This is a genomic window from Streptomyces sp. NPDC058877, assembly GCF_042742855.1.
Classification (GTDB): Bacteria; Actinomycetota; Actinomycetes; order Streptomycetales; family Streptomycetaceae; genus Streptomyces.
Genome location: NZ_JBHYMF010000043.1, coordinates 1 through 46824, shown reverse-complemented (window position 1 = coordinate 46824; position 46824 = coordinate 1). Strand labels below are relative to the sequence as shown.

The 46824-nt window shown below is 70.3% G+C and carries 49 protein-coding genes, 1 pseudogene and 1 riboswitch; of the genes and pseudogenes, 24 read left to right on the top strand and 26 right to left on the bottom strand.

From position 1 onward, the window contains the following. Nucleotides 1-49: 49 nt before the first annotated feature. Entirely contained in the window at nt 50-1261 is a 1212-nt protein-coding gene (locus tag ACFW2Y_RS13350) for an NADP-dependent malic enzyme (RefSeq protein WP_384877316.1), read from the bottom strand. A gap of 539 nt (nt 1262-1800) precedes the next feature. Between ACFW2Y_RS13350 and ACFW2Y_RS13345 the strand changes: the two genes are divergently transcribed. Genes ACFW2Y_RS13345 through ACFW2Y_RS13335 form a run of 3 tightly spaced genes read left to right on the top strand, consistent with a single transcriptional unit; the run spans nt 1801 to nt 4500 of the window. Continuing rightward, entirely contained in the window at nt 1801-2757 is a 957-nt protein-coding gene (locus tag ACFW2Y_RS13345) for an ABC transporter substrate-binding protein (protein WP_384877315.1), read from the top strand. A gap of 31 nt (nt 2758-2788) precedes the next feature. Further along, nucleotides 2789-3736 carry an amino acid ABC transporter permease gene (locus tag ACFW2Y_RS13340; RefSeq protein WP_384877313.1) on the top strand — a complete coding sequence of 316 codons (948 nt, stop codon included), beginning with the start codon at nt 2789-2791 and terminating at the stop codon, nt 3734-3736. After that, a complete protein-coding gene (locus ACFW2Y_RS13335; RefSeq protein ID WP_384877311.1) occupies nt 3733-4500 on the top strand; it encodes an amino acid ABC transporter ATP-binding protein in 768 nt (255 codons plus the stop codon). The genes ACFW2Y_RS13340 and ACFW2Y_RS13335 overlap by 4 nt, the downstream gene beginning before the upstream one ends. 62 nt (nt 4501-4562) lie before the next feature. Here ACFW2Y_RS13335 and ACFW2Y_RS13330 read toward each other — a convergent pair whose 3' ends face one another. Then, entirely contained in the window at nt 4563-5312 is a 750-nt protein-coding gene (locus ACFW2Y_RS13330) for a class I SAM-dependent methyltransferase (protein WP_384877310.1), read from the bottom strand. 94 nt (nt 5313-5406) lie between these two features. Between ACFW2Y_RS13330 and ACFW2Y_RS13325 the strand changes: the two genes are divergently transcribed. After that, entirely contained in the window at nt 5407-6036 is a 630-nt protein-coding gene (locus ACFW2Y_RS13325; protein WP_384877308.1) for a CGNR zinc finger domain-containing protein, read from the top strand. Here ACFW2Y_RS13325 and sodX read toward each other — a convergent pair. Next, a complete protein-coding gene (gene sodX / locus ACFW2Y_RS13320) occupies nt 5940-6374 on the bottom strand; it encodes a nickel-type superoxide dismutase maturation protease (protein WP_384877306.1) in 435 nt (144 codons plus the stop codon). The genes ACFW2Y_RS13325 and sodX overlap by 97 nt on opposite strands. 162 nt (nt 6375-6536) lie before the next feature. Here sodX and sodN point away from each other — a divergent pair, with 162 nt between their 5' ends. Then, on the top strand, nt 6537-6932 hold the full coding sequence (sodN, locus tag ACFW2Y_RS13315) for a superoxide dismutase, Ni (protein ID WP_041131199.1): 396 nt from the start codon (nt 6537-6539) through the stop codon (nt 6930-6932). Between the two features lie 161 nt (nt 6933-7093). Then, nucleotides 7094-7354, top strand: a pseudogene (locus tag ACFW2Y_RS13310) (DUF3631 domain-containing protein); the annotation flags it as partial. A 563-nt stretch (nt 7355-7917) separates the two neighbouring features. Here ACFW2Y_RS13310 and ACFW2Y_RS13305 read toward each other — a convergent pair. Then, nucleotides 7918-8457, bottom strand: a complete 540-nt coding sequence (locus ACFW2Y_RS13305) for a hypothetical protein (protein ID WP_384877304.1) — start codon at nt 8455-8457, stop codon at nt 7918-7920. A gap of 230 nt (nt 8458-8687) precedes the next feature. On the opposite strand from ACFW2Y_RS13305, the gene ACFW2Y_RS13300 reads away from it, so the two are divergent. Further along, the gene (locus tag ACFW2Y_RS13300; protein ID WP_384877302.1) at nt 8688-9347 is read left to right on the top strand and encodes an SMI1/KNR4 family protein; all 660 of its coding nucleotides are present in this window, start codon (nt 8688-8690) and stop codon (nt 9345-9347) included. Nucleotides 9348-9922: 575 nt separating this feature from the next. Here ACFW2Y_RS13300 and ACFW2Y_RS13295 read toward each other — a convergent pair. The 10 genes from ACFW2Y_RS13295 to ACFW2Y_RS13250 all read right to left on the bottom strand — a co-directional run bounded on the left by ACFW2Y_RS13295 (nt 9923) and on the right by ACFW2Y_RS13250 (nt 17523). Next, complete coding sequence (locus tag ACFW2Y_RS13295; protein WP_384877300.1) at nt 9923-10333, bottom strand: FxLYD domain-containing protein; 411 nt, start codon at nt 10331-10333, stop codon at nt 9923-9925. A 300-nt stretch (nt 10334-10633) separates the two neighbouring features. Further along, complete coding sequence (locus ACFW2Y_RS13290) at nt 10634-11266, bottom strand: hypothetical protein (RefSeq protein ID WP_384877298.1); 633 nt, start codon at nt 11264-11266, stop codon at nt 10634-10636. 406 nt (nt 11267-11672) lie between these two features. Continuing rightward, a complete protein-coding gene (locus tag ACFW2Y_RS13285; protein ID WP_384877296.1) occupies nt 11673-11963 on the bottom strand; it encodes an SHOCT domain-containing protein in 291 nt (96 codons plus the stop codon). A 33-nt stretch (nt 11964-11996) separates the two neighbouring features. Further along, a complete protein-coding gene (locus tag ACFW2Y_RS13280) occupies nt 11997-12449 on the bottom strand; it encodes a DUF6325 family protein (RefSeq protein ID WP_384877294.1) in 453 nt (150 codons plus the stop codon). Between the two features lie 120 nt (nt 12450-12569). Further along, nucleotides 12570-13571 carry a TIGR00341 family protein gene (locus ACFW2Y_RS13275; RefSeq protein WP_384877292.1) on the bottom strand — a complete coding sequence of 334 codons (1002 nt, stop codon included), beginning with the start codon at nt 13569-13571 and terminating at the stop codon, nt 12570-12572. 73 nt (nt 13572-13644) lie between these two features. Next, complete coding sequence (locus ACFW2Y_RS13270) at nt 13645-14052, bottom strand: SHOCT domain-containing protein (RefSeq protein ID WP_384877290.1); 408 nt, start codon at nt 14050-14052, stop codon at nt 13645-13647. 48 nt (nt 14053-14100) lie between these two features. After that, on the bottom strand, nt 14101-14418 hold the full coding sequence (locus ACFW2Y_RS13265; RefSeq protein ID WP_384877288.1) for a hypothetical protein: 318 nt from the start codon (nt 14416-14418) through the stop codon (nt 14101-14103). Between the two features lie 160 nt (nt 14419-14578). Then, nucleotides 14579-15811: a PP2C family protein-serine/threonine phosphatase gene (locus ACFW2Y_RS13260; RefSeq protein WP_384877286.1), complete on the bottom strand. Its 1233-nt coding sequence runs from the start codon at nt 15809-15811 to the stop codon at nt 14579-14581. 261 nt (nt 15812-16072) lie between these two features. Then, nucleotides 16073-16561, bottom strand: coding sequence for a GNAT family N-acetyltransferase (locus tag ACFW2Y_RS13255; RefSeq protein ID WP_384877284.1), 489 nt, complete (start codon nt 16559-16561; stop codon nt 16073-16075). Next, nucleotides 16558-17523 carry a LysR family transcriptional regulator gene (locus tag ACFW2Y_RS13250; RefSeq protein ID WP_384877282.1) on the bottom strand — a complete coding sequence of 322 codons (966 nt, stop codon included), beginning with the start codon at nt 17521-17523 and terminating at the stop codon, nt 16558-16560. The genes ACFW2Y_RS13255 and ACFW2Y_RS13250 overlap by 4 nt, the downstream gene beginning before the upstream one ends. A gap of 186 nt (nt 17524-17709) precedes the next feature. On the opposite strand from ACFW2Y_RS13250, the gene snpA reads away from it, so the two are divergent. After that, entirely contained in the window at nt 17710-18354 is a 645-nt protein-coding gene (gene snpA, locus ACFW2Y_RS13245) for a snapalysin (RefSeq protein WP_384877280.1), read from the top strand. A 155-nt stretch (nt 18355-18509) separates the two neighbouring features. On the opposite strand, the gene ACFW2Y_RS13240 is transcribed toward snpA, so the two are convergent. Genes ACFW2Y_RS13240 through ACFW2Y_RS13230 form a run of 3 tightly spaced genes read right to left on the bottom strand, consistent with a single transcriptional unit; the run spans nt 18510 to nt 19836 of the window. After that, nucleotides 18510-18929: a DUF6304 family protein gene (locus ACFW2Y_RS13240; RefSeq protein ID WP_384877278.1), complete on the bottom strand. Its 420-nt coding sequence runs from the start codon at nt 18927-18929 to the stop codon at nt 18510-18512. 42 nt (nt 18930-18971) lie between these two features. Beyond that, complete coding sequence (locus ACFW2Y_RS13235) at nt 18972-19211, bottom strand: hypothetical protein (protein WP_384877276.1); 240 nt, start codon at nt 19209-19211, stop codon at nt 18972-18974. Nucleotides 19212-19254: 43 nt separating this feature from the next. After that, a complete protein-coding gene (locus tag ACFW2Y_RS13230) occupies nt 19255-19836 on the bottom strand; it encodes a dihydrofolate reductase family protein (RefSeq protein WP_384877274.1) in 582 nt (193 codons plus the stop codon). Between the two features lie 151 nt (nt 19837-19987). Between ACFW2Y_RS13230 and ACFW2Y_RS13225 the strand changes: the two genes are divergently transcribed. Next, nucleotides 19988-20563, top strand: coding sequence for a TetR/AcrR family transcriptional regulator (locus ACFW2Y_RS13225; protein ID WP_384877273.1), 576 nt, complete (start codon nt 19988-19990; stop codon nt 20561-20563). A gap of 15 nt (nt 20564-20578) precedes the next feature. Here ACFW2Y_RS13225 and ACFW2Y_RS13220 read toward each other — a convergent pair whose 3' ends face one another. Both ACFW2Y_RS13220 and ACFW2Y_RS13215 read right to left on the bottom strand, forming a co-directional pair. Beyond that, entirely contained in the window at nt 20579-21634 is a 1056-nt protein-coding gene (locus tag ACFW2Y_RS13220) for a family 2 encapsulin nanocompartment cargo protein polyprenyl transferase (protein WP_384877271.1), read from the bottom strand. A 117-nt stretch (nt 21635-21751) separates the two neighbouring features. After that, nucleotides 21752-23167 carry a family 2B encapsulin nanocompartment shell protein gene (locus tag ACFW2Y_RS13215; RefSeq protein ID WP_384877269.1) on the bottom strand — a complete coding sequence of 472 codons (1416 nt, stop codon included), beginning with the start codon at nt 23165-23167 and terminating at the stop codon, nt 21752-21754. A 253-nt stretch (nt 23168-23420) separates the two neighbouring features. On the opposite strand from ACFW2Y_RS13215, the gene ACFW2Y_RS13210 reads away from it, so the two are divergent. Both ACFW2Y_RS13210 and ACFW2Y_RS13205 read left to right on the top strand, forming a co-directional pair. Continuing rightward, the gene (locus ACFW2Y_RS13210) at nt 23421-24011 is read left to right on the top strand and encodes an N-acetylmuramoyl-L-alanine amidase (RefSeq protein WP_384877267.1); all 591 of its coding nucleotides are present in this window, start codon (nt 23421-23423) and stop codon (nt 24009-24011) included. Between the two features lie 85 nt (nt 24012-24096). After that, the gene (locus tag ACFW2Y_RS13205) at nt 24097-24987 is read left to right on the top strand and encodes a 1-aminocyclopropane-1-carboxylate deaminase/D-cysteine desulfhydrase (RefSeq protein ID WP_384877266.1); all 891 of its coding nucleotides are present in this window, start codon (nt 24097-24099) and stop codon (nt 24985-24987) included. A gap of 52 nt (nt 24988-25039) precedes the next feature. Here ACFW2Y_RS13205 and ACFW2Y_RS13200 read toward each other — a convergent pair whose 3' ends face one another. Next, nucleotides 25040-26632 (bottom strand): Na+/H+ antiporter, encoded by a 1593-nt coding sequence (locus tag ACFW2Y_RS13200; RefSeq protein ID WP_384877264.1) that lies wholly within the window; start codon nt 26630-26632, stop codon nt 25040-25042. Between the two features lie 366 nt (nt 26633-26998). On the opposite strand from ACFW2Y_RS13200, the gene ACFW2Y_RS13195 reads away from it, so the two are divergent. The 3 genes from ACFW2Y_RS13195 (at nt 26999) to ACFW2Y_RS13185 (ending at nt 28878) form a co-directional block, all read left to right on the top strand. Then, entirely contained in the window at nt 26999-27259 is a 261-nt protein-coding gene (locus tag ACFW2Y_RS13195) for a UBP-type zinc finger domain-containing protein (protein ID WP_384877262.1), read from the top strand. Between the two features lie 201 nt (nt 27260-27460). Beyond that, nucleotides 27461-27874, top strand: coding sequence for an anti-sigma regulatory factor (locus tag ACFW2Y_RS13190; protein ID WP_384877261.1), 414 nt, complete (start codon nt 27461-27463; stop codon nt 27872-27874). Between the two features lie 77 nt (nt 27875-27951). Further along, nucleotides 27952-28878 (top strand): RNA polymerase sigma factor SigF, encoded by a 927-nt coding sequence (locus ACFW2Y_RS13185; protein WP_384877259.1) that lies wholly within the window; start codon nt 27952-27954, stop codon nt 28876-28878. A 6-nt stretch (nt 28879-28884) separates the two neighbouring features. Here the strand turns inward: ACFW2Y_RS13185 and ACFW2Y_RS13180 are convergent, their stop codons facing one another. Further along, nucleotides 28885-29301, bottom strand: coding sequence for a hypothetical protein (locus ACFW2Y_RS13180; protein WP_384877257.1), 417 nt, complete (start codon nt 29299-29301; stop codon nt 28885-28887). Between the two features lie 121 nt (nt 29302-29422). Here ACFW2Y_RS13180 and ACFW2Y_RS13175 point away from each other — a divergent pair, with 121 nt between their 5' ends. After that, nucleotides 29423-30391, top strand: a complete 969-nt coding sequence (locus ACFW2Y_RS13175; RefSeq protein ID WP_384877255.1) for a diacylglycerol/lipid kinase family protein — start codon at nt 29423-29425, stop codon at nt 30389-30391. Nucleotides 30392-30709: 318 nt separating this feature from the next. Then, complete coding sequence (locus ACFW2Y_RS13170) at nt 30710-30967, top strand: WhiB family transcriptional regulator (protein ID WP_003953983.1); 258 nt, start codon at nt 30710-30712, stop codon at nt 30965-30967. A 153-nt stretch (nt 30968-31120) separates the two neighbouring features. Here ACFW2Y_RS13170 and ACFW2Y_RS13165 read toward each other — a convergent pair whose 3' ends face one another. After that, a complete protein-coding gene (locus ACFW2Y_RS13165) occupies nt 31121-32587 on the bottom strand; it encodes a PAS domain-containing sensor histidine kinase (protein ID WP_384877322.1) in 1467 nt (488 codons plus the stop codon). Between the two features lie 593 nt (nt 32588-33180). On the opposite strand from ACFW2Y_RS13165, the gene nagB reads away from it, so the two are divergent. Continuing rightward, a complete protein-coding gene (gene nagB, locus ACFW2Y_RS13160) occupies nt 33181-33966 on the top strand; it encodes a glucosamine-6-phosphate deaminase (RefSeq protein WP_384877253.1) in 786 nt (261 codons plus the stop codon). 62 nt (nt 33967-34028) lie between these two features. On the opposite strand, the gene ACFW2Y_RS13155 is transcribed toward nagB, so the two are convergent. From ACFW2Y_RS13155 to ACFW2Y_RS13140, 4 genes are all read right to left on the bottom strand, one after another. Further along, a complete protein-coding gene (locus tag ACFW2Y_RS13155) occupies nt 34029-35552 on the bottom strand; it encodes a glycoside hydrolase family 3 protein (protein WP_384877251.1) in 1524 nt (507 codons plus the stop codon). Between the two features lie 9 nt (nt 35553-35561). Beyond that, nucleotides 35562-36398, bottom strand: a complete 837-nt coding sequence (locus ACFW2Y_RS13150; protein WP_384877320.1) for a carbohydrate ABC transporter permease — start codon at nt 36396-36398, stop codon at nt 35562-35564. Nucleotides 36399-36427: 29 nt separating this feature from the next. Further along, nucleotides 36428-37450 carry a carbohydrate ABC transporter permease gene (locus ACFW2Y_RS13145; RefSeq protein ID WP_384877249.1) on the bottom strand — a complete coding sequence of 341 codons (1023 nt, stop codon included), beginning with the start codon at nt 37448-37450 and terminating at the stop codon, nt 36428-36430. Nucleotides 37451-37587: 137 nt separating this feature from the next. Further along, entirely contained in the window at nt 37588-38883 is a 1296-nt protein-coding gene (locus ACFW2Y_RS13140; RefSeq protein ID WP_384877248.1) for an extracellular solute-binding protein, read from the bottom strand. 285 nt (nt 38884-39168) lie between these two features. On the opposite strand from ACFW2Y_RS13140, the gene ACFW2Y_RS13135 reads away from it, so the two are divergent. From ACFW2Y_RS13135 to ACFW2Y_RS13105, 7 genes are all read left to right on the top strand, one after another. Further along, complete coding sequence (locus ACFW2Y_RS13135; RefSeq protein ID WP_384877318.1) at nt 39169-39933, top strand: GntR family transcriptional regulator; 765 nt, start codon at nt 39169-39171, stop codon at nt 39931-39933. A gap of 204 nt (nt 39934-40137) precedes the next feature. Continuing rightward, nucleotides 40138-40488 carry a hypothetical protein gene (locus ACFW2Y_RS13130; protein ID WP_384877246.1) on the top strand — a complete coding sequence of 117 codons (351 nt, stop codon included), beginning with the start codon at nt 40138-40140 and terminating at the stop codon, nt 40486-40488. Nucleotides 40489-40582: 94 nt separating this feature from the next. After that, entirely contained in the window at nt 40583-40846 is a 264-nt protein-coding gene (locus tag ACFW2Y_RS13125; RefSeq protein ID WP_384877244.1) for a DUF3311 domain-containing protein, read from the top strand. Further along, nucleotides 40843-42450, top strand: a complete 1608-nt coding sequence (gene mctP, locus ACFW2Y_RS13120) for a monocarboxylate uptake permease MctP (protein ID WP_384877243.1) — start codon at nt 40843-40845, stop codon at nt 42448-42450. The genes ACFW2Y_RS13125 and mctP overlap by 4 nt, the downstream gene beginning before the upstream one ends. An 85-nt stretch (nt 42451-42535) precedes the next feature. Next, nucleotides 42536-43036, top strand: coding sequence for a GNAT family N-acetyltransferase (locus ACFW2Y_RS13115; protein WP_384877241.1), 501 nt, complete (start codon nt 42536-42538; stop codon nt 43034-43036). 78 nt (nt 43037-43114) lie between these two features. After that, nucleotides 43115-43194: riboswitch (cobalamin riboswitch) on the top strand. A gap of 151 nt (nt 43195-43345) precedes the next feature. Beyond that, nucleotides 43346-45739, top strand: a complete 2394-nt coding sequence (locus ACFW2Y_RS13110; protein ID WP_384877239.1) for a ribonucleoside-diphosphate reductase subunit alpha — start codon at nt 43346-43348, stop codon at nt 45737-45739. Then, nucleotides 45739-46749, top strand: a complete 1011-nt coding sequence (locus tag ACFW2Y_RS13105; RefSeq protein ID WP_384877238.1) for a ribonucleotide-diphosphate reductase subunit beta — start codon at nt 45739-45741, stop codon at nt 46747-46749. Before ACFW2Y_RS13110 ends, ACFW2Y_RS13105 begins: the two co-directional genes overlap by 1 nt. The last annotated feature ends 75 nt before the right edge of the window (nt 46750-46824 follow it).

The following is a 46824-nucleotide window of genomic DNA, read 5'->3' as shown; positions in this document are numbered from 1 at the left end:
GCCCCGGCCTGGTGGCCGGGGCCGGGGCCCTTCGGGTGCCGGAGGCGCGTCAGCGGCGGGCGACGCCCTCTGCGCGGGCGGCGGCGGCGACCGCGGTGGCCACGGCCGGGGCGACCCGCTCGTCGAAGGGCGACGGGATCACGCAGTCGGCGGCGAGCCGGTCGCCGACCACGTCCGCGATGGCGTTGGCAGCGGCGATCTTCATGCCCTCGGTGATCCGGGAGGCCCGGACCTGGAGCGCGCCGGCGAAGATGCCGGGGAACGCGAGGACGTTGTTGATCTGGTTGGGGTAGTCCGAACGGCCGGTCGCCACGACGGCCGCGTACTTGTGGGCGACGTCGGGGTGGACCTCGGGGTTCGGGTTGGCCATGGCGAACACGAAGGCGTTCGGCGCCATGGAGGCGACGGCCGCTTCGGGCACCGTACCGCCGGAGACGCCGATGAAGACGTCCGCGCCGGCCAGGGCGCTCTCCAGGGAGCCGCTCAGGCCGGCCTTGTTGGTGAGCTCGGCGATCTCACGCTTGACCTCGGTGAGGTCGTCGCGGTCGCGGCTGACGATCCCCTTGCGGTCGGCGACGGCGACGTCCCCGAGGCCGGCCTCCAGGAGGAACTTGGCGATGGCCACGCCGGCCGCGCCGGCGCCGGAGATGACTCCGCGCAGGTCGCCGAGGGTCCGACCGGTCAGCTTCGCCGCGTTGCGGAGGGCCGCGAGGGTGACGATCGCGGTGCCGTGCTGGTCGTCGTGGAAGACCGGGATGTCGAGGCGCTCCTGGAGCTTCTGCTCGATCTCGAAGCACCGCGGGGCCGAGATGTCCTCCAGGTTCACGCCGCCGAAGGACGGGGCGAGCCGGACCACGGTCTCGACGATCTCGTCGGTGTCGGTGGTGGCGAGGGCGATCGGAACCGCGTCCACGCCGCCGAACTGCTTGAAGAGGATGGCCTTCCCCTCCATGACCGGGAGGGATGCCTCCGGGCCGATGTCGCCGAGGCCGAGCACCGCGGTGCCGTCGGTGACGACGGCGACGACCTGGGACTTCCAGGTGTAGTCGTTGACCAGCTCGGGCTGCTCCGCGATGGCGGTGCACACCTTGGCGACGCCGGGCGTGTAAGCGAGGGACAGGTCGTCCTTGTCCCTCAGGGGAACGGTGGCCTGCACGGCCATCTTGCCGCCCCGGTGAAGGGCGAAGACAGGATCGAAGGGCTCCTCCGGAGCTCCTTCCGTAGCGCTGTCGTTGCGAGGATTGACGATCTCCGCTGCCATTGGGTTGACCCCTTAAGTCTTCATTCATTTGAGGGTGGGCCGCTCCTGGTGTGGAGCGGTGGGCGGGTCCCGCGGCCGCCCTGTCTGGCAGCCGCGCGGGCGCGCCGCACAACGCGCCCTGAGCCCCGGATGAGGGGTGTAAGGATCCTTCTTACCGGACAGACGGCACCGCAGACGAGTCCGTATCCCCTCGGTGACACGACTCATACCGACTGCACCCGGGCACAGACGGATGTCGACACGTCACTCGTTGTCCGGATAGATGGTTTCCACACCCGAATGGCGGCCTTCCGCTCGTCCAGATGGCGAGATGAACCGGAGATTTTTCGGTAACGGGGAAGGCATTCCGCAGAAGATCCGGCCCTGATGTACCGGCCTGTCGGGGTTCGGGGATCACCCGTTACCCGATTTTGACATCCGTGGCCGTCGGTTTGAGGCGGTCCGAATGGCAAGATGCCGTAATCACACGAGGTCGCGACACTCGAAGATGCGTACGCGACCACCTGGCAACTCCCCTCACACGCCGGAGGAACCCGACCATGACCGCACGCTCCACGCACGGTAAGACCGCCAAGACCCGCACCTCCCGTCTTGCCGCGGTCGCCGCCATCGCGGTCGCCGGCTCGATGCTGCTGACCGCCTGTGGTGACCAGACCGAGAGTGGCTCGACGCAGGAGAGCAGCGCCCCCGCCAACTCCGCCCCGCTCTTCTCGAAGCTCCCGTCCGACATCCAGAAGGCGGGCGTCATCAAGGTCGGCACGGACGCCTCGTACGCTCCGATGGAGTTCACCGAGGGCGGCAAGATCGTCGGCGTCGACCCCGACATCGCCGAGGCCCTGAGCAAGCAGCTCGGCGTCAAGCTCGAGTTCGTCTCTGGCACCTTCGACGGTCTGATCACCTCGATCTACACCGGCCGCCAGCAGCTGATCATGTCCTCGATGACGGACAACAAGAAGCGCCAGGAGGGCCTGGACGACAACGGGAAGAAGATCGGCAAGGGCATCGACTTCGTCGACTACTTCAGCTCCGGCGTCTCCCTGCTGGTCAAGAAGGGCAACCCCCAGAAGATCAACTCGCTCGACGACCTCTGCGGCAAGACCGTGGCCGTCCAGCGCGGCACGATCTACGAGGACACCTTCAAGGCGCAGGCCGCCAAGTGCGGTGACAAGAAGCTGACGATCCAGGCCTTCGACTCCGACGCCGAGGCCCAGACCCGCGTGAAGGCGGGCGGTGCCGTCGCCGACCTGAACGACTACCCGGTCGCCTCCTACATCGCGAAGACCTCCGGCAACGGCAACGACTTCGAGGTCGTCGGCAGCCAGAGCGACGTCGGCCTCTTCGGCATCGGCGTCTCCAAGGAGAACACCCAGCTGCGCGACGCCGTCAAGGAAGCGCTCGACGCGATCATCAAGGACGGTTCCTACGCCGAGGTCCTGAAGAAGTGGGACGTCGAGGGCAGCGCGGTCACGTCGGCCACGATCAACGCCGGCAAGTGACCCCTCCTCGTACCACTGAAGGGCAGTCGTCATGACTGACAAGATCAGCAAGGACCCGGCCCCCACGCCGGCCGGGTCCGCCCCCTCGGGCGTCCCGTACGAGGCGATCAAGGCGATCCCCGTGCGGCACTACGGCCGATGGGTCAGCGCGGTGGTGGTCGTCGCCCTCCTCGGGTGGCTCGTCGTCGCCTTCTCCCAGGGTGACGTCGTCTGGGACACCGTGTGGGACAAGGTGTTCGACTCGTCCGTGATCAGCGGACTGTGGAACACGATCATCATCAGCGTCGCCTCCATGGCGCTGGGCCTCGTCCTCGGCGTCGTCTTCGCCGTGATGCGGCTCTCCAAGAACCCGGTGACCGGTGCGGTCGCCTGGATCTACATCTGGTTCTTCCGCGGCACGCCGGTCTACGTCCAGCTGCTCGTCTGGTTCAACCTGTCGCTGATCTTCCAGTACATCGACCTCGGTCCGATCTACAAGAACGAGACCGTGGACGTCATGACGCCGTTCATGGTGGCCCTGCTCGGCCTCGGTCTGAACGAGGGCGCGTACATGGCGGAGATCGTCCGCGCCGGCATCCAGTCGGTCGACGAGGGCCAGACGGAAGCGGCGCACGCGCTGGGCATGTCCCAGACCAAGACGATGGGCCGCATCGTCCTCCCGCAGGCCATGCGGGTGATCGTGCCCCCGACGGGCAACGAGTTCATCAACATGCTGAAGACCTCGTCGCTGGTCTCGGCCGTGCAGTACACGGAACTGCTCCGGGCCTCGTCGAACATCGGCAACACGGCCGGCGCCGTGATGGAGATGCTCTTCGTCGCCTCCATCTGGTACCTGGCGCTGACCAGCGTCTTCAGCGTGGGCCAGTACTACCTTGAGCGGCGTTTCGCCCGCGGTTCGACGCGCAACCTGCCGCCCACCCCGTGGCAGCGCGTCAAGGCGAACCTGACCACCTTCAAGCGATCGGCGGTGTCCGGATGACCGGCCAGCCCATGGTCAAGGCCGAAGGCGTCCACAAGTCCTACGGCCCGGCCCACATCCTCCGGGGCATCGACCTGGAGGTGCAGAACGGCGAGGTCTTCTGCTTGGTCGGCCCGTCCGGCTCCGGCAAGTCGACCTTCCTGCGCTGCATCAACCACCTGGAGCGCATCGACGGCGGCCGGCTCTCCGTCGACGGCGAGCTCGTCGGCTACCGCCAGAAGGGCGACAAGCTGTACGAGCTGAAGGACAGCGAGGTCGCGGTCCAGCGCCGTGACATCGGCATGGTCTTCCAGCGCTTCAACCTCTTCCCCCACATGACGGCCCTGGGCAACGTCATGGAGGCGCCCGTCCAGGTGAAGGGCGAGTCCAAGGCGGTGGCGCGCGAGCGGGCCGAGCGCCTGCTCGACCGGGTCGGCCTGCGGGAGAAGATGGGGAACTACCCGTCCCAGCTCTCCGGCGGCCAGCAGCAGCGCGTCGCGATCGCCCGTGCGCTCGCGATGGAGCCGAAGCTGATGCTCTTCGACGAGCCGACCTCGGCGCTCGACCCGGAGCTGGTGGGCGACGTCCTCGACGTCATGCGGGACCTGGCCGAGTCGGGCATGACGATGGTCGTCGTCACGCACGAGATGGGCTTCGCCCGTGAGGTCGGCGACTCGCTGGTCTTCATGGACGGCGGCGTGGTGGTCGAGTCCGGCAACCCGCGGGACGTCCTGACGAACCCGCAGCACGACCGGACGAAGGCGTTCCTCTCGAAGGTCCTGTAGGACCCGCGACATCGGGAAGGGGTGGTACGGAGAACCCGTACCACCCCTTCCTGCGCATCCGGCTACTTCACGGCGAGGACGAGCGCGTCGGAGGGCGAGGACCAGACGGCCCTGGCCTCGCCGAAACCGACGGAACGGAGGGTGTCGGCATGCCAGTGGGCCGAGGGCGTGTCGCCGTCGGCGTGCTCGCCGTAGATCTGGAAGCGGCGGGCGGTGGGCTCGGCGAGGACCGGGTCCTCGGCCGCGAGCGCCCACCAGTCGGCCCAGTCGAGTACCCCGGCGGCCTTCTCCCGGTCCATCCGGGCGTGCCGGTGGGCGCGTTCGGCGGCGTTGATGCGGGGGGTGGTCCCGTCGATCATGCGGTCGGCGTTCATGAAGACGCCGCCCTCGCGCACCAGCCCGGCGAGCTGCCCGTAGAGCGCCGTCAGCGGCTCGCCGTGCAGCCAGTGCAGGGCTGTCGCGGTGAGTACGGCGTCATACGAGCCGTGGGGCAGGCGCGCGGTCCACGTGGGGTCCTTGAGGTCGGCCGCCACGAAGGTGACGCGCTGGTCGCCCGCGAAGGAGCCCTCGGCGATCGCGAGGAGGGCCGGGTCGAGGTCGACACCGGTGCTGGTCGCCTCCGGGAACCTCTTGAGGAGCCGATCCGTGATGCTTCCCGTACCGCACGCGAGGTCGAGGACGCGGGGCTTCGGCCCCACCAGCGCCTCGACCATGTCGAGCATCACGCGGAACCGCTCCTCGCGATCCGGCATGTACCACTCCTGCTGGCGGTCCCAGCTCTCCTGCCAGGCCGCCCAGTCGGTTCCGGTCACGGTCGTTCCTCCCCGCGTTCGTAATACCCTCGAAGAGGACACAGCCGTTACCCCTTCCGGCCGAGACACTAGCCCCACGAAGTAAGGACTACAAGTGGAACTGGCCCATTACTCGGATTTCGCCGTGCGTCTGGTCAACACCGAGGAGCCGGCCCGGAACAAGGACACCCTGGTCTCCGTCGAGGTGCTCCGGGACCTCTTCGGCCCCGCCACCCAGATGGCCCGCAGGGTCACCGAAGCGGACCTCCCGCGCTTCCGGGCCGTACGCGCCCGGCTGCGGGCGGTCTTCACCGCGGCGGACGAGGGGGACCAGGCGGGGGCGGTCGACCTCCTGAACTCGCTCCTCCTGGAGTTCCCGGTCAGCCCGCAGATCTCCGGACACGACTTCCTCGACGAGGAGGGCCGGCCCCGCTGGCACATGCACCTCGCCGACCACTCCTCGAACGCGACCGCGGGCTACGCCGCCATCTCGGCGATGGGCCTCGCCTTCCACCTGACCGAGTTCGGCGCGGACCGGCTCGGCCTCTGCCAGGCATCGCCCTGCCGCAACGCCTACCTGGACACCTCCACCAACCGCTCCCGCCGCTACTGCTCGGACCGCTGCGCGACCAGGGCCAACGTGGCCGCCTACCGGGCCCGCAAGCGCCTGGAAGCCGAGCGGTCAGACCGAACGGGGCGCACCGAGGACACCAACCAGGAGAGCCTCACGCCCAGCGAGCGCTGACGCCCCGGCGTCACCGGCCGGTACCGGGCCCGGACCCGCCCGAGGACCAACTCGGGCGGCACCGCCCCGAAGACCCGGCTGTCCCCCTCGGCATCCGGGTTGTCACCGAGCACCCACCAGCCGCCGTCGCGTCGCTCGATCAGCCGCTTCACGATGAGCAGGTCCTGCTGCAGCGGATGGCGCAGCACGGCCACGCAGCCGGCCCGGAGCCGCGCCCCGTACTGCACGAGCAGTTGGTCCCCGTGCAGCAGCGTGGGCACCATCGAGACGCCCGTCACCTCGGCGATCCCGAACGGAGCAGCGACCTCCGCTCCCCGATCCCGCCCCGACCCCGTCATCCGGCACCTCCCGGTCCGCTCCTGCCTCGACTCGTCCACTCGCACACGAGTCCCATGGTGACCCTGGACTTTTGACCTAAGCCCCAGGGGGCGCCCGCGAAAACGCCCTTCTCACCGAGTAATGTCCCACCTGAGAAGACGATCACGAGGAAGGACGGCTCAATGCTCTCCCGCCTGTTTGCCCCCAAGGTCAAGGTCAGCGCCCACTGCGACCTCCCCTGCGGCGTGTACGACCCTGCCCAGGCCCGCATCGAGGCCGAGTCCGTCAAGGCGGTCCAGGAGAAGTACCTGGCCAACGAGGACCCGCACTTCCGCGCCCGCGCCACGGTCATCAAGGAGCAGCGCGCGGAGCTCGCCAAGCACCACGTCTCGGTGCTCTGGAGCGACTACTTCAAGGCCCCGCACTTCGAGAAGTACCCCGAGCTCAACCAGCTGGTCAACGACACCCTGAAGGCCCTCTCGGCCGCCAAGGCGTCCACCGACCCGAAGACGGGCGAGAAGGCGCTGGAGCTCATCGCCGAGATCGACCGCATCTTCTGGGAGACGAAGAAGGCCTGATCTTCGATCAAGCCGCTTGACCTGCGATTTCTCCGATCGTCTGGTCGACCCGACCGCACCCGGTCCACAGGCCGCCAAGCCCGGCGCCCTTGATGGCCCTGGTGCGGTCTTCTTCATCTGGCGATGGGTGCGCGCAGATCCACAGCGTGATGACGGAGGACGCGTGGCCGGCCTCCGCCATAGCCGCGCTGGCAGGCATCGGCGACCTACCGGACGCGGTCATGGACCGGACCGTCGCGCTCCGCATGCAGAAGCGCAAGTCCGGAGAGGAGGTCGCTCCCTTCCGCTCCCGGCACTCCGTCCCGGAACTGAACGCTCTGCGGGACCGACCGGCCGCGTGGCTGACCCCGCTGCGCAGGGCAGCGCACCGGCTGGTGCCACTGATGCCGGTCAAAGACCGGGCTGCGGACACCTGGAGCCCCTGGTGATCGTCGCCGGCCCGCTGGGAGCGGATCGCCAGGCCGAGGTCGGCGAAGACCGGATCACCAGCGACGCTGTACGCCAGGCTGCCGGGACGTGTTGTGCGGTGGACCAGCCAGTCCTCCACGTGGGAAGGCGCGCAGCCGGTCAGCGGGGCTGCGTCCAGTCTCACCTGGGGGCCGGTGAGGGCGTCTGCGGCGGCGCACCCCAGGCGGCCGTCGTGGAAGAGGGCCCTGATCCCGCTCTCAGCGAAGTCGGCATAGTTGAGCTTCTGGTCTTCGCCGTGGTGGGAACAGGACGAGACGGCCGGTTCTTCGCCGAGGACGCGGGTGATCTGCTCCAAGGTCATCCCGAAGTGCAGGGGGCCGACTCCTACGTACGGCGTGAACGTCCACTCGGCGCGCTCCTCCTTCCGGGCGATCCGCCACGGGCCCCGGTATCCAGCCTCGCTCCCCAGGGCGTCCACGGGCGGCTCGGGCAGGGCGGCCGGCATGGGCGCGGCCCGGTCCTCACGCCGGCGGCCGAGCCGTTCCGGAGCCGCGGTGTCCTCGGGTTGCTCTTCCAGTCAGCGGATCGCCTGCTCCTGCCCCTCCCCGAACGGGTCCTCCGCCAGCCCGCCTGCCCGGTCCAGGGCCGCGCGGCGCTCCTTCTCCGCAGTGACGAGACCGGTGACGTCCTCCCCCCAGGAAGCCAGCCGTTCCCGGGCGATCCACCGGTAGTACGAGTCCGCGCTCACGGCCAGGACCTCGCGAACGGCGGGCGCGTACCGGGGTACGGACGAGGTGAGGGCGGGGTCGGCCAGGAGCAGGGCGGTGGCAGCGAGCGCGGCCTCCCTCACCAGTGGATCGTCGGCGTCGCAGAAGTCCGCGATGCGGTCGTGGAGTATTGGCCTTACCGAACGAGCGGCAGCCAGATCCTGCGCTACGCCGACACCGTCCTCGACGTCCAGGCGGGCGATGCCGGCGAACGAAGCCAACCAGTTCAGCAGTTCGGCGCGAAGCGACCGCCGACCGGCCCTGCGCTCCCACCGGTCTTCGGCGAGGGTGCGCGGATCGTCGAGAAGCCAGGCGAGGACCAAGGCTGCCGGAGCAGTCGCCGGAAACACCTGCTCCTGATCACGACCGCAGTGTTCCAGCCGACTTCGACATCAGCGCCGCCGATACGTGCCACAGACCACAGACGGCTCACTCTCGAGCAACGTCCTGATGTCCTCGCCGCTCCTGGTCACGGCCCGACCCACGCCCTAGCAAGGACTCGAACCGAGGCGACAGGCGTCCGTTAGCCTCAGGCCGACAGGCCAGGGCAGGATCGGCCAGAGTACTGGGGTGGGATCGCATGCAGTTCTGGAAGAAGGCCAAGCAGGGCGAGAGCCAGCGTGAGTCCGAGAGTGCGATGGCCGCGTCTGCTACTCCCCCGCACGGGGCAGCAGACACCTCCTCCGAGGCACTGGTTCGCGCTCTGGTGACATCGCTCGCCGATGGCACGACGGCCACCGCAGACGGACTGCGCGGGCTGTCAGCCGACCAGCTCGACGAGATCGAACGGGACCAGCCCGCTCCGCTGGCTGCGGCCTATGCCTGCTTCCTCCGCCTTGTCGGTGACGGTGCCGGCCACTTCTTTCAAGGCAGTGACGTCTTCTACCCCCACGTCATCGGCCTCCGGGAAGCAGCAGACGAGCTCCTGAGTGAGAACCAGGAGCCCTTTCGTCTGCACACATCCGACCGCGTGATCTTCATGCACCAGGGCTACCAATTCGAGTTCTTGCGCGGTGACGGGCCCGATCCAGAGGTGTGGACCTACTCCGAGGGTGATGCCGAACCGTCTCGGGTCTACATCCGCTTCACGGACTGGCTGGAAGCGAATGTCCGTCAGGAAAGGGAAGCGTGGGCCCGCCTGGTTCCCTGGTACGAAGCCGAACAGCAAAAGCCCTCGGACGAGCGCCGCGTGTACTTCTACCGCCACCACCCCGACGGCAGTGTGACCGACGAGCTGTAGCGAATCGCCCCGTCACCGGCTGCAGACGAGGATGCATGCCCGTTCGATCGTCGCGTCGAAGGGGACATCGTGCTGATCTGCCCAGGCACGGTACGAGGCCATGTGGGCGATGCCGGGGTCGGGGACGGTGATGCTGGCCGATGTGCGTTGCGGTGCACACAAACTGCTGGGCAACCGGGAAGTCGAGGACTCCCCGCACCTCGTTCCGGACTGAGGGTGCACCACGAAGTCTTGCGGCATCCGGTGGGGCAGCGAACGCCCCTGCCGAGTCACCGGCCCTCGCCGAAGCAACGGGCTTCCACGGGCGCCAGCCGTGCGCCGATGCTGCCGCTCGCCCGGTGCCGCCGGCGACCCCCTCGCCGTGCGCCGTCCACAGTGCGGTGACCGACGGACGTGACACGGGACCGTCGCGGCCTCGTCCCGGGCACGACGAGACCCCCGCCGGACGAATCCGAACGGGGGCCGCTCGCTGCTCGTCGTGCGTCAGCACGGGAAGACGCCGGTCGTCTGGGTCCCCACCCGGGTACGGGCCGCCCCGGGCCCGTCATGGGCGACCACCACGCCGACCCGTACGGTCATGAGGCGTATCGGGTCACGTCCGTGATCCGGCACCGGATCGTGGTCGTCATCTGCTTCAACCCCTGAGCCGTCACCTCCGAGCGCTGCCCCGGCGCCACCGAATTCGACGAGGCGAGCGCCTCCTCGACCCGCTTCCCGGACGCGTCCACGAACTCGACCTGCACGACGTAGTTGCTGGGCTTGCTCGATCGATTGGTGATCAGCAGTTCCGCGCTCGGCCACTTGGTCGCCGGGTCGACCTCGCATGCCGTGATCTGCACGTCTCCGGTGGCCCCGCTTTCCTCTTGGGGGCGCTCCCGGTTCGTCGGTTGGGCGCTGGGACTGGTGGGCGTCCGGTCGGGCTCGTCGTCGCTGCTGCCGCTGGCCACCACGAGGGCGACGACCAGCACGACGACGAGCACGATCACGCCGAGGCAAGAGAATCCGATGACCTTTCCCGTGTGGCCCTTGCGGGGTGGGGGCGGACCTCCCCTGCCCGGTTGAGGGCCCCATCCGGGCTGTGGTGCTTGCTGCGACATGCCCACAGGGTCCGTCCTGCCCCCACCGGGCGCATCCGGACTGGTCCAGACAGGCGAAGGCGCCCGCCAGTTCACCGGACGGGACCATGCGCTGCTCGGCGACGTCGGCCGCCGCCCCTTCTCGCACTTCTCGTACTTCTCGGCACCGTTGGAACTACTCGGGGGCAGAGGACCTTCGAACGGGTGCGCTCAAGCCGTCGGCGGTGCGGGCAGGTCGAGGGCTCTGGCGATCGCGGGAACGACGGAGCCCCGGTGCTCGGGCAGTTGGCGCTCGGCCCAGGAGGCGACCAGTCCCAGGAAGTCGTTCAGGTCGTGTTCCGCGCCGTCGAGCAGGTCCCCCCATCGGCTCGGGGACAGCTCGATCACCGGGCCGTCGTCCTGCTCCGCGTCAACGGTCAACCGCACCGTGCCGCCGAAGCGTTCGGCGAGCGGGGAAGGGTCGTGGCCGAAGGAGGCACAGCCGTCGCCGTCGAGGAGTCCGAGCCAGTCGCGCCGCTCCCCCAGTCCGCTGCAACAGCCCGGCAGCAGGGTGATGCCCGTGGCGGTGTCGGTGACCCGTAGGCCACCGGCGGCAAAGAGGTGGTCCATGGTGAGGAGTCCGTGGAGAAGGCTTCCCAGCGGTTCGTCGGGTCGTGCCGGGCGGTCGTCGACTTCCGGGTCGATGTCGTTGCATTCCGCGATCCGCTTCACCGCCGTACCGACCTGTTCTGGTGTGAGCGCCCCGCTGAGCGGTAGGAAGCCGTACGCGGTGATGTCGGCGACCGGCCAGAGGTCGAAGTCGTCGGAGGCGTGGACCTCCAGGACGGGCTGCAGAACGATCATCTGCCAAGTGTGCGCCGCGACCACATTCGGATTCACCCGCGTGGCGAGGCGCTGCCGTTGGGCGGATGGTGGTGCCGTCATTCGTCGACCATCCGCTCGGGCCCCGGAGGCTCGTTGGACCCCAGCGTCCTGGACCCGGGCGTTCCGGGTCGAGGCCCCTGAGGGCTTCCGGGGACGAGCTCAGCACCGGGGCCGCCGCACCGTGCTGCTGCGCGTGCGGAGCGAGGGGCGGACGTCCGTGGACCCGGCCGAGCGGTGACGGGTCCGAGGCCTACGGGGCCTACGGGGCCATGGGACTGTGAGACCCGCGGGGCCCGGTTGACGTCCGCTCCGCGGGCCGACGGGGCCGGGGCGTGGAAGCCGGCGCGGGCGGGCCCCGTCGTGCCGCCGCCGTCGCCCGGGCCGGTCAGGACCCGAGGATCGCGCGCTTCTGTTCCTCGAACTCGGCCTCCGTGAGGACGCCCTGGTCCTTGAGTTCGCCGAGCTGCTTCAGCTGGTCGATCTTGCTGCTCATGTCGGAAGCCGCCGGAGCCGGGGGCGGTGGGGCCTGGTAGGCCTGCTGTGGCGGGGGCGCCTCGTACGCCTGTTGCTGCGCCGCCCATCGTCCCTGCTGCCGGCGTGACACGCGGTTCGACACGGCGGTCGCCGTTCCGGCGACGACCGCGGTGCGCGCGACCCCGCGGATGAGACCTGGCATGGTCGTGTCCCTTCTGTACGGGTGAGCGCCGCCCTAGGGGGCGCTCTCGGTCTCGTCGAGGGCGGCGACGAGGTCGTTCACCGGGATCCGCCCGGAGGCGACCATGCGCGCTCCGCCGCGGCGGAGGGCGGCTGCGAAGGGTGCCGCCCAGAGGTTCTCGTAGACCAGGATGCCGGCGGAGTTGCCGGGCTCCAGTGCGGTGGCCGCCTCTTCGAGGTCGTCCTGGCCGAGCAGCCCCGACGACGCGCCCTCGAAGACGGCCAGGTCGAGCTCGCCGTCGCCGGTGAGATCGGCGATCTCCAGGCCGGTCACGGTTCCGTCCTCGTCCTTCCTGACGAACGTCAGGTCGAGGATCCGGATGAGGCCGCGGTCCACGAGGTCGACGAGGAGGGGGAATCCCTCCCCGGTCATCCGGTTGCCGGGAAATTCGACGATCACGTAGTCGATCGGGCCGACTTCGTCCGTTTCTTCGAATGCGTCGCTCACTGCGTCACCTCTGGAAGCTGGTGGCTTTTCCCTCTGACACCCCCACCTCACGCACCCCAATTGCATCACCGGGTCGCGCCCGTCGCACCTCGGTACGGCGGAGGTCCTGCGGGGCGGTGCTCAACCGCCCACTCTTCCGACGTCGATGCGTCGCCCCCGCGAGGCGTCGACCACGACGGGGATGCCGTCCGGGATCTGTCCTTCGAGCCGGTCGAGCAGGGACTCCAGCGGGGGGAGTTCCCCGGGGGTGCGGACCTGGATGTACATCGTCCGGGAGGTCGCGTCGACGCTGGTGACGGTGGCGTCCGGATCCCCGGCGAGCCACTGTTCCGCGGCGGCTTTGGTGCGGCCGGTCCAGACGTTGAGCAGCAGTGTGGTCACGGTGTTGGCCGTCAGCGGGACGAACACGACGACGAACAGCAGGGCCATGGCGACGGCCGCCCTGCGGGCGGGGCGTCCGGCCGCCTTGTCCGCCTCCGAGGCGTAACCGAGCGAAGCGAACATCACCATGCCGGCGAAGACCAGGGCGAAGAGGTTCGACACGAACAGCGCCAGCGCGCCCAGGGCCAGCCATCCCGACATCTGCCCCAGGCACACCCCGGCCACCACCAGGGGCGGAACGAGGGAGATGGCGATCGCGACGCCGGGCAGTACGGCGGCGACGTCCCGACGGGCCAGTGCCACCGCGCCGGCGAAGCCGGTCGCCAGGGCGGCGATCAGGTCCATCAGGCCGGGCGATGTCCGCGAGGAGATCTGACCGTTCGACAACAGGTCGTAGTTGCCGGGGAGCACCAGCGACATGACCACTCCGACCGCGATCACCAGCAGGCACGCCAGGAGGACGGTCCTGGCCGATCCGGTACGGCGGCGCTGCACCGAGCCCAGGGCGATGCCCATGATCGGCGTGGACAACGGCGCGATGATCATGGCTCCGATCACCGTCGCCGTCGAGTCCGTGATCACCCCACCGGCCGCGATGACCGAGGACAGCGTCAGCATCGTCCAGAAGGCCGAGCGCTTGGACGCGGCGTCCCCGGACGAGAGGATCAGATCCCCTATCAGTTCGTCCAGCGAGCGGCGCTGAGAGGCCGGCAGAACACGGGCGCGAACCTTGCTTTTCATGCCTCCAAAAAACCATGACCAGCACGGTTTCCACGGGCAGGACACGGGCGGATGACTGCCTCCGGACCCGAGCTCAGTGGAGGATCTTCTCCTTGGCCCGCTGGAACTCGGCGTCGGTGATGTCGCCCTTGGCACGCATCTCGGAGAGCTTGGCGAGTTGGTCCGCCTCGCTGCCGGGCCCCGTCCCGCTGCCCGCCGTGTCACGGATGTAGTCGTCGAATGCCTGCTGCTGGGCCCGGGCGTGCTTCACCTCGCGCTGCCCCATGCCCTTGCCCCGGGCGAGGACGTAGACGAACACGCCGAGGAAGGGGACCACGACCACGAAGAGCAGCCATATCGTCTTGACCACCCCGCTGAGTTCGTCGTCCCGGAAGATGTCGCCGATGATCCGGAAGAGCAGGACGATCCACAGGACCCACAGGAAGATCCACATGACCGTCCAGAACGCTCCGAGGACCGGGTAGTCATAGGCCAGGTTCATGTCATCGCTCCTTCTTCCTCGCCTCCGCCTACGGCGAGGGCAGCGGGTTCAGCCCGAAGGCGTTCCCGGTGCCGCGCGGCGGTCACCGCACGAGGTGCTGCCCGCCACGGGGGCAAGGGTCACGAGGGTGCCCCGGAACCTCTCCGGGAGCACGACGATGTCGTCGGCGACGCCGACGTCGAGCAGGTACGGGTCGGGGGAGGCCCTCGGTCGTCCGGGGGCGTGGACGCACGTCCCCGGCACGCCGCGGGCGAATGCTCCCGGTACGCCGCGGGCGGAGCGCCGGACGGTGGGAACGGGCCCGCCGTTCGGCGTCGGGGTCCCGGCGGCGCCCGTGCGAACGGAACTGCGGGATGCGTGGGACATGACACTCACCACGTTGGCAGAACCGCCCGGAGAGTCAAATCGGGCATGCCGTTGATTCCGGGCTTCCCGTCGCGGCGCGTTCCGGGGCCCGGGTCGAGGCGGGGCCTGGGGTCGGGGCCCGGGTCGGAGCGGGGCCCGGGTCGGGGCCGGGAGGGGCCCGTCAGAGGCGGATGATGACCAGGGCCGTGTCGTCGGTGTTGCCCGTGGGCGGGAGGAGGTCGACCAGGAGCGCGTCGGCCAGGGCTTCGGGGTCGGCCTGGCCGTGCCGGGCGAGGGAGTCGGCGAGACGGGCCAGACCGACGTCGATGTCCTCGTCGCGGCGCTCGATCAGACCGTCCGTGTAGAGGACCAGGGTGGCTCCCTCGGCGAAGGTCGTGGTCGCCTCGGGGCGCGGAACGTGCTCCGGGCGCGCTCCGAGGGGCGGATCGGTCGCCTGGTCCAGGAAGGTCACCGTGCCGTCGGGGTGGAGCAGGGCGGGTGGCGGATGGCCCGCGCTGCTGTACGTGAGGGTGTGGGCGTCCCAGTCGATGTAGATCTTCACCACCGTGGTCGACTCCGCGCCGTCGACGCGGCGGGCGTGGAGCCCGAGGGCTTCCAGCGCCCGGGCCGGGCCCTCGGCGACACGGGCCGCCGCGCTCAGTGCGCTGCGCAGCTGCCCCATGACGCCGGCGGCTTCCAGACCGTGGCCGACGACGTCGCCGACGGCGACCGCGACGCGGTCCCCAGGCAGGTCGACGAGGTCGTACCAGTCGCCGCACACGTTGAGCGTGCCGACGGCGGGTCGGTAGCGGACGGCCGCCCTGTGGTGTCCGACCAGCATCGGCGCCGGCAGCATCGCCGCCTGCAGGGTCAGGGCGACCTCGCGTTCGCGCGCATGGGCCCTGCGCAGGCGCTCGTTGACCTCCTGCAGTTCGCGGGAGCGGGTGTAGAGCTCGGCCTCCAGCACGCGGGCCCGGTTGCCGTCGCTGCCCGCCCCGTCCCGGGCGCGGATCAGCTCGGTGACCTCCTCCACCCGGTGGACGATCAACGCGGTCCGCCCGTCCTGGCCCAGTACGGGCGCGTTGACCGGACTCCAGAAGTGCTCCACCCAACGGCCGGGCCGCTCGGAGTCCTCGATGTCGTAGCGCAGCAGCGCCATGGTGTCGCGCTCGCCGGTCGCCACCACCCGCAGCATCGACGCCTGGGTCTCCCGCATGCCGGCCGCGGCCGGATCGTTCGGGTTCTCGGGGAAGACGTCGAAGATGTAGCGGCCCAGCAGCTGCTCGCGGGTGCGTCCGGCCAATCGGAGGAAGTCCTCGTTGGCGTCGACGTAGACCAGGTCGGGGGTGAGCAGCGCGACCATGCCGGGGAGGGCGTGGAAGACCGCCGCGTAGTCGATCTGCGGTTCCCTCATGTGCTGCTCACCTCGACGCCGACCGTCACTGTGTTGCGGTTCCCCGATGGATACGGAAACTCCACGTTACCGGTCCGGTACGATCCGCTACCCCCTGTCGTCGGCCGGGCGGTCTCGTCACGGGCGGGCCTTCGGGGAAGCCGGTCGTCGCGTGCGCCGCACTCGACGAAGGCATATGCCCGGGATCATGACGTCATTGTCGCGGGTGAACGCCCTCGTCGCCCGGCGGCCGTCCGGCGACCGCCGGACGGAGCGGCGCCCTCAGCCCCAGGCCGGAAGGGTGTAACGGCGCTTCGGCAGGGAAGTGGCGCCCAGGCGGTCGTAGAAGGCGATCGCCCGCTCGTTCCACTCGGGCGTCTGCCACTGCAGTTCCGGGAGGCCGAGCGCGCGGGCCTCGGAGCGGACCGCAGCGATCAGGAGCGGGCCGATGCCGTGGCCGCGGGAGCGCTCCGCGAGGTAGAGGCAGTCCATGTGGAGGTACTCGGTGCCGTCCCAAGTCGACACCGCGGGCGCGCAGGTGGCGTAGCCGGCGAGGGTGCCGTCGGGGAGGACCGCGACGAAACAGACGAGGCGGCGCGGGGCAGGGCCGAAGAGGAGGTCCGAGAGCCGGTCCGCGAGGCCTGGCTCCGGGGGCGCGGACTTTTCGTACGCGGTGTGCTCGGTGATGAGTTCCACCACCCGGGGGAGGTCCTCCGGGCGTGCGTGCCGCACCACTGCCGTTCCGTCGGGGCCGTCCTCGTGTTGACTCATGCGGTCATCATGCACGGTCCCACCGACGCCCCGGCCGCCGCTCCCTGACGGCGGAGCCACTCCCGGTACGGGGCCGCTCGCAGGGCGACTTCCCGGTAGGCCGAGGCGAGTTCCGCGTAGAGCGCGTCCAGGGGCGCGCCGGGCCGGCCGTACAGCAGGAGCCGGACGCCCAGCGGATCGCCGCGCAGGGGTCGGATGGCCATGTCCTCGCGCGGGCTCGAGGTGGGCTGGCAGGGGGCGACGGCTTCGCCGAGGGCGATGAGCGAGGCGGCCGTGTGGTAGTCGCCGTGCAGCAGTGGCGGGTCGATGCCGGCGGCGGCGAGGACCCGTCGGAGTCCGGCCCATTCGCCGTCGACGGCCGGATCGACCATCCAGTGGTCCGCGGCGAGGTCGACGAGGTCGACGACGGGCCGGGCGGCGGCCGGATGGTCGCGGGCCATGGAGATGAACTGCGGTTCGCGGGCGACCAGCACGCGCTCCGCGAGGCCCTGGGGAACCCGGAGCGGGGAGCCCTCCACCTCGTGCACGAACGCCACGTCGAGCTGCCCGGCGGCGACCGTGCGCAGCAGCGCGTCGGCGGAGACGTCGACCCGGAGGCCGACGTCGGTGCCGGGTAGGCGTTGACGGAGCCGGCGCAGCCAGCCGGGGAGTGCCCTGCTGGCGGTCGATCCGACGCGGAGTCCGGGCCCGTCGCCGCGGGCCGCGGCCTGGGCCTCGGTGATGAGCGCGGCCATGTCGGCGACGAGCGGACGGGCCCGGCTGAGCAGGGAGCGGCCGAGTGGGGTGGGGCGGCAACCGGTGCGACCGCGGGAGAAGAGCTCGGCCCCGAGGGAGTTCTCGATCCGGCGCAGTTGGGTGGTCAACGAGGGCTGACTCACGCCCAGTTGTCGGGCGGCCTTGTGCAGGCTGCCCGTGTCCGCGATGGCGCAGAGCGCACGCAGGTGTCTCACCTCCAGCTCCATGCCCCGAGGTTAGGGCGGCTCCGAGAGCGACACCAGATGTCCAAACCTCCCCAATCACCTTGCATTTGAAGGAAGTTGAGGGGCATTCAGACTCGGGTGATGCTCTGGGGCTATCGGCGGCTGACATCATCCCGAGCCGCTCGAACCCCCTGAGACTCTCCTCATCCCCTACAGGAGGAGCCCCCCATGCGACACCCCAAGGTCCTCACTTCCGTGCTGACCACCGCCCTCGGACTCGGTCTCGCCGCTTCGCTCGGTACGGCACCGGCGGCGGCGGTCGGCAGCGGCGGGGCCGGCACCGCCCGCGTGGCGTACGCCGGTTCGGCCGAGGAGGCCAAGGCGAACCAGGCGTTCTTCGACGCCGTCATGAAGTCCGTGGCGAAGAAGCGGGCCACCACCCAGGGCGCGACCGCCGTCACCGTGGTGTACAGCGCCGCCTATGCGCCGAGCTTCCGCACCCAGATCGCGCGCTCCGCGCAGATATGGAACAGCTCGGTGGCGAACGTCCGTCTCGTCGAGGGCAGCAACCCCGACTTCGCGTACTACGAGGGCAATGACTCCCGTGGTTCGTACGCCAGCACCGACGGCCACGGTCGCGGTTACATCTTCCTCGACTACCGACAGAACCAGCAGTACAACTCGACCCGGGTGACCGCCCACGAGACCGGCCACGTCCTCGGGCTGCCGGACCACTACAGCGGCCCGTGCAGCGAGTTGATGTCGGGCGGCGGCCCCGGCACGTCCTGCCAGAACGCCCAGCCGAACGCACAGGAGCGTTACCGCGTCGACCAGTTGTGGCGCTACGGCCTCACCTCCGCGTTCAAGGGCTGAGGGAAGCAGCGGGGAGCCGGTCGCTTCGCACGGACACCGTCCGTGCCGTTCGAGGGCCGGCTCCCCGGGGAAGTGACGAACGGTCACCCGCGGCGGTGGCGTCTCCCCCTCCGGGGCGCCACCGCCGCGTCGTCGGCACCGGGGTGCCCCGCGCCCTAGGCGGCCTGGAGGAGCCTGCGGCCGAAGTCCGCGCCGGCCGGCAGTTGGCTCCGGACCCGCTCCAGCGCCTCCTCGAAGTCGCCGCCGGCGATGCAGGCCTCGAAGGCGGCGCCCTCGTAGTGCAGCGTCAGGCTGAGGTCCGCCCGCTCATTGAGCGTCAGCAGGCAGGCCAGGGTGGCCCGGTGGGAGGCGCCGTCCACGACGACGGGCAGGGGCAGGTCCCATTCCAGGACGCACCCCCCGAGGGGCCGCCCGTCCCCGTCCGCGGCGCGGAGCGCGGCGAAACCCTCGCCGGTGTACTCGATGCCCCTGATGTGGGTGGTGACGCGCCGCCCGTCGGCCGTGATGACGATCGCTTCCGCGCCGCTGCGGTCCCGGTACCAGCCGGTCCAGACTTCTGTCGACTCCGATGACATGCGCGGACTGTAGCGGTATGACCGGCTCCAGCGCGCGCCCGGTCACCCGGGGGCCGGACTTCTCCCGTTCTCGCCGTTCTTGCCGGTCACATACGTGGTAGCGGCTTCCGCCCCTTCGGAGAGCGGGCACTCGGGGTTGCGGCAGGGCTGCACCTGCCACTCCGGCACCCAGGCCCCGAGGACCTTGTGCCGGGTGGCGACCACCGCGAGGGGTTCGCCGCAGGCCGGGCAGTGCCGTTCGGCCAGCGGGTCCCGCGTCGTGCGAGGCGCCTTGTCACCCATGCCTCCAGGGTAGGACGCCCGCCCCGGCACCGCTCCCCCGTCGCTACCGCTTCCTGGTGTACGTCCGCACGAGGACGCCGTTGTCGAAGGCGCGCATTTCCCCCAGCTCGAAGTCGCGGGGCGCGAAGCCGGCACCGAACATCGGCATGCCGGTGCCGTACACCTGCGGGTAGGTCTTGATGACCAGTTCGTCGATCTCCTCGATGAGCTGGCCCGCGATGGTGGACCCGCCGCAGAGCCAGATGCCCAGGGGGCCGTCCTCGGCCTTGAGCTCGCGGATCCGGCCGACGAGGTCGTCGGCTATCAGCTCGACGTGGGGGTCGGGCGACTCGGTGAGCGAACGGGTGGCGACGAACTCGCGCAGGTGGGCGTAGGGGCTGGTGACGCCGACGTCCAGGGCCAGCTGGTACGAGCGCATCCCCTGGACGACGGTGTCGAAGTGCTTGTTCGCGCCGGTGACGCCGAGCGCCTCCCGTCCGTGGGCCGGGACGGCCTCCGGGTATTCGGTGGTCATCCAGGCCGTGTAGGGGGCTTCGGAGTACACGAACATGGAGCTGGCGTCACCCTGGGGGTCGCCGATGAAGCCGTCGATGGTGCAGGCGATGTAGTACGTGAGCTTGCGCAAACCGGTCCCCTTCGTCCTGGTAGGGAGTAAACTCCCCCTACAACCACGACATTCATAGTGCTTCACTTGTAGTGGTTGAGCAAGCCCCTTGTTCCGACCGGTCCGATGCGAAGCGTTCGACGCGGACGCATCCCGCACAGAGGAGCCCCACGTGGCGAGGAACCCCGAGCGCCGCACGACCCTGCTCGACGCCGCGATCGAAGTGCTGGCGGACGAGGGTGCCCGCGGACTGACCTTCCGGGCGGTCGACGCCCGGGCCGGGGTCCCCACGGGCACCTCGTCCAACTACTTCAGCGACCGGGACCGACTGCTCTCCCAGGTGGCCGACCGGATCTTCGTACGCCTGACCCCGGAGTCCGGCGCCGTGGACACCGCGCTCCGCGGGGAACCCAGCCGCGCCCTGGTCGTCGAGTTGATGCGCTGGCTCGCCCGACGCCTGACGGCGGAGCGCACCTGCTACCTCGGACTCTTCGAACTGCGGCTGGAGGCCACCCGTCGCCCCGAGCTCCAGAAACGATTCGCCGAAGTGCTCCGGGCCGACCTCGACATGAACGTCCGACTGCACCTCGACTCCGGGATGCCGGGGGACGCGGACACCGTCCGCGCGCTCTACTTCGCCCTCACCGGCCTGCTCCTCGACCACTTCACGGTGCCGGGACTCCTCGGTGACCGGGACCTGGACGAACTGATCGAGACCGTGGTCACCCGGATCGTTCCCGAGGCATGAGCGCCCACCGCACGGTCAGCGGTTGCGTCGGGTGACGAACTCCGCGAGGGCGAGCAGGTCCTCCGCCGCCGCCAGGTCCGGAACCGCCCGCGCCAGGTGCTCGACGGCGCGCCCCATGCGTTCGGCGGCCTGGACCTGGGCCCAGTCACGGCCACCGGCCCGCTCGACGGCGTCCGCGGCCGCCCGCACCGCCGCGGCGTCCAGGGTCGGCCGGGCGTACAGCTCGGCCAGTTCCTCCCCGGCGGGGGTGTCCGAGGTGAGTGCCGCCACCACGGGGAGCGACTTCTTGTGGGCGGCGAGGTCGGCACCGGCCGGCTTGCCGGTGTGGTCCGGATCGCCCCAGATGCCGATGAGGTCGTCGATCAGCTGGAAGGCGAGACCGGCCTCCCGGCCGAAGGAGTCCATCGCGGCGACCTCCTCCTCCCCCGCGCCCGCGTACAGGGCCCCGAGGGCGCAGGAGCAACCAAGCAGCGCACCGGTCTTGCCGGTGGCCATCGCGAGGCACTCGTCGAGCGAGACCTTCCGCGGATCGCAGCGCTCGAAGGCGCAGTCGGCCTGCTGGCCGGCACAGAGTTCGATGATGCAGGCGGCGAGGCGGGCGGAGGCCGCCGGGGAAGCCGGATGGGGGTCCTCGGCCAACAGGCGCAGGGCCAACGCACTCATCGCGTCACCGGCCATCAGGGCGTCCGGAACGCCGAAGACGGTCCAGGCGGTGGGCCGGTGCCGTCGGGTCGGGTCCTCGTCGACGATGTCGTCGTGGAGCAGGGTGAAGTTGTGCACCAGCTCCACCGCCGCGGCGGCCTTCACGGCCTGGGCCTCCTCGGCGCCGAGGGCCCGGGCCGCCGCGAGGACCAGGGCGGGCCTGATCGCCTTGCCCGCCCGTCCCGCGTCCGGGGTTCCGTCGGCGCGCTCCCATCCGAAGTGGTACATCGCCACCCGCCGCACGGAGCCGGGCAGGGACTCGACGGTGGCGCGCAGCTGGGGGTTGACGGCGGTGCGCGTCCGGTCCAGGAGCCGCACGGCCCCCTGCCCCTCGATGACGGCATCCGCGCTGCTCGTGGTCACGGTCATTTCCTTCACATCCTCCGCGGCGTCCGCCACGGCGATCGGTCAGGGGGGTGTCCCGCCGCGACGGGCCGGGAGCGCCCGGGGCGGGGCGGTTCGGTCCCCGCCCCGGGCGGAGCCGGCTCAGCGCCAGCGGCTGACCTCGACGTTCTCCAGGACGCCGAGCGCATCGGGGACGAGGACCGCCGCCGAGTAGTAGGCGGTGACCAGGTAGGAGATGATCGCCTGCTCGTCGATCCCCATGAAGCGGACGGAGAGGCTGGGCTCGATCTCGTCGGGGAGGCCGGTCTGGTGCAGGCCGATCACGCCCTGGTCGGCCTCGCCGGTGCGCATGCAGATGATCGAGGTGGTCCGGGCGTCCGAGACCGGAATCTTGTTGCACGGGTAGATCGGCACGCCCCGCCAGGTCGGGATGCGGTTGCCCGCGATCTCGATGGTCTCGGGCACCAGGCCGCGCTTGTTGAGCTCGCGGCCGAAGGCGGCGATGGCACGCGGGTGGGCGAGGAACATCTTGGAGCCCCGACGGCGGGAGAGCAGCTCGTCCATGTCGTCCGGGCTGGGGACGCCGTCGTGCGGCTGCAACCGCTGTCCGTAGTCGCAGTTGGCGAGGAGGCCGAACTCCTTGTGGTTGACGAGCTCGTGCTCCTGGCGCTCGCGGAGCGCCTCGATCGTGAGGCGCAACTGCTGCTCGGTCTGGTTCATCGGCTGGTTGTAGAGGTCGGCGACGCGGCTGTGGACCTTCAGCACGGTCTGGGCGACGCTCAGTTCGTACTCGCGGGGCGAGGCGTCGTAGTCGACGTACGTGTGCGGGACGACGGCCTCGCCGACGTGACCGGCGGAGAGGTCGATGGAGGCCTCGCCGTAGGGGTTGGTGCGCTGGTCGGGCAGGGCTGCGGCGGTCGCGAGGTGGGCGGCGAGCGAGTCGGCCCGTTCGGCGAGGTTCCGGACGTCGTCCCGGGTGAGCTCCAGGACCGTGCAGGCCGTGGCGGCCCGGGCGGTCCAGGCCCAGGTGGCGTCTTCGCGAAGCAGGGCGGCCTCGCCGAGGTAGGCGCCGTCGGCGAGGACCCCGAGCACGGCCTCGTCGCCGTAGGGGCCCTCGCCGATCTGCTCGATGCGGCCGTGGGCCAGGAGGTACACCCGGTCGGTGGCGGCGCCCGCCACGGCGATGATCTCGCCCGCCCCGTACTCCCGTTGGGTGCAGCGGGCCGCGAGCTCCACCAGGGCGCCCTCGTCCTCGTAACCGCGCAGTGCGGGGAGTTCACCGAGTTCGGCGGGGATCACCGCGACGCGCTCTCCGGTCTGCACGAAGGTGACCCGGCCGTCGCCCACCGAGTAGCTGAGCCTTCGGTTCACCCGGTACGTGCCGCCCTGCACCTGGACCCACGGCAGTGCGCGCAGCAGCCACCGGGAGGTGATCTCCTGCATCTGCGGGGCCGACTTGGTGGTCGTGGCGAGGTTCCGCGCGGCAGCGGTGCCGAGGCTCTGCTGCGGGGCTCGCTGCTCCGCGCGGGTCTCGTCGCCAACCGAACCAACGGACATGGAACTCCCTCTCGTATGACTGAGTGACGGGAGAAGCCTTTCAGCACGGAACGTGTTGACGCCATTACACAATCGGGTGGGACTGTTCGACGATCTTCGGTGCATGTCCTGCGTTTTCCATCCGAACGGCGCAGCCCCGTACGCCTCGTGACGATCTGTCCGGATCGACTCGCACACGGCCCGAACGGATGGCAGCGGAGTGGCGGACTCCGGTACTCCGGAAGTTCACCCCGTCCTCCGGAAGGAGTCGGTCATGTCCTCACCCATGTCGGCGAACAGGTTCCTCAGCGCCCTGCGCGGCGAAGGCCTCACGGTCGTCCAGGTCGGCCACTGGACCACCCACAACCGCAACCACAAGGGCCCGTGGGGCCCGGTGCACGGCGTCATGATCCACCACACCGTGACCCGGGGCACCGCCAGCACCGTACGGATCTGCCGGGACGGCTACGCAGGCCTGCCCGGGCCGCTGTGCCACGGCGTGATCGCCAAGGACGGTACGGTCCACCTCGTCGGCTACGGCCGCACCAACCACGCGGGACTCGGGGACGACGAGGTCCTCCGCGCGGTCATCGCCGAGCGGAGGCTGCCACCGGACGACGAGGCCACCACCGACGGCAACCGGCACTTCTACGGCTTCGAGTGCGAGAACCTCGGGGACGGCGTGGACCCCTGGCCCAAGGTCCAGCTGGAGGCGATCGCCAAGGCCGCGGCCGCGGTCTGCCGGGTGCACCGCTGGACCCACCGCTCGGTCATCGGACACCTGGAGTGGCAGCCGGGCAAGATCGATCCGCGCGGCTTCACGATGGCCTCGATGCGGGAAAGGATCGCCGACCAGCTGCGCTAGGCGTTCCGTCCACGTCCGCCCCGGACGGAACCGCCCGGGGCGGGGCTCCGCGGCGGTCCGCCGCCGCGGACGACACAATGGCCGGGTGAACGCGTTCGACCCCTCCCGCCTGCGGCCCCGGATCCCCTCGCCCCTGGAACCGGTGGAGGACGAGCGCTTCGCCCGGCGGGGCCTCCGGCTGCTGCTGAAGCGCGAGGACCTCATCCACCCCGAGCTGCCGGGCAACAAGTGGCGCAAGCTCGTGCCCAATCTGCGCGAGGCGGCCGGACGGCCCGTGCTGACCTTCGGCGGCGCGTACTCCAACCACCTGCGGGCGACGGCCGCCGCCGGCCGGCTGCTCGGCTTCCCGACGGTCGGCGTGGTCCGCGGCGACGAACTGGCCGGACGCCCGCTCAACCCCTCGCTCGCACGGTGCGCGGCGGACGGGATGCGGTTGGAGTTCGTGGACCGGACCACGTACCGCGCGAAGGGCGACCCCGCCACGCTCGCCGCGCTCCGGGAGCGCGCCCCCGCGGACGCGTTCGTCGTGCCGGAGGGCGGCAGCAACGCGCTCGCCGTGCACGGGTGCGTGGAGCTGGGGCGCGAGCTCGCCGGGACGGCGGACGCGGTCGCCGTCGCCTGCGGCACCGGAGGCACCCTCGCGGGATTGGCGGCCGGCCTCCTCCCGGGGCAGCGGGCGCTGGGCGTACCGGTGCTCAAGGGCGGTTTCCTCGACGGCGAGGTCCGTGCGCTCCAGGAGGCGGCGTTCGGCGGTCCGCGCGGCGACTGGACGCTGGCGGAGGGGTTCCACGGCGGGGGCTACGCACGCATCTCCCCGGCCCTGGAGGAGTTCGCCCGGGACTTCGAGGCACGGCATGGACTCGCCATCGAGCGACTGTATGTGGCCAAAATGCTGTACGCCCTCGTGACCCTCGCAGAGCAGGGGGCCTTCCCCTCCGGCAGTCGCCTGGTGGCGGTGGTCACGGGCGCGCCGTGAAGCGTGCCGCGGACGTCGGCGTGCGGACGGTGCGGCGCCTCCCCGACCCCCTTCAGTCGGTCTCCCGGTAGGCGGCGGCCTCCTCCAGGTCGAGCCGGCGGAGCAGGGTGCGCATCATCTCGTCGTCGATCCGACGGGCGTCGCGCAGCTGGACGAAGACCTCGCGCTCGGCCTCGATCATCTCCCGCGCGAGGCGCCGGTAGGTGTCGTCCGCGGTCTCGCCGGTGGCCTCGTTGACCGCGCCGAGGCGTTCCCAGACGGCGTTGCGGCGTCGCTCCAGCACCGTGCGCAAGCGTTCGGCGAGGGGCTGCGGCAGGGCGTTGCGCCCGTCGGCCAGGAGCGCGTCGAGGCGTTCCTCGGCGGCCCGCGAGGCCTCGCTCTGCGCCTGGGCCTCGGCCAGGGTCTCGGCGTACCGGTCGCGTCCGGGGAGCCCGAGGACCCGGATGAGCGGCGGCAGGCTGAGGCCCTGGACGACGAGGGTGCCGATCACCGTGGTGAAGGTGAGGAAGAGGACGAGGTTCCGGGCCGGAAACTCCTCGCCGTCGGCGACCACGGGGATGGAGAAGGCGATGGCGAGGGAGACCACTCCGCGCATGCCGGCCCAGCCGACGATCAGCGGGGTCCTCCAGTCCACGCCCGGTTCGCGTTCCCGGACGCGGGCGGAGAAGCGGCGCGGCAGGAAGGTGGCGGGGTAGACCCAGAGGAAGCGGACGAGGACCACGGCGACGAAGACCCCGACCGCGTACCAGGCCGCCTCCGCCATGCCGTACCGGCCGAGGCCCTGGACGACGTAGGGGAGCTGGAGGCCGATCAGGGCGAAGACGGCGGACTCCAGGACGAAGGCGACCATCTTCCAGACGGCTTCCTCCTGGAGCCGGGTCGCGAAGTCGACCTGCCAGGCGCGGTGGCCGAGGAAGAGGCCGACCACGACGACGGCGAGGACCCCCGAGGCGCCGAGCTCCTCGGCAGCCGCGTAGGCGGCGAAGGGGATGAGGAGCGAGAGGGTGTTCTGCAGCAGGGCCTCGCGCAGGTGCCGGCGCAGCCAGTGGAGGGGGACCATCAGGACCAGGCCGACCCCGACGCCGCCGATCGCCGCGAGTGCGAACTCTCCGATGCCGCCGGCCCAGCTCACCCCCTCGCCGACGGCGGCGGCGAGGGCCACCTTGTAGGCGGTGATCGCGGTGGCGTCGTTGACGAGGGACTCGCCCTGGAGGATGGTCGTGATCCGGTTCGGCAGCCCGAGCTTGCGGGCGATGGCGGTGGCCGCGACCGCGTCCGGCGGGGCGACCACGGCACCGAGCACGAGGGCTGCGGTGAGCGGCAGGTCCGGGACGAGGAGGTGCGCGAGCCAGCCCACGGCGACGGTGGCGAAGAGGACGTACCCGACGGAGAGCAACGCGATGGGCCTGACGTTGGCCCGCAGGTCGAGGTAGGAGGAGTCGATGGCGGCCGTGTAGAGGAGCGGGGGCAGGATCAGCGGCAGCACGACGTGCGGATCGAGGGTGTAGTCCGGCACTCCCGGGACGTACGAGGCGGCGAGTCCGGCGGCGACCAGGAGCAGCGGGGCGGGCACCGGGGTCCTGCGGGCGAGGCCCGCCACGGCGGCGCTCGCCGCCACCAGCCCCACCAACTGCAGTGCGTCCATGATCCCGACCCCGTCCCGTGCCGCAACGTAACCTGGTCATCTTGACGCCCTCCCCCCTGAAGGGGGGAATTCCCACGGCTCGCGCCGCGGGACTTCCCGGTTCCTTGCCGACCGTCCATCCGGAGGACCCCCGTTGAGGCCTTGCACCGGCTCCACAGACCGACACCGCGCGTCCGGGGGCCGGCAGTGCCTCCCCCGCGCCCGCGTCCCGGTCCCGGGGCGCACCGCGGGCGCACCTCCGGGTGCGGACGGCGAGCGGCACCCGCGTCCCGCAGGGTGCCGCGGAGGGGGCACGGCCCGCGGGGGGAGCCACCGGTTGCGCTTCCCCCCTCGCCCCGAGGGACGGAACATCCACGGAGGGATCCGATGAGCGAGTGCCTGCACCTTGCCGAAATGCCGCGTCCCGAACCGGCTCCGCTGGCCGACACCTGCCCCGAGTGCCTGGCGGACGGCACGCACCCGGTCCAGCTGCGGCTCTGCTTGAGCTGCGGGCACGTGGGCTGCTGCGACTCCTCCGCGGGACGGCACGCGACGGGGCACTTCTCCGCCACCGGACACCCCGTGATGCGCACCTTCGAGCCGGGCGAGACCTGGCGTTGGTGCTTCGTCGACGGTTCGATCGTCTGACGGCTGGGTACGTCACCCCTCCGCGGGTCTCCGCGGCTGCCGGGGCGGGGGAAACCCGGTGGGCCCCGGGGCTCACGGCGACACGGCAGGACGGATCGCGATAGCGTCACGGCGGACCGCGCAGACCCCCCTGCGCACCGCCCCGGTTCGGGGGCCTCTCCTCCGAGCCCCGAATGAGTTTGTGCCACCTTGGAGGTGAGGGTGTCCCAGATCGCAGGCGAGCCCGGGACCCAGGACTTCGTGGAAGTCCGGCTGCCCGCTGCGGGTGCCTATCTGTCCGTGCTGCGTACGGCCACGGCCGGCCTCGCGGCGCGCTTGGACTTCACCCTCGACGAGATCGAGGACTTGCGGATCGCGGTCGACGAGGCCTGCGCCATCCTGCTCCAGCAGGCCGTACCGGGGTCCGTCCTCAGCTGTGTCTTCCGGCTGGTCGACGACTCGCTCGACGTGACGGTCTCCGCCCCGACGACGGACGGCAGGGCCCCCGAGCGGGACACCTTCGCCTGGACGGTGCTGTCGGCGCTGGCCGGGAAGGTGGAGTCGTCGGTGTCCGATGACCGTACGGTGTCGATCAGCCTGTACAAACAGCGCGGCGCGGGGCCAGGCCCGGCGTGAGGAGCGGGGACGCGACGGCCGGCATCCCTGAGCAGCAGGCGCGGCCGAACAGGGTCGCTACGGAGCAGGCGGACCAGATGAGCGAGCACGAACAGCAACCCGAGGTTCCCGAGGTCCCGGGAGCCGCGGAGCAGCCCGCGGGTTCCTCCGCGGCTCCCGGGGCGCTGCCCCCGAGCGAGGCCCCGGCCCCCGGGGCGGCGGAGAAGGCCGGGGAGGGCGAGGGCCCCGGGCTCCGTGCCGTCCCCGACCCGCACGACCGGAGCGGTGCCCGCGCCCTCTTCGTCGAACTGCGCGGCCTGCCGGAGGGCTCCCCCGAGAAGGCGGAGCTCCGCAACCAGTTGGTGCGGATGCACCTGCCGCTGGTGGAACACCTGGCCCGGCGCTTCCGCAACCGCGGCGAGCCGCTGGACGACCTGACGCAGGTGGCGACGATCGGCCTGATCAAGTCGGTCGACCGCTTCGACCCGGAGCGGGGGGTGGAGTTCTCCACGTACGCCACTCCCACGGTCGTCGGCGAGATCAAGCGCCACTTCCGCGACAAGGGCTGGGCGGTGCGGGTGCCGCGCCGGCTCCAGGAGCTGCGGCTCTCGCTGACCACGGCGACGGCGGAGTTGTCCCAGCAGCACGGCCGCTCACCGACCGTGCACGAGCTCGCGGAGCGGCTCGGGATCTCCGAGGAGGAGGTCCTGGAGGGCTTGGAGTCGGCGAACGCCTACTCGACGCTCTCGCTGGACGTCCCCGACACCGACGACGAGTCTCCGGCGGTGGCGGACACGCTGGGCGCGGAGGACGAGGCCCTGGAGGGGGTCGAGTACCGCGAGTCGCTCAAGCCGCTTCTGGAGGACCTGCCGCCCCGGGAGAAGCGGATCCTGCTGCTGCGCTTCTTCGGGAACATGACGCAGTCGCAGATCGCACAGGAGGTGGGCATCTCGCAGATGCACGTCTCCCGGCTGCTCGCCCGGACGCTCGCCCAGTTGCGGGAGAAGCTCCTGGTGGAGGAGTAGGGCCCGTCAGGCTTCCTGACCGGGGCGCCGGATGCCGAGCGCCTCGGTCGTGGCGGGGCTCACCAGGAGGACGAGCCCGGTGACGGCGAGCACCGCCAGGACGACGCCGACCGGGATCAACGCGCTGTTCGCCTGGAGCATCTGCCAGGCGACCGGCAGCGCCAGGATCTGGGTGATGACGGCCGGCCCCCGGCTCCAGGAGCGGCGCGTCCACAGGCCACGTGCCGCGGCGAGCGGGATCAGACCGAGCGCGAGGAGCGTCACCGCACCGATCACGGCGCCGGTGAGGTCCTCGGGCGTCCCGGTGAGGCTGTTCACCAGCATGTACGCGCCTCCGGCGAGGAGCCCGAGGGCCTCGATGCCGGCGACGACCGCCGCGGCGGCGAGACGGGTGGGCCGGGGGGTCTGCTCCGCGCTGCTCATAGAGGGCAGGGTAACCGGGGCACCCGGTGGGTCCGGCCGGCCGGGGCGGGCCGAGACGCCGTGGACGGGGGCCGGGGGGCTGGACTGGGCCCAGTACCGTCGGGTAGGTACGCTGGCGGTCATGCGTGCACTTCTCGTGGTCAACCCGGCAGCCACCACCACCAGTGCCCGCACCCGTGACGTGCTCATCCACGCGTTGGCGAGCGAGATGAAGCTGGAGGCCGTCACCACCGAGTACCGGGGGCACGCGCGCGACCTGGGTCGACGGGCCGCCGATGCCGGGAACATCGACCTGGTCGTGGCGCTCGGCGGGGACGGCACGGTCAACGAGGTCGTCAACGGCCTGCTGCACGCCGGCCCCGACCCGGACCGGCTGCCGGGGCTCGCCGTGGTTCCCGGCGGTTCCACCAATGTCTTCGCCCGCGCCCTGGGCCTGCCGAACGACGCCGTCGAGGCCACCGGCGCACTGCTGGACGCCCTGCGTGAGCGGCGGACACGGACGGTGAGCCTCGGGCTCGCGTCCGGGACGCCGGGCACCGAGGACGAGGGCGTGCCGGAGCGCTGGTTCACCTTCTGCGCCGGGCTCGGCTTCGACGCCAGCGTGATCGGTCGGGTCGAGCAGCAGCGGGAGCGCGGGAAGAGGTCCACGCACGCCCTCTATCTGCGCCAGGTGGTGCGCCAGTTCCTGGGGGAGTCGCACCGCAGACACGGCACGATCACCTTGGAACGAGCCGGTGCGGAGCCGGTCGAGGACCTGGTCCTCTCCATAATCTGCAACACGTCCCCCTGGACCTACCTGGGAAATCGCCCGGTGTACGCGTCCCCGGAGGCGTCCTTCGAGACCGCGCTCGACGTGCTCGGGCTGCACCGCCTGTCCGCCCCCGCGGTGGCTCGTTACGGCACCCAGCTGCTCACCTCGTCCCCGGAACGGGGGCCGCGCGGCAAGCACGCGGTGTCCTTGCACGACCTGACCGACTTCACCTTGCATTCGAAGGTCCCCCTCCCCCTGCAGATGGACGGAGACCACCTGGGACTGCGTACGAGCGTGACGTTCACAGGCGTTCGCCGTGCACTGCGTGTGATTGTGTGAGTGGAAGGGCCTAAAGTCCTTTCACTCGAACGTTTAGACGTGCATCCACCCCTAAGAAGTACGGCTGTGACCTAGCCGACACCGAGGAATCAAAAAAAACTTTCCGGAAGGGGTTGTATCCGTTGCCGAGGTTTGCGAATCTCTTCTTGGCGATCGGGACGGCCCGCAAGACCGGCCTCCACTGAAAGCCAGAACCCCTCCTCAGTGACAAGGACCACGTCAGTTCATCTGACGGCCGGCCCTTCCCTTGCGGGGGGATTCGTGAAAGCGTTCACATTCACAAGCAACTCGCATGTAATACCAAGAGAGGTAGCAGCCATGGACTGGCGTCACAACGCCGTTTGTCGTGAGGAAGACCCCGAGCTGTTCTTCCCCATCGGCAACACCGGTCCTGCGCTGCTGCAGATCGAGGAAGCCAAGGCCGTCTGCCGCCGCTGCCCCGTCATGGAGCAGTGCCTGCAGTGGGCGCTCGAGTCCGGCCAGGACTCCGGCGTCTGGGGTGGCCTCAGCGAGGACGAGCGCCGCGCGATGAAGCGCCGTGCCGCCCGCAACCGGGCGCGCAACGCCAGCGCCTGAGCCACCTGTGACAGCCTGGGGCACGCGGCGCGCACACCGTGTGCGCAATCACCGCCCTTGAGCCGCAGCGCGCAGCAATAACCCACAGCATTCGAGCCCCGGACCGAGTCCCTTCGGTCCGGGGCTCGCTGCTGTACAGCCCGGTGGACGGGATCACTTCTGCGGTCGTACGGGGATGTCGAGGACGACCTTCGTACCGCGCTCGGCCCCCGGCAGCATGTCGAAGGAACCGCCCAACTCCCCTTCCACCAGGGTCCGTACGATCTGAAGACCGAGGTTCCCGGCCCGTTGCGGGTCGAAGCCCTCGGGCAGCCCCCGGCCGTCGTCCTGGATCGTGATCAGGAGCCGGGCGTCGGCCCGGGTCTCCCCGCGGACGGCGCCGACTTCCACCGTGCCCAGTTCGCCCGGCGCAAAGGCGTGTTCCAGGGCGTTCTGCAGGATCTCGGTGAGGACCATCGAGAGCGGAGTGGCGACCTCGGCGTCGAGGATGCCGAAGCGGCCGTTGCGCCGACAGGTGACCTTGCCCGGCGAGATCTCGGCGACCATCGCGATGACCCGGTCGGCGATCTCGTCGAACTCCACGCGCTCGTCCAGGTTTTGGGAGAGCGTCTCATGGACGATGGCGATCGAACCGACCCGCCGCACGGCCTCGTTGAGGGCCTCGCGGCCGCGATCGGAGTCCATCCGGCGCGCTTGGAGGCGGAGCAGGGCGGCCACCGTCTGGAGGTTGTTCTTCACCCGGTGGTGGATCTCCCGGATGGTGGCGTCCTTGGTGATCAACTCACGTTCGCGGCGGCGCAGTTCGGTGACGTCACGGAGCAGCACCAGCGAACCGATCCGGGTCCCCTTGGGCTTGAGCGGAATCGCCCTCAACTGGATCACCCCACCGTTCCCCTCGACCTCGAACTCGCGCGGCGCATAGCCGGACGCCAGCTTGACCAGGGCCTCGTCCACCGGACCGCGGGAGGGAGCGAGTTCGGCGGTGATCTGACCGAGGTGCTGGCCGACCAAGTCGGCGGCGAGGCCGAGCCGGTGGTAGGCGGAGAGGGCGTTGGGCGAGGCGTACTGGACGATGCCCTCGGCGTCCAGCCGGACCAAGCCGTCGCCGGCGCGGGGCGAGGAGTCCATGTCGACCTGCTCGCCGGAGAAGGGGAACGTTCCTGCCGCGATCATCTGGGCGAGGTCCGAGGCGGACTGGAGGTAGGTGAGTTCCAGCCGGGAGGGGGTGCGGACGGTCAGCAGATTGGTGTTGCGGGCGATGACCCCGAGGACCCGACCCTCCCTGCGCACCGGGATGGACTCCACGCGCACCGGGACCTCCTCGCGCCACTCCGGGTCGCCCTCCCGGACGATCCGGCCTTCGTCGAGGGCCGCGTCGAGCAGCGGGCGACGACCGCGCGGCACCAGGTGGCCGACCATGTCGTCCTGGTAGGAGGTGGGCCCGGTGTTGGGGCGCATCTGGGCGACGGAGACGTACCGGGTGCCGTCGAGGGTGGGGACCCAGAGGACGAGGTCGGCGAAGGAGAGGTCGGAGAGCAGTTGCCACTCCGACACCAGCAGGTGGAGCCACTCGAGGTCGGAGTCGCTCAGGGCGGTGTGCTGGCGGACGAGGTCGTTCATGGAGGGCACGTGTGCGAGCGTACCCGCGGAATTACGAGGCGGTGAACCTGGATCTCCGGGGCCGCGTGTTGGAGGATGGGCCCGGAAGGACCGCGTTCCCATGGATGGACAGACAAGAATGGTCTAGTCCACAATGAATGCAACCGAGCCTCCGTCCTCCCCGCACAGGAGGATGGACGAGGTACCCGGCGCTCTCTGCCCTGACTGCGCCGAGGCCTCCCACACGGCCGAGGGACCGCACACCCCCGGCCGAGCAACTCCGGGCTGCGGTGCCCGGCGGGCTGAGGGTCCCGCCAGGCGCCGCGGCCCGCGGGTTTTTCCGGGACCTCCCCGCCCCTCCGCACTCCTCCCCGTCCCTCCCCCTTCGACCACCGGGGGCCGGTCCGACCCGAGCGCGCCACACGCCCGCCCGACCGCGACCCCGGGGTCGCATCCGAGTGGCTGGAGCGACAAGGGCGCCCGACGATGAGGGAGGTGCCGTCCGCAGGCCGGAACGACATGGGGAGAAGGGCCCTCCTCTGCTAGATTTGGACCTAGATTGGTCTATACCACACGGTCCTTCACCAGCCCCTCACCAGATCGGCAGGCACAGCGTGGAAGTTGTCATCGTCAAGGACGCCAAGGCGGGCGGCGAGCTCATCGCGGACGGCATCGCCGACCTCCTGCGCCGCAAGCCCGACGCGCTGCTCGGCGTGGCCACGGGATCGACCCCGATCCCGATCTACGACGCCCTCGTCGCCCGGGTCTCCGCCGGCGCCGTGGACGCCTCCCGGGCCCGGATCGCCCAGCTGGACGAGTACGTCGGCCTGCCCGCGGGTCACCCGGAGTCGTACCGCTCCACCGTGCTCCGCCAGGTCGTCGAGCCGCTCGGGCTCTCCCCCGAGGCCTTCATGGGTCCCGACGGCTCCGCCGAGGACGTCCAGGCGGCCTGCGAGGCCTACGACGCGGCCCTGACCGAAGCCGGCGGCGTGGACCTGCAGATCCTCGGCATCGGCACCGACGGGCACATCGGCTTCAACGAGCCGTGCTCCTCGCTCGCCTCCCGCACCCGCATCAAGACGCTGACCGAGCAGACCCGCGTGGACAACGCCCGCTTCTTCGACGACGACATCGAGCAGGTGCCGCACCACGTCATCACCCAGGGCATCGGCACCATCCTGGAAGCCCGCCACCTGGTGCTGCTCGCCACCGGCGAGGGCAAGGCCGAGGCCGTGGCGCAGACCGTCGAGGGCCCCGTGGCCGCGCTCGTGCCGGCCTCCGCGCTCCAGTTGCACCCGCACGCCACGGTCGTCGTCGACGAGGCCGCCGCGTCCAAGCTGAAGCTCGCGGACTACTTCCGCCACACCTACGCGAACAAGCCCTCTTGGCAGGGCATCTGATCCGAGCGCACGCACGAGGGGCCAGGCACCTGGACCAGGTGCCGGGCCCCTCGTCGTCGACCTCAGGCCATGGTGCCGACCACGGCCTCGGCGGCGGCGCGCCCGCAGACCCGGGCGGCGCCGTGCGTGGCGATGTGCAGCGCTCCCCTGGGCTCCGCCTCGTTGAGCCCCATCTCGACCACGACGGTGTCGGGGCGGGCCGCGAGGAGGCCGTCCAGCGCCGCGATCATCCACGGGTGCCGATGGGCGTCCCGTACGACCGCCACGATCCGCCGCTCGCCCGCAGCAGCCAGGACCGCGTCCACGGAGGGCTCGCCGTAGGAGCCGGTGGCGGTGCCGGGGAGCAGGCGCTCCAGCTCGGCCGCGATGCCCCAGGGGGTCTCGTCGCCGACCGCGAAGTTCGCGACCGGGGTGAAGGAGGCCACGTAGGGAGCGCTGGTCACCGGCGCGTACGGCTGCTTCCCGGGGGTCACCCGGAGGGCCCGGCGGGCCGCGACGAGTCCGATGTCGGCGCCGGGCGCGGTCCCCTCCTGCACTGCCGCGCCCGGCACCGACACTGCCCCCCTCGCCCGGTGCGCCTGGGTCCAGGTCGCCAGGGCGCGCACGCGCGCCGCGGCGTCGGCCAGCCGCTCTTCGGGCAGTTCACCGGTCCGTACCGCATTGACGAGCGCGTCGCGCAGTTGCAGCACGGTGTCCTCGTCGCACAGCCCACCGCCGACGCAGATGGCGTCGGCGCCCGCGGCGATCGCGAGGACGGATCCGCGCTCGATGCCGTACGTCGCCGAGACGGCCTGCATCTCCACTCCGTCGGTGACGATCAGCCCCTCGAAGCCCAGCTCCTGGCGCAGCAGACCGGTGAGGATCTGCGGGCTCAGGGTGGCCGGGCGGTGCGGGTCGAGCGCGGAGAGCAGGATATGCGCACTCATGACCGCTTTGGTACCCGCGGCGACGGCCGCGCGGAAAGGTACCAGCTCACGGGCGTGCAGTGTGGCGAGGTCCACATCGATCCGGGGCAGTGCATTGTGCGAATCGACGTTGGTGTCGCCGTGTCCGGGGAAGTGCTTCGTGCAGGCCGCGACCCCGACGCCCTGGAGGCCGTCGACGTACGCCACGGTGTGCCGGGCGACCAGGTCCGGGTCCGCCCCGAAGGAGCGGACGCCGATGACCGGGTTCTCGGCGTCGGAATTGACGTCGGCCGAGGGCGCCCAGTTCAGGTCGACGCCGCACTCCACGAGTCGGCGGCCGAGCTCGCGGGCCACCGCGCGGGTGAGCTCGACGTCGTCGACGCTGCCGAGAGCGTAGCTGCCGGGGAAGGAGGAGCCCTGCTTGACCTCCAGGCGGGTGACGTCCCCGCCCTCCTCGTCGATGGCGACGAGGACGTCGTCCCGCTCGGCCCGCAGCTGCGCGGTGAGTGCGGTGAGCTGGGCGGGGTCGACGATGTTCCGGCCGAACAGGCCGACCGAGGAGAGGCCCTCACCGATGCGGCGGAGCAGCCAGTCGGGGGCGGTGGTGCCGACGAATCCGGGCTGGAGGACCGTGAGCGCGTCACGGGTCAGGGTGTCCGAGCCGTGTACCAGAGTGGTCATGGGGTGCCGTTATCCCTTCACCGCGCCGGCGGTCATGCCGCCGACGGCCTTGCGCTGGAGGAAGAGGAAGACAATGAGCACGGGAAGTGCGAAGAGCGTGGAGGCCGCCATGGTGGCGCCCCAGTCGTTGCCGAACGCGGTCTGGAACTGGGTCAGCCAGAGCGTCAGCGTCTGCGACTCCTTGTCCTTGTTCAGCATGAGGATCATGGCGAACTCGTTCCAGGCGGTGATGAAGCCGAAGAGCGAGGTCGACATCAGGCCGGGCGCGAGCAGCGGGAAGATCACCTTGCGGAAGGCCTGGCCCCGGGTGCAGCCGTCGATCTGTGCGGCCTCCTCCAGCTCGACCGGGACGGCGGCGATGAAGCCGCGCAGGGTCCAGATCGTGAAGGGGAGGACCATCACGAAGTAGATGAGCGTGAGCATCGGGATGCTGTTCAGCAGGTCGTTCTCACGGGAGATCATGTACATCGCGATGACCATGACCTCCCAGGGGGCCATCTGCGCCATCATCACGATGAGGACGATGCCCTTGCGGCCCTTGAACTTCATGCGGGCGATCGCGAAGCTCGCGGCCAGGGCGACCACGAGGGCCAGCAGGACGGCACCGACGGTCACCATGAGGCTGTTGCCGACGTACGTCCAGAACAGGTCGACGCCGGTGGCCGTCGTGTAGTTCTCGAACGTCGGGGTGAAGACGAAGACGGGGTCCTTGGTGAGGATCTCGTGCTGCGGCTTCAGCGAGGACGAGAACATCCAGTAGACGGGGAAGACGAACACGACCGCGAGCACGAGGGCGCTGAGGTTCTTGGCGACCGCGGCGACCGTGAGCGGCTTCCTGGTGCGCAGCTTCTGCGGGGTGTCGGTGGTGGTGGCGCTCACAGCTCCTCCTCCTGCTTCAGGATCAGGCGGAAGTAGAAGGACATGACCGCGACGAGCATCACGATCGTCAGGATGGAGATGGCAGCGGCGACACCGTAGTGGAACTGGCCGACGCCCTCGATGTAGGCGTAGACCGGGAGGGTCTCGGAACCGCGGTCGGGGCCGCCCTGGTTCATGGCGTAGACCTGGGCGAACGCCTTGAAGATCCAGATGATCTCCAGGAACGTGGTGATCATGAAGAAGGACTTCAGGTTCGGGAAGACCACGGCCCAGAAGGTCCGCCAGCCGCTCGCACCGTCCATCTTGGCGGCCTCGTACAGCTCGGACCCGATGGTGGTCAGACCGGCGTACATGTTGAGGGCCACGAACGGGACGGAGCCCCAGACGAGCAGGAGCAGGATGATGACCAGGGCGGAGAAGCCGGTCTCGAACCAGTTGTGCTGCTCGTAGCCGGAGAAGCCCAGTGTGCGCATCAGCCAGTTGGCGACGCCGAACTGCTCGTCGAAGAGCCAGCGGAAGACGGTGACGGAGGCGACGATCGGCATGGCCCAGGCGAACATCAGGGCCAGCGAGAGGACCAGTCGCATCTTCTTGCCGAGGCGGTTCAGCAGCAGGCCGATGCCCGTGCCGATCGCCATGATGAGGACGACGTTGACGGCGGTGAAGACGACGCTCCGGACGGCGACGGTCCAGAAGTGCGAGTCGCCGAGGAGCTTGGTGTAGTTGTCGAAGCCGGTCCAGACCGTCTCGCGGGTGATGAATTCCTTCCGGTTGAGCTCTTGGAAGGAGAGGATCACATTGCGGATCAGCGGGTAGAGCAGCAGCACCGCCATGGACAGCAGGGCCGGCGCGACGAGCAGGTACGGCAGCAGCCCGCCGGGCAGGGAGCGTCTGCCGCGTGGAGGCTGAAGGACTTCCTTCGGGCCCGGAGAAGGTGGCGGAGTCTGAGACTTCCCTGCCGCCCTCCCGGGCGCGTCCTGGGGACCGGCGGTCGCCGTCCCCTGGGAGTCCACGGTCATGGTCTTATTCCTCGCGGTTCTGGGGCTCCCGCGCCCACCGGGGCACGGCCCGGGGGAGCGGGCCGCTGATCACTGCATCGCTGCAAAGCGCCGGTGGTGCGACCGGTGCGACACCGGCCGCACCACCGGGCTACGGGTTACTGCTGGTTGATGCGCTCGTTGATGACCTTGTCGGCGGCCTCGGCGGCGGCCTTGGCGTCCTCGCCCTTCAGGACCTTGGTCATGTAGTCCTTGATCGGGTTCGGGGCGGTCTCGACGTTGGCCCAGCCCGGGGTCACCGGGGTGATCTTGCCGGCACCGGCGGCGGCGGCCATGGCCTCGGCGAAGGAGCCGGCGGCCGGCTTGAACTGCGCGGCGTCGTTGTTCGGAAGCAGCGCGCCCTCGGTGGCGGCGGCGTACTTCGTCATGTACTCCTGGCCGGCGGCGAGGGCCAGCCACTCCTTCGCGAGGTCCTTGTTCTGGGAGCGCTCGGCGATGGCGAGGTTCGAGCCGCCGAAGAAGACGGAGCCCGGCTTGTCGGCGGTCTTGCCCGGGATCGGGAAGTAACCGAAGTCGGCGGTCTTGCCGGCCTTCTTCATGGCGTCGATCGCGCCGCCGGCCTCCCAGCCGAGACCGATCCAGGACGACACGCCGCCCTTGGGGACGATGTCGGTGGACTGCTGCGGGGTGGCCTCGTCCTTGTCCTTGGGAGCGGTGGAGTAGGACGCCAGCTCCTTGTAGAAGTTCATGGCGTTGACGGCCTCGGGGGAGGACAGGTTGCCCTTCCACTTGTCGCCGTCCTTGACCGCGAGGTCGCTGCCCTCGTCCCAGATGAGACCGGCGAGGACGTACCAGCTCTGGCCGGGCAGGTAGATCGCCTGCGACTTCGGGTCGGAAGCCTTGAGCTTCTTCAGGCCGTCGATCCACTCGGCGCGGGTCTTCGGCGGGGTGACACCGGCCTTCGCGAAGGCGGCCTTGTCGTAGACGACGACGCGGCTGGCGGCGTACCACGGGGCGGAGTAGAGCTTGCCGTCCAGCTCGCTGGAGGAGAGCATGCCCTTGTTCCAGCCGTCGTAGCCCAGCTTGGCCTTGTCGGCGGTCAGGTCGGCGAGGCCGCCCGTGACGGCGTAACCCGCGGTCTGCGTGTTGCCGAGCTCCAGGACGTCCGGCGGGGTGTCCTCGGAGAGGGCGGTGGTGATCTTCTCCTGGATGCCGTTCCAGATCTGCTTCTCGACCTTGACCTTGACGCCCGGGTGCTTGGCCTCGAAGGCCTTGTTCACCTCGTCCATCCACGCGTCCGGCGCGGAACCGTCCATGACCCAGACGGTCAGGGTCTTGTCGCCGCCGGCCGTCGCCTTGCCGCCGTCCTTGCCGCTGTCGGTGTCCGAACCACACGCAGCAATGGAGACCATCATGCCCGCGACGCCGATCGCCGCGATGAGCTTGCGCTTCACGCCACCCTCCTCAGGGATGCCTGCAACCCCTGCCCACCGCGCGAAGACATACGTCAGGTAGTGCTCGTGGGGCTGGGACCTGGTCTTTAATGGTTTAGACCAGTACCCGGAGCTTGGCCTAGACCTTTAGGGGTGTCAAGGGTGTATAAGAAGGGCAGTCGCGTCCGTTATCGGACCGACACCTGAGGGAGGGCGACGACCCGTGACCGGTCCGTGCCACCATGTGAGCCGCGACAGACGGAGGAGCCGGTGACGGCAGCAGCACAGGAGTCGGGAAGGCAGGCCATGGCCACGGACGCGGGCAGTACGGAGACAGACAGCGGGACACCGACCCGTACCGCACGCGTACCCAAGTACTACCGACTGAAGCGGCACCTGCTCGACATGACGGAGACCCTGCCGCCCGGCACGCCGGTCCCGCCCGAGCGGACGCTCGCCGCAGAGTTCGACACCTCGCGCACGACCGTGCGCCAGGCCCTCCAGGAGCTGGTCGTCGAGGGCCGCCTGGAGCGCATCCAGGGCAAGGGCACGTTCGTGGCCAAGCCCAAGGTCTCGCAGGCCCTGCAACTCACCTCGTACACGGAGGACATGCGGGCCCAGGGCCTGGAACCCACCTCGCAGCTGCTCGACATCGGCTACGTCACGGCCGACGACACCCTCGCCGGGCTGCTCGACATCTCGACCGGCGGACGGGTGCTCCGCATCGAGCGCCTGCGGCTCGCGAGCGGCGAACCGATGGCGATCGAGACCACCCACCTGTCGGCCAAGCGCTTCCCCGCGCTGCGCCGCTCGCTGGTGAAGTACACCTCGCTGTACACGGCGCTCGCCGAGGTCTACGACGTGCGCCTCGCCGAAGCCGAGGAGACCATCGAGACCTCCCTCGCCACCCCGCGCGAGGCCGGCCTGCTCGGCACGGACGTGGGCCTGCCGATGCTGATGCTCTCGCGCCACTCGCTGGACGCCCAGGGCGAACCGGTGGAGTGGGTGCGGTCGGTCTACCGGGGCGACCGGTACAAGTTCGTGGCGCGCCTCCAGCGCCCCCACGACTGAGACCCCCGTACGGGAAGGCCCGCACGCCCCCCGTACGACACGGACGGCCGCACCCCGGCGGGGGGTGCGGCCGTTCGGCGTCCTCGGGGACGGCGGCATGCCCGCCGGGGACCCCACGGAGAGGTGACGGGCCCCGGCACCTTTCGCCTGGCCGGAACGTGACGCCTCCCCTACTCCCCCGGCGACGCCCGGCTCCCCGAGACGATGGGCGCGGGCGAGCCGCTCGACCCACTCACCCCGGAAGGCCGGGTAAAGATCCGGTCGATCTACCAGAAGGGCTTCCGCAACGGCCCGCCGACCGTCGCACACCTGCGCCGGCAGTGCGCACTCGGCCATGAACTCTCTTTACAGGAAGAGAAGTTGCTCGTGCCCCTCACCATCGGTTGCACGGACGACATAGCGGCACGGCGGCTCCGGATCTCGCTGCGGACCGTCCTGCGGATGAGCTCGGAGCCGATGAACCGACGCGGCGCGCGCAGTCGGTTCGAGGCGGGCGGTCGGGCGGTGAAGGAAGGACGGCCCCAGGGCCGTACGAGCGAACTCCCCGAAGAATAACCGTCGTTATGTGGCCAGGGGTTCCCAGCGGCAGAGCCCGTCCCCTAGATTTCCCCAGCATTATCCGGGTGATCAGCGAGGGGACGGCGTCGCCATGCCAGAAGCGTCAGACGTGACACAAGGGAAACAACCGACCATCACCCCCCTGCGGGTGGTGATCGCGCTCTGCCTGTTCGCCCCGTTCGTGGCCATGCTCTGGGTGAGCTCCTACGCGAAGACCGAACCGGTCCTCGCCGGCATCCCGTTCTTCTACTGGTACCAGATGCTCTGGGTGTTGATCGGCACGGCCCTCACCATGGTCGCGTACAGGCTGTGGCAGCGGGACCAGCGCGCCCGCAAGGGGGGTGACGCACGATGAACGACGGCGTGAACGGCGTGGCGCTCGGCGTCTTCGTCTTCTTCTTCCTGGCCGTCACGGTCATGGGATTCCTCGCCTCCAAGTGGCGCAAGGCCGAGAACGAACACAGCCTCGACGAATGGGGACTGGGCGGAAGGTCGTTCGGCACCTGGGTGACCTGGTTCCTGCTCGGCGGAGACCTCTACACGGCGTACACCTTCGTCGCCGTCCCCGCTGCCATCTACGCGGCGGGCGCGGCCGGCTTCTTCGCCGTCCCGTACACGATCCTGGTGTACCCGCTGATCTTCACCTTCCTGCCGCGCCTCTGGTCGGTCTCGCACAAGCACGGTTACGTCACCACCTCCGACTTCGTCCGCGGGCGCTTCGACTCCAGGGGCCTGTCCCTCGCCGTCGCGGTCACCGGCATCCTCGCCACCATGCCGTACATCGCGCTCCAGCTCGTCGGCATCCAGGCCGTCCTGGACGTGATGGGCGTCGGCGGAGGCGAGAACACCAACTGGTTCGTCAAGGACCTGCCGCTGCTCATCGCCTTCGGCGTCCTCGCGGCCTACACGTACTCCTCGGGCCTGCGCGCCCCCGCACTGATCGCCTTCGTCAAGGACACCCTGATCTACCTCGTCATCGCGGTGGCGATCATCTACATCCCGATCAAGCTGGGTGGCTTCGACGAGATCTTCGCCGCGGCGAGCGACAAGTTCACCTCGACCGGCAAGGGTGCGCTCGTCCCCGGAGAGGCGGGTCAGTGGACGTACGCGACGCTCGCGTTCGGTTCGGCGCTCGCGCTCTTCATGTACCCGCACTCCATCACGGCGACCCTGTCCTCCCGGAGCCGTGAGGTCATCCGCCGCAACACCACCATCTTGCCACTGTACTCGCTGATGCTGGGCCTGCTGGCGCTGCTCGGCTTCATGGCGATCGCCGCCGGGGTCACGGTCAAGAACGGCCAGCTCGCCATCCCGCAGCTCTTCGAGAACATGTTCCCGGCCTGGTTCGCGGGCGTCGCGTTCGCCGCGATCGGCATCGGCGCGCTCGTGCCGGCCGCCATCATGTCCATCGCCGCGGCCAACCTCTTCACCCGGAACATCTACAAGGACTTCATCCGGAGGGACGCCACCCCGGCCCAGGAGACCAAGGTCTCCAAGATCGTCTCGCTGCTGGTGAAGGTCGGCGCCCTGGTCTTCGTCCTCACCATGGACAAGACGGTCGCCATCAACTTCCAGCTGCTCGGCGGCATCTGGATCCTCCAGACCTTCCCGGCACTCGTCGGCGGCCTGTTCACCCGCTGGTTCCACCGCTGGGCGCTGCTCTCCGGTTGGGCCGTCGGCATGATCTACGGCACGGCCGCCGCGTACGGAGTGGCCAGCCCCACGCAGAAGCACTTCGGCGGCTCGGCCGCCGAGATCCCGGGGATCGGAGAGATCGGCTACATCGGCCTCACCGCCTTCGTGCTCAACGTCGTCGTCACCCTCGTCATGACCTTCGTGCTCAAGGCCCTCAAGGCCCCCGAGGGCGTCGACCAGACCTCCCCGGAGGACTACACGGCGGACGCGGGCGACGCGGGCGTCCGCACCGAACTCCCCACGGTCGGCGCCGGATCGCACTGACCGCGGAGAACGCGCCGGAAGGGGCCCGGGACCTCCGCCAGGAGGGCCCGGGCCCCCGAACGTTCCGGCGGGGCAGACTGGCCGCATGGACTTTGCGATCAGGGCCGTGCGGCCCGAGGAGTACGAGGAGCTCGGCGACCTCACCGGGCTGACCTATCTGAACGACGGCCTCCTGCTGCACGGCGAGGACGACTTCTACCTGGACGTGCTGCGGGACACGGCCCGACGGGCCCGCGAGAGCGACGTGCTCGTCGCCGTCGACGCGGAGGACGGCATCATCGGCGGCGTGACCTTCGCCCGCGGCGGCACCACCTGGGCGGACATCGCCGTCCCCGGCGAGGCCGAGTTCCGGATGCTCGTCGTCGCACCGGATGCCCGCGGCAGGGGCGTCGGGGAGGCCCTGGTGCGGGCCTGCGTCGACCGCGCCCGGGCCCTGCCCGGATGTGCCCGCCTGGTGCTCTCCACGAGCCCCCTGATGGCCCCGGCGCACCGGATCTACGAGCGGCTCGGCTTCGTCCGCACCCCGGAACGGGACTGGGAACCGGTCCCCGACCACTCGCTCAGGACCTACTCCTTGGAACTGTGACCACAAGCGGCGACACAACATGTGGGGGGTGCTCGAAGGGGCGCCCCCCACATGTATGCTCATCCTCGCTGTCGACGCAGGGAAATCCGGCGCGAATCCGGAACTGTCCCGCAACGGTGTGCTTCGCACGGTTTCGTCCGGAGCGAGTCCGATGACCTGCCGACGGTGCGCCCGGTCCGTCCGTTCCGGGTGCCACAGACGTCCGGGCCTCGCGGAGTGGGCCGGTGGACGCGGCGCACCCGCACGCACGGGCGCCCGCCTGCCCGCCTCCCCGCCCTGGCCCCGAGCCGAGCGAGGGAGAGCCCCCACGTGACCATCGCGCCCGCCGATCCGGCCGCAGCGATCGAGAGCGACGGACCCGGGACCGTACTCCTGCGGACCCTGACCGATCTCACTGCCGACCTCCCGGACACCGACCCCGGCAAGGTCGCCGCCGCCGCCCTCCGCGGTCGCAGCGCCACGTCGGACGAGGCGGAGCTGCGCGAGTTGGCCACCGAGGCCGCCGCCGGGCTCATCGCCGAGGACCCCGCCTACTCCCGGCTCGCCGCCCGGCTCCTCACCATCACCATCGCCGACGAGGCGGCCGGCCAGGGCGCCGTCTCCTTCTCCTCCTCCGTCGCCGTCGGCCACCGCGAAGGACTGATCGCCGACCGCACCGCCGACTTCGTGGCGCTGCACGCGGCCCGTCTCGACGCGACGATCGACCGTGCGGCCGACGACCGCTTCGGCTACTTCGGCCTGCGCACCCTCTACTCGCGCTACCTGCTGCGCCACCCGATCACCCGCAAGGTGATCGAGACCCCGCAGCACTTCATGCTGCGCGTCGCCTGCGGCCTGGCCGAAGACGGAGCGGCCCTGGCGGAGCGAGGAGAGGACCCGGTCCGCGCGCTCGACGAAGTCACCGCGCTGTACGGCCTGATGAGCCGTCTGGACTACCTGCCGTCCTCCCCCACGCTCTTCAACTCCGGCACCCGCCACCCGCAGATGTCCTCCTGCTACCTGCTGGACTCCCCGCAGGACGAGCTGGACTCCATCTACGACCGCTACCACCAGGTCGCGCGCCTCTCGAAGCACGCCGGCGGCATCGGCCTCTCGTACTCCCGCATCCGCGCCCGCGGTTCGCTGATCCGCGGCACCAACGGCCACTCCAACGGCATCGTGCCGTTCCTGAAGACGCTCGACGCCTCCGTCGCCGCCGTGAACCAGGGCGGCCGTCGCAAGGGCGCCGCCGCCGTCTACCTGGAGACCTGGCACGCGGACGTCGAGGAGTTCCTGGAGCTCCGCGACAACACCGGCGAGGACCAGCGCCGCACCCACAACCTCAACCTGGCGCACTGGATCCCGGACGAGTTCATGCGCCGGGTCAACGCCGACGCCGACTGGTCGCTGTTCTCCCCGGCGGACGTGCCCGAGCTGGTCGACCTGTACGGCGAGGAGTTCGACGCCGCGTACCGCAAGGCCGAGGCCGCGGGCCTGGCCCGCAAGACCATGCCGGCCCGCGACCTGTACGGCCGGATGATGCGGACCCTCGCACAGACCGGCAACGGCTGGATGACCTTCAAGGACGCCTCCAACCGGACCGCGAACCAGACCGCGGAGCCCGGCACGGTCGTCCACTCCTCGAACCTCTGTACGGAGATCATCGAGGTCACCAATGACGGCGAGACCGCGGTCTGCAACCTCGGCTCGATCAACCTGGGCGCCTTCGTCGTCCCGGGGGCCAACGGCGGGGACATCGACTGGGACCGTCTCGACGCGACCGTCCGCACCGCCGTCACCTTCCTCGACCGGGTCGTCGACATCAACTTCTACCCGACCGAGCAGGCCGGCCGCTCCAACGCCCGCTGGCGTCCCGTCGGCCTGGGCGCGATGGGCCTCCAGGACGTCTTCTTCCAGCTGAAGCTGCCGTTCGACTCGGCCGGCGCGCGCGCCCTCTCCACCCGGATCGCCGAGCGGATCATGCTGGCCGCGTACGAGGCCTCCGCCGACCTCGCCGAGCGCAGCGGCCCGCTCCCCGCCTGGGAGCAGACCCGCACCGCCCGTGGTGTGCTGCACCCGGACCACTACGACGTGGAGCTCAACTGGCCCGAGCGCTGGGCCGCCCTGCGCGAGCGGATCGCCGCCGTCGGGATGCGCAACAGCCTGCTGCTCGCCATCGCGCCGACCGCGACGATCGCCTCGATCGCCGGCGTGTACGAGTGCATCGAGCCCCAGGTCTCCAACCTGTTCAAGCGCGAGACGCTGTCCGGCGAGTTCCTCCAGGTCAACTCCTACCTCGTCGAGGAGCTGAAGAAGCTCGGCGTGTGGGACGCGCAGACCCGCGAGGCGCTCCGCGAGTCCAACGGCTCGGTCGCCGGCTTCACCTGGGTCCCCGCCGAGGTGCGCGAGCTGTACCGCACCGCCTGGGAGATCCCGCAGCGCGGCCTGATCGACATGGCCGCCGACCGGACCCCGTTCCTGGACCAGTCGCAGTCGCTGAACCTGTTCATGGAGACCCCGACCATCGGCAAGCTGTCGTCGATGTACGCGTACGCCTGGAAGCAGGGCCTGAAGACCACGTACTACCTGCGCTCCCGTCCGGCGACCCGGATCGCCCGCGCCGCCCAGGCCGCCGCCCCGATCCCCGTCCAGCAGGCGGCGCCCGACGCGGACGCCATCGCCTGCTCCCTGGAAAACCCCGAGTCCTGCGAGGCCTGCCAGTAATGTCCCGTAACGCCAACCTGCTCGACCCGGGCTTCGAGCTGACCCTCCGTCCGATGCGCTACCCGGACTTCTACGAGCGCTACCGGGACGCCATCAAGAACACCTGGACCGTGGAGGAGGTCGACCTCCACTCGGACGTCGCCGACCTCGCCAAGCTCACCCCCGGTGAGCAGCACATGATCGGCCGCCTGGTCGCCTTCTTCGCGACGGGCGACTCGATCGTGGCGAACAACCTGGTCCTGACGCTGTACAAGCACATCAACTCCCCGGAGGCGCGCCTGTACCTGTCGCGCCAGCTGTTCGAGGAGGCCGTGCACGTCCAGTTCTACCTGACGCTGCTCGACACCTACCTGCCCGATCCCGAGGACCGCGCGGCGGCCTTCGCGGCGGTCGAGAACATCCCCTCCATCCGCGAGAAGGCACAGTTCTGCTTCCGGTGGATGGACTCGGTCGAGAAGATCGAGCAGCTGGAGACCGCGGCCGACCGCCGCCGCTTCCTGCTCAACCTGATCTGCTTCGCCGCCTGCATCGAGGGCCTGTTCTTCTACGGCGCCTTCGCGTACGTGTACTGGTTCCGGTCCCGGGGCCTGCTGCACGGCCTGGCGACCGGCACCAACTGGGTGTTCCGCGACGAGACGATGCACATGAACTTCGCCTTCGAGGTCGTGGACACCGTCCGCAAGGAGGAGCCGGAGCTCTTCGACGACGCACTCCAGCAGCAGGTCACCGACATGCTGAAGGAGGCCGTCGAGGCGGAGCTGCAGTTCGGCCGCGACCTGTGCGGCGAGGGCCTGCCCGGCATGAACACCGAGTCGATGCGCGAGTACCTCCAGTGCGTCGCCGACCAGCGCCTCCAGCGCCTGGGCTTCGCCCCGGTGTACGGCTCGGAGAACCCGTTCTCGTTCATGGAGCTCCAGGGCGTCCAGGAGCTGACCAACTTCTTCGAGCGCCGCCCGTCCGCCTACCAGGTGGCGGTCGAGGGTTCGGTCGACCTCGACGAGGACTTCTAGGGTTCGCGGACCTCGCCACGGGGGCCGGTGCGGCCCGTGGCAGTGGAGAGGGCCCCGCTCGTGCACGAGCGGGGC

Excerpts from the sequence above, each read along its gene's own strand:
- ACFW2Y_RS13350 (WP_384877316.1), bottom strand. The coding sequence starts at position 1,261 with ATGGCAGCGGAGATCGTCAATCCTCGCAACGACAGCGCTACGGAAGGA.
- ACFW2Y_RS13345 (WP_384877315.1), top strand. The coding sequence starts at position 1,801 with ATGACCGCACGCTCCACGCACGGTAAGACCGCCAAGACCCGCACCTCC.
- ACFW2Y_RS13340 (WP_384877313.1), top strand. The coding sequence starts at position 2,789 with ATGACTGACAAGATCAGCAAGGACCCGGCCCCCACGCCGGCCGGGTCC.
- ACFW2Y_RS13335 (WP_384877311.1), top strand. The coding sequence starts at position 3,733 with ATGACCGGCCAGCCCATGGTCAAGGCCGAAGGCGTCCACAAGTCCTAC.
- sodX (WP_384877306.1), bottom strand. The coding sequence starts at position 6,374 with ATGACGGGGTCGGGGCGGGATCGGGGAGCGGAGGTCGCTGCTCCGTTC.
- sodN (WP_041131199.1), top strand. The coding sequence starts at position 6,537 with ATGCTCTCCCGCCTGTTTGCCCCCAAGGTCAAGGTCAGCGCCCACTGC.
- ACFW2Y_RS13300 (WP_384877302.1), top strand. The coding sequence starts at position 8,688 with ATGCAGTTCTGGAAGAAGGCCAAGCAGGGCGAGAGCCAGCGTGAGTCC.
- ACFW2Y_RS13290 (WP_384877298.1), bottom strand. The coding sequence starts at position 11,266 with ATGATCGTTCTGCAGCCCGTCCTGGAGGTCCACGCCTCCGACGACTTC.
- ACFW2Y_RS13285 (WP_384877296.1), bottom strand. The coding sequence starts at position 11,963 with ATGCCAGGTCTCATCCGCGGGGTCGCGCGCACCGCGGTCGTCGCCGGA.
- ACFW2Y_RS13275 (WP_384877292.1), bottom strand. The coding sequence starts at position 13,571 with ATGAAAAGCAAGGTTCGCGCCCGTGTTCTGCCGGCCTCTCAGCGCCGC.
- ACFW2Y_RS13270 (WP_384877290.1), bottom strand. The coding sequence starts at position 14,052 with ATGAACCTGGCCTATGACTACCCGGTCCTCGGAGCGTTCTGGACGGTC.
- ACFW2Y_RS13265 (WP_384877288.1), bottom strand. The coding sequence starts at position 14,418 with ATGTCCCACGCATCCCGCAGTTCCGTTCGCACGGGCGCCGCCGGGACC.
- ACFW2Y_RS13260 (WP_384877286.1), bottom strand. The coding sequence starts at position 15,811 with ATGAGGGAACCGCAGATCGACTACGCGGCGGTCTTCCACGCCCTCCCC.
- ACFW2Y_RS13255 (WP_384877284.1), bottom strand. The coding sequence starts at position 16,561 with ATGAGTCAACACGAGGACGGCCCCGACGGAACGGCAGTGGTGCGGCAC.
- ACFW2Y_RS13250 (WP_384877282.1), bottom strand. The coding sequence starts at position 17,523 with ATGGAGCTGGAGGTGAGACACCTGCGTGCGCTCTGCGCCATCGCGGAC.
- snpA (WP_384877280.1), top strand. The coding sequence starts at position 17,710 with ATGCGACACCCCAAGGTCCTCACTTCCGTGCTGACCACCGCCCTCGGA.
- ACFW2Y_RS13240 (WP_384877278.1), bottom strand. The coding sequence starts at position 18,929 with ATGTCATCGGAGTCGACAGAAGTCTGGACCGGCTGGTACCGGGACCGC.
- ACFW2Y_RS13235 (WP_384877276.1), bottom strand. The coding sequence starts at position 19,211 with ATGGGTGACAAGGCGCCTCGCACGACGCGGGACCCGCTGGCCGAACGG.
- ACFW2Y_RS13220 (WP_384877271.1), bottom strand. The coding sequence starts at position 21,634 with ATGACCGTGACCACGAGCAGCGCGGATGCCGTCATCGAGGGGCAGGGG.
- ACFW2Y_RS13215 (WP_384877269.1), bottom strand. The coding sequence starts at position 23,167 with ATGTCCGTTGGTTCGGTTGGCGACGAGACCCGCGCGGAGCAGCGAGCC.
- ACFW2Y_RS13210 (WP_384877267.1), top strand. The coding sequence starts at position 23,421 with ATGTCCTCACCCATGTCGGCGAACAGGTTCCTCAGCGCCCTGCGCGGC.
- ACFW2Y_RS13200 (WP_384877264.1), bottom strand. The coding sequence starts at position 26,632 with ATGGACGCACTGCAGTTGGTGGGGCTGGTGGCGGCGAGCGCCGCCGTG.
- ACFW2Y_RS13195 (WP_384877262.1), top strand. The coding sequence starts at position 26,999 with ATGAGCGAGTGCCTGCACCTTGCCGAAATGCCGCGTCCCGAACCGGCT.
- ACFW2Y_RS13185 (WP_384877259.1), top strand. The coding sequence starts at position 27,952 with ATGAGCGAGCACGAACAGCAACCCGAGGTTCCCGAGGTCCCGGGAGCC.
- ACFW2Y_RS13180 (WP_384877257.1), bottom strand. The coding sequence starts at position 29,301 with ATGAGCAGCGCGGAGCAGACCCCCCGGCCCACCCGTCTCGCCGCCGCG.
- ACFW2Y_RS13175 (WP_384877255.1), top strand. The coding sequence starts at position 29,423 with ATGCGTGCACTTCTCGTGGTCAACCCGGCAGCCACCACCACCAGTGCC.
- ACFW2Y_RS13170 (WP_003953983.1), top strand. The coding sequence starts at position 30,710 with ATGGACTGGCGTCACAACGCCGTTTGTCGTGAGGAAGACCCCGAGCTG.
- ACFW2Y_RS13165 (WP_384877322.1), bottom strand. The coding sequence starts at position 32,587 with ATGAACGACCTCGTCCGCCAGCACACCGCCCTGAGCGACTCCGACCTC.
- ACFW2Y_RS13155 (WP_384877251.1), bottom strand. The coding sequence starts at position 35,552 with ATGACCACTCTGGTACACGGCTCGGACACCCTGACCCGTGACGCGCTC.
- ACFW2Y_RS13145 (WP_384877249.1), bottom strand. The coding sequence starts at position 37,450 with ATGACCGTGGACTCCCAGGGGACGGCGACCGCCGGTCCCCAGGACGCG.
- ACFW2Y_RS13135 (WP_384877318.1), top strand. The coding sequence starts at position 39,169 with ATGGCCACGGACGCGGGCAGTACGGAGACAGACAGCGGGACACCGACC.
- ACFW2Y_RS13130 (WP_384877246.1), top strand. The coding sequence starts at position 40,138 with ATGGGCGCGGGCGAGCCGCTCGACCCACTCACCCCGGAAGGCCGGGTA.
- ACFW2Y_RS13125 (WP_384877244.1), top strand. The coding sequence starts at position 40,583 with ATGCCAGAAGCGTCAGACGTGACACAAGGGAAACAACCGACCATCACC.
- mctP (WP_384877243.1), top strand. The coding sequence starts at position 40,843 with ATGAACGACGGCGTGAACGGCGTGGCGCTCGGCGTCTTCGTCTTCTTC.
- ACFW2Y_RS13115 (WP_384877241.1), top strand. The coding sequence starts at position 42,536 with ATGGACTTTGCGATCAGGGCCGTGCGGCCCGAGGAGTACGAGGAGCTC.
- ACFW2Y_RS13105 (WP_384877238.1), top strand. The coding sequence starts at position 45,739 with ATGTCCCGTAACGCCAACCTGCTCGACCCGGGCTTCGAGCTGACCCTC.